The 55,289-nt window shown below is 69.9% G+C and carries 56 protein-coding genes (1 of these 56 running past the window's edge); 30 read left to right on the forward strand and 26 right to left on the reverse strand.

Translation table 11 applies throughout. The annotated features are described in order from the left end of the window. Positions 1-240: 240 nt before the first annotated feature. Entirely contained in the window at positions 241-561 is a 321-nt protein-coding gene (locus ABZ459_RS44960) for a hypothetical protein (protein ID WP_357984902.1), read from the forward strand. 49 nt (positions 562-610) lie between these two features. Here the strand turns inward: ABZ459_RS44960 and ABZ459_RS44965 are convergent, their stop codons facing one another. Genes ABZ459_RS44965 through ABZ459_RS44975 form a run of 3 tightly spaced genes read right to left on the reverse strand, consistent with a single transcriptional unit; the run spans position 611 to position 2,909 of the window. Continuing rightward, entirely contained in the window at positions 611-1,834 is a 1,224-nt protein-coding gene (locus ABZ459_RS44965; protein ID WP_357984905.1) for an FAD-dependent oxidoreductase, read from the reverse strand. Positions 1,835-1,894: 60 nt separating this feature from the next. Next, positions 1,895-2,341, reverse strand: coding sequence for a hypothetical protein (locus ABZ459_RS44970; protein ID WP_357984908.1), 447 nt, complete (start codon positions 2,339-2,341; stop codon positions 1,895-1,897). Between the two features lie 49 nt (positions 2,342-2,390). Next, positions 2,391-2,909 (reverse strand): DUF2231 domain-containing protein, encoded by a 519-nt coding sequence (locus ABZ459_RS44975; RefSeq protein WP_357984910.1) that lies wholly within the window; start codon positions 2,907-2,909, stop codon positions 2,391-2,393. Positions 2,910-3,027: 118 nt separating this feature from the next. Between ABZ459_RS44975 and ABZ459_RS44980 the strand changes: the two genes are divergently transcribed. Both ABZ459_RS44980 and ABZ459_RS44985 read left to right on the forward strand, forming a co-directional pair. After that, positions 3,028-3,801, forward strand: coding sequence for a helix-turn-helix domain-containing protein (locus tag ABZ459_RS44980; RefSeq protein WP_357984913.1), 774 nt, complete (start codon positions 3,028-3,030; stop codon positions 3,799-3,801). A gap of 98 nt (positions 3,802-3,899) precedes the next feature. Beyond that, positions 3,900-4,388: a hypothetical protein gene (locus ABZ459_RS44985; protein WP_357984916.1), complete on the forward strand. Its 489-nt coding sequence runs from the start codon at positions 3,900-3,902 to the stop codon at positions 4,386-4,388. A gap of 11 nt (positions 4,389-4,399) precedes the next feature. On the opposite strand, the gene ABZ459_RS44990 is transcribed toward ABZ459_RS44985, so the two are convergent. The 8 genes from ABZ459_RS44990 to ABZ459_RS45025 all read right to left on the reverse strand — a co-directional run bounded on the left by ABZ459_RS44990 (position 4,400) and on the right by ABZ459_RS45025 (position 13,445). Continuing rightward, positions 4,400-5,404 (reverse strand): sugar phosphate isomerase/epimerase family protein, encoded by a 1,005-nt coding sequence (locus ABZ459_RS44990; protein WP_357984919.1) that lies wholly within the window; start codon positions 5,402-5,404, stop codon positions 4,400-4,402. Then, positions 5,401-6,555, reverse strand: a complete 1,155-nt coding sequence (locus ABZ459_RS44995; protein ID WP_357984922.1) for a Gfo/Idh/MocA family oxidoreductase — start codon at positions 6,553-6,555, stop codon at positions 5,401-5,403. Before ABZ459_RS44995 ends, ABZ459_RS44990 begins: the two co-directional genes overlap by 4 nt. 11 nt (positions 6,556-6,566) lie before the next feature. Beyond that, positions 6,567-7,613, reverse strand: coding sequence for an ABC transporter substrate-binding protein (locus tag ABZ459_RS45000; RefSeq protein ID WP_357984925.1), 1,047 nt, complete (start codon positions 7,611-7,613; stop codon positions 6,567-6,569). Continuing rightward, positions 7,610-8,617, reverse strand: a complete 1,008-nt coding sequence (locus ABZ459_RS45005; RefSeq protein ID WP_357984928.1) for an ABC transporter permease — start codon at positions 8,615-8,617, stop codon at positions 7,610-7,612. Before ABZ459_RS45005 ends, ABZ459_RS45000 begins: the two co-directional genes overlap by 4 nt. Continuing rightward, entirely contained in the window at positions 8,617-10,101 is a 1,485-nt protein-coding gene (locus tag ABZ459_RS45010) for a sugar ABC transporter ATP-binding protein (RefSeq protein WP_357984931.1), read from the reverse strand. The genes ABZ459_RS45005 and ABZ459_RS45010 overlap by 1 nt, the downstream gene beginning before the upstream one ends. A 12-nt stretch (positions 10,102-10,113) precedes the next feature. After that, positions 10,114-11,271 (reverse strand): ROK family transcriptional regulator, encoded by a 1,158-nt coding sequence (locus ABZ459_RS45015; protein ID WP_357984934.1) that lies wholly within the window; start codon positions 11,269-11,271, stop codon positions 10,114-10,116. Between the two features lie 187 nt (positions 11,272-11,458). Further along, the gene (locus ABZ459_RS45020) at positions 11,459-12,331 is read right to left on the reverse strand and encodes an SDR family oxidoreductase (RefSeq protein ID WP_357984937.1); all 873 of its coding nucleotides are present in this window, start codon (positions 12,329-12,331) and stop codon (positions 11,459-11,461) included. 55 nt (positions 12,332-12,386) lie between these two features. Next, entirely contained in the window at positions 12,387-13,445 is a 1,059-nt protein-coding gene (locus ABZ459_RS45025) for an MBL fold metallo-hydrolase (RefSeq protein ID WP_357984940.1), read from the reverse strand. Between the two features lie 46 nt (positions 13,446-13,491). Between ABZ459_RS45025 and ABZ459_RS45030 the strand changes: the two genes are divergently transcribed. Next, entirely contained in the window at positions 13,492-14,337 is an 846-nt protein-coding gene (locus tag ABZ459_RS45030) for a glutathione S-transferase C-terminal domain-containing protein (protein WP_357984943.1), read from the forward strand. On the opposite strand, the gene ABZ459_RS45035 is transcribed toward ABZ459_RS45030, so the two are convergent. Together ABZ459_RS45035 and ABZ459_RS45040 are read right to left on the reverse strand one after the other, a co-directional pair. Further along, complete coding sequence (locus ABZ459_RS45035) at positions 14,285-15,574, reverse strand: MFS transporter (RefSeq protein WP_357984945.1); 1,290 nt, start codon at positions 15,572-15,574, stop codon at positions 14,285-14,287. The genes ABZ459_RS45030 and ABZ459_RS45035 overlap by 53 nt on opposite strands. Then, on the reverse strand, positions 15,571-16,182 hold the full coding sequence (locus tag ABZ459_RS45040) for a helix-turn-helix domain-containing protein (protein ID WP_357984948.1): 612 nt from the start codon (positions 16,180-16,182) through the stop codon (positions 15,571-15,573). Before ABZ459_RS45040 ends, ABZ459_RS45035 begins: the two co-directional genes overlap by 4 nt. 88 nt (positions 16,183-16,270) lie before the next feature. On the opposite strand from ABZ459_RS45040, the gene ABZ459_RS45045 reads away from it, so the two are divergent. The 5 genes from ABZ459_RS45045 to ABZ459_RS45065 all read left to right on the forward strand — a co-directional run bounded on the left by ABZ459_RS45045 (position 16,271) and on the right by ABZ459_RS45065 (position 22,655). Continuing rightward, on the forward strand, positions 16,271-16,915 hold the full coding sequence (locus ABZ459_RS45045) for a phenylalanine--tRNA ligase beta subunit-related protein (protein WP_357984951.1): 645 nt from the start codon (positions 16,271-16,273) through the stop codon (positions 16,913-16,915). A gap of 204 nt (positions 16,916-17,119) precedes the next feature. Continuing rightward, positions 17,120-20,758 carry a multifunctional oxoglutarate decarboxylase/oxoglutarate dehydrogenase thiamine pyrophosphate-binding subunit/dihydrolipoyllysine-residue succinyltransferase subunit gene (locus ABZ459_RS45050; RefSeq protein ID WP_357984954.1) on the forward strand — a complete coding sequence of 1,213 codons (3,639 nt, stop codon included), beginning with the start codon at positions 17,120-17,122 and terminating at the stop codon, positions 20,756-20,758. A gap of 90 nt (positions 20,759-20,848) precedes the next feature. Next, on the forward strand, positions 20,849-21,028 hold the full coding sequence (locus tag ABZ459_RS45055) for a DUF6104 family protein (RefSeq protein ID WP_352323532.1): 180 nt from the start codon (positions 20,849-20,851) through the stop codon (positions 21,026-21,028). Between the two features lie 98 nt (positions 21,029-21,126). Further along, a complete protein-coding gene (locus tag ABZ459_RS45060; RefSeq protein ID WP_357984957.1) occupies positions 21,127-21,930 on the forward strand; it encodes a DUF4097 family beta strand repeat-containing protein in 804 nt (267 codons plus the stop codon). Next, complete coding sequence (locus ABZ459_RS45065; protein ID WP_357984960.1) at positions 21,927-22,655, forward strand: helix-turn-helix transcriptional regulator; 729 nt, start codon at positions 21,927-21,929, stop codon at positions 22,653-22,655. The genes ABZ459_RS45060 and ABZ459_RS45065 overlap by 4 nt, the downstream gene beginning before the upstream one ends. A 40-nt stretch (positions 22,656-22,695) precedes the next feature. Here the strand turns inward: ABZ459_RS45065 and ABZ459_RS45070 are convergent, their stop codons facing one another. The 4 genes from ABZ459_RS45070 to ABZ459_RS45085 all read right to left on the reverse strand — a co-directional run bounded on the left by ABZ459_RS45070 (position 22,696) and on the right by ABZ459_RS45085 (position 27,125). Further along, positions 22,696-23,553, reverse strand: coding sequence for an oxygenase MpaB family protein (locus tag ABZ459_RS45070; protein WP_357984963.1), 858 nt, complete (start codon positions 23,551-23,553; stop codon positions 22,696-22,698). Between the two features lie 76 nt (positions 23,554-23,629). Then, a complete protein-coding gene (locus tag ABZ459_RS45075) occupies positions 23,630-24,586 on the reverse strand; it encodes a zinc-binding dehydrogenase (RefSeq protein WP_357984966.1) in 957 nt (318 codons plus the stop codon). 90 nt (positions 24,587-24,676) lie between these two features. Beyond that, complete coding sequence (locus ABZ459_RS45080; protein ID WP_357984969.1) at positions 24,677-25,555, reverse strand: hypothetical protein; 879 nt, start codon at positions 25,553-25,555, stop codon at positions 24,677-24,679. 130 nt (positions 25,556-25,685) lie between these two features. Beyond that, the gene (locus ABZ459_RS45085; RefSeq protein WP_357984972.1) at positions 25,686-27,125 is read right to left on the reverse strand and encodes an acetyl-CoA synthetase; all 1,440 of its coding nucleotides are present in this window, start codon (positions 27,123-27,125) and stop codon (positions 25,686-25,688) included. Positions 27,126-27,409: 284 nt separating this feature from the next. On the opposite strand from ABZ459_RS45085, the gene ABZ459_RS45090 reads away from it, so the two are divergent. Continuing rightward, positions 27,410-28,540: a serine protease gene (locus ABZ459_RS45090; RefSeq protein ID WP_357984975.1), complete on the forward strand. Its 1,131-nt coding sequence runs from the start codon at positions 27,410-27,412 to the stop codon at positions 28,538-28,540. Between the two features lie 94 nt (positions 28,541-28,634). Here ABZ459_RS45090 and ABZ459_RS45095 read toward each other — a convergent pair whose 3' ends face one another. Then, positions 28,635-28,877 (reverse strand): SSI family serine proteinase inhibitor, encoded by a 243-nt coding sequence (locus ABZ459_RS45095; RefSeq protein ID WP_357984979.1) that lies wholly within the window; start codon positions 28,875-28,877, stop codon positions 28,635-28,637. A gap of 346 nt (positions 28,878-29,223) precedes the next feature. Here ABZ459_RS45095 and ABZ459_RS45100 point away from each other — a divergent pair, with 346 nt between their 5' ends. The 3 genes from ABZ459_RS45100 to ABZ459_RS45110 all read left to right on the forward strand — a co-directional run bounded on the left by ABZ459_RS45100 (position 29,224) and on the right by ABZ459_RS45110 (position 32,154). Further along, on the forward strand, positions 29,224-30,321 hold the full coding sequence (locus ABZ459_RS45100) for a hypothetical protein (protein ID WP_357984982.1): 1,098 nt from the start codon (positions 29,224-29,226) through the stop codon (positions 30,319-30,321). Between the two features lie 198 nt (positions 30,322-30,519). Further along, on the forward strand, positions 30,520-31,680 hold the full coding sequence (locus ABZ459_RS45105; protein ID WP_357984985.1) for a hypothetical protein: 1,161 nt from the start codon (positions 30,520-30,522) through the stop codon (positions 31,678-31,680). A 279-nt stretch (positions 31,681-31,959) separates the two neighbouring features. Further along, positions 31,960-32,154, forward strand: a complete 195-nt coding sequence (locus ABZ459_RS45110) for a hypothetical protein (RefSeq protein WP_357984988.1) — start codon at positions 31,960-31,962, stop codon at positions 32,152-32,154. Between the two features lie 42 nt (positions 32,155-32,196). Here ABZ459_RS45110 and ABZ459_RS45115 read toward each other — a convergent pair whose 3' ends face one another. Together ABZ459_RS45115 and ABZ459_RS45120 are read right to left on the reverse strand one after the other, a co-directional pair. Further along, positions 32,197-33,171 (reverse strand): 5'-nucleotidase C-terminal domain-containing protein, encoded by a 975-nt coding sequence (locus ABZ459_RS45115; protein ID WP_357984990.1) that lies wholly within the window; start codon positions 33,169-33,171, stop codon positions 32,197-32,199. Positions 33,172-33,320: 149 nt separating this feature from the next. Continuing rightward, on the reverse strand, positions 33,321-33,581 hold the full coding sequence (locus tag ABZ459_RS45120) for a GntR family transcriptional regulator (protein WP_357984993.1): 261 nt from the start codon (positions 33,579-33,581) through the stop codon (positions 33,321-33,323). A gap of 140 nt (positions 33,582-33,721) precedes the next feature. On the opposite strand from ABZ459_RS45120, the gene ABZ459_RS45125 reads away from it, so the two are divergent. From ABZ459_RS45125 to ABZ459_RS45145, 5 genes are all read left to right on the forward strand, one after another. Next, entirely contained in the window at positions 33,722-33,937 is a 216-nt protein-coding gene (locus ABZ459_RS45125) for a DUF397 domain-containing protein (protein ID WP_357984996.1), read from the forward strand. A 373-nt stretch (positions 33,938-34,310) separates the two neighbouring features. Further along, positions 34,311-35,105: an inositol monophosphatase family protein gene (locus ABZ459_RS45130; protein ID WP_357984999.1), complete on the forward strand. Its 795-nt coding sequence runs from the start codon at positions 34,311-34,313 to the stop codon at positions 35,103-35,105. Between the two features lie 495 nt (positions 35,106-35,600). Next, complete coding sequence (locus tag ABZ459_RS45135; protein ID WP_357985002.1) at positions 35,601-37,130, forward strand: hypothetical protein; 1,530 nt, start codon at positions 35,601-35,603, stop codon at positions 37,128-37,130. A 439-nt stretch (positions 37,131-37,569) separates the two neighbouring features. Next, on the forward strand, positions 37,570-39,084 hold the full coding sequence (locus tag ABZ459_RS45140; RefSeq protein ID WP_357985005.1) for a hypothetical protein: 1,515 nt from the start codon (positions 37,570-37,572) through the stop codon (positions 39,082-39,084). 182 nt (positions 39,085-39,266) lie between these two features. Next, positions 39,267-40,757: a hypothetical protein gene (locus ABZ459_RS45145; protein WP_357985009.1), complete on the forward strand. Its 1,491-nt coding sequence runs from the start codon at positions 39,267-39,269 to the stop codon at positions 40,755-40,757. Positions 40,758-40,820: 63 nt separating this feature from the next. On the opposite strand, the gene ABZ459_RS45150 is transcribed toward ABZ459_RS45145, so the two are convergent. Continuing rightward, positions 40,821-42,179, reverse strand: coding sequence for a hypothetical protein (locus ABZ459_RS45150; RefSeq protein ID WP_357985012.1), 1,359 nt, complete (start codon positions 42,177-42,179; stop codon positions 40,821-40,823). A 277-nt stretch (positions 42,180-42,456) separates the two neighbouring features. Then, complete coding sequence (locus ABZ459_RS45155; protein WP_357985015.1) at positions 42,457-43,665, reverse strand: NADP-dependent malic enzyme; 1,209 nt, start codon at positions 43,663-43,665, stop codon at positions 42,457-42,459. 268 nt (positions 43,666-43,933) lie between these two features. Here ABZ459_RS45155 and ABZ459_RS45160 point away from each other — a divergent pair, with 268 nt between their 5' ends. Genes ABZ459_RS45160 through ABZ459_RS45175 form a run of 4 tightly spaced genes read left to right on the forward strand, consistent with a single transcriptional unit; the run spans position 43,934 to position 46,846 of the window. Further along, positions 43,934-44,791 (forward strand): ABC transporter substrate-binding protein, encoded by an 858-nt coding sequence (locus ABZ459_RS45160; RefSeq protein WP_357985018.1) that lies wholly within the window; start codon positions 43,934-43,936, stop codon positions 44,789-44,791. A gap of 3 nt (positions 44,792-44,794) precedes the next feature. After that, on the forward strand, positions 44,795-45,622 hold the full coding sequence (locus ABZ459_RS45165; protein WP_357985021.1) for an amino acid ABC transporter permease: 828 nt from the start codon (positions 44,795-44,797) through the stop codon (positions 45,620-45,622). Next, the gene (locus ABZ459_RS45170; RefSeq protein WP_357985024.1) at positions 45,619-46,362 is read left to right on the forward strand and encodes an amino acid ABC transporter ATP-binding protein; all 744 of its coding nucleotides are present in this window, start codon (positions 45,619-45,621) and stop codon (positions 46,360-46,362) included. Before ABZ459_RS45165 ends, ABZ459_RS45170 begins: the two co-directional genes overlap by 4 nt. A 55-nt stretch (positions 46,363-46,417) precedes the next feature. After that, complete coding sequence (locus ABZ459_RS45175) at positions 46,418-46,846, forward strand: CGNR zinc finger domain-containing protein (protein WP_357985027.1); 429 nt, start codon at positions 46,418-46,420, stop codon at positions 46,844-46,846. Positions 46,847-46,850: 4 nt separating this feature from the next. On the opposite strand, the gene ABZ459_RS45180 is transcribed toward ABZ459_RS45175, so the two are convergent. Further along, positions 46,851-47,144, reverse strand: coding sequence for a S24 family peptidase (locus ABZ459_RS45180; RefSeq protein ID WP_357985030.1), 294 nt, complete (start codon positions 47,142-47,144; stop codon positions 46,851-46,853). A gap of 89 nt (positions 47,145-47,233) precedes the next feature. On the opposite strand from ABZ459_RS45180, the gene sodN reads away from it, so the two are divergent. The 3 genes from sodN to ABZ459_RS45195 all read left to right on the forward strand — a co-directional run bounded on the left by sodN (position 47,234) and on the right by ABZ459_RS45195 (position 48,984). Continuing rightward, positions 47,234-47,635 carry a superoxide dismutase, Ni gene (gene sodN, locus ABZ459_RS45185; RefSeq protein WP_352331376.1) on the forward strand — a complete coding sequence of 134 codons (402 nt, stop codon included), beginning with the start codon at positions 47,234-47,236 and terminating at the stop codon, positions 47,633-47,635. 126 nt (positions 47,636-47,761) lie between these two features. After that, the gene (locus tag ABZ459_RS45190; RefSeq protein WP_352352342.1) at positions 47,762-48,187 is read left to right on the forward strand and encodes an anti-sigma factor; all 426 of its coding nucleotides are present in this window, start codon (positions 47,762-47,764) and stop codon (positions 48,185-48,187) included. A gap of 17 nt (positions 48,188-48,204) precedes the next feature. Further along, positions 48,205-48,984 (forward strand): RNA polymerase sigma factor SigF, encoded by a 780-nt coding sequence (locus ABZ459_RS45195; RefSeq protein ID WP_352352343.1) that lies wholly within the window; start codon positions 48,205-48,207, stop codon positions 48,982-48,984. Here the strand turns inward: ABZ459_RS45195 and ABZ459_RS45200 are convergent. Further along, positions 48,981-49,364, reverse strand: a complete 384-nt coding sequence (locus ABZ459_RS45200) for a hypothetical protein (protein ID WP_357985033.1) — start codon at positions 49,362-49,364, stop codon at positions 48,981-48,983. The two genes, ABZ459_RS45195 and ABZ459_RS45200, sit on opposite strands and share 4 nt — an antisense overlap. An 89-nt stretch (positions 49,365-49,453) precedes the next feature. Between ABZ459_RS45200 and ABZ459_RS45205 the strand changes: the two genes are divergently transcribed. Together ABZ459_RS45205 and ABZ459_RS45210 are read left to right on the forward strand one after the other, a co-directional pair. After that, entirely contained in the window at positions 49,454-50,419 is a 966-nt protein-coding gene (locus tag ABZ459_RS45205) for a diacylglycerol kinase family protein (RefSeq protein WP_357985036.1), read from the forward strand. A gap of 275 nt (positions 50,420-50,694) precedes the next feature. Then, positions 50,695-50,949 (forward strand): WhiB family transcriptional regulator, encoded by a 255-nt coding sequence (locus tag ABZ459_RS45210; RefSeq protein WP_113705541.1) that lies wholly within the window; start codon positions 50,695-50,697, stop codon positions 50,947-50,949. A 185-nt stretch (positions 50,950-51,134) separates the two neighbouring features. Here the strand turns inward: ABZ459_RS45210 and ABZ459_RS45215 are convergent, their stop codons facing one another. Next, entirely contained in the window at positions 51,135-52,604 is a 1,470-nt protein-coding gene (locus tag ABZ459_RS45215; RefSeq protein ID WP_357985039.1) for a histidine kinase N-terminal domain-containing protein, read from the reverse strand. 474 nt (positions 52,605-53,078) lie between these two features. On the opposite strand from ABZ459_RS45215, the gene ABZ459_RS45220 reads away from it, so the two are divergent. Together ABZ459_RS45220 and bioD are read left to right on the forward strand one after the other, a co-directional pair. Then, positions 53,079-53,798 carry a GntR family transcriptional regulator gene (locus tag ABZ459_RS45220; RefSeq protein ID WP_357985042.1) on the forward strand — a complete coding sequence of 240 codons (720 nt, stop codon included), beginning with the start codon at positions 53,079-53,081 and terminating at the stop codon, positions 53,796-53,798. 35 nt (positions 53,799-53,833) lie between these two features. Then, positions 53,834-54,541 (forward strand): dethiobiotin synthase, encoded by a 708-nt coding sequence (gene bioD / locus ABZ459_RS45225; protein WP_357985045.1) that lies wholly within the window; start codon positions 53,834-53,836, stop codon positions 54,539-54,541. Here bioD and ABZ459_RS45230 read toward each other — a convergent pair. Beyond that, complete coding sequence (locus ABZ459_RS45230) at positions 54,538-55,113, reverse strand: hypothetical protein (protein ID WP_357985048.1); 576 nt, start codon at positions 55,111-55,113, stop codon at positions 54,538-54,540. The genes bioD and ABZ459_RS45230 overlap by 4 nt on opposite strands. 135 nt (positions 55,114-55,248) lie before the next feature. On the opposite strand from ABZ459_RS45230, the gene ABZ459_RS45235 reads away from it, so the two are divergent. Then, positions 55,249-55,289, forward strand: the 5' portion of a protein-coding gene (locus ABZ459_RS45235; RefSeq protein WP_357985052.1) for a histidine kinase. 1,120 nt of this gene lie beyond the right edge of the window; 41 of the gene's 1,161 nt are visible here — the first part of the coding sequence; it begins with the start codon at positions 55,249-55,251; its stop codon lies off the right edge, out of view.

Raw genomic sequence — 55,289 nt, forward strand, 5'->3', positions numbered from 1 at the left:
CAAAACCCACAGCCCCTACGACCAGGCAACCGCCTGGTCGCACCGATCAAACGACCTCGCTGCTTGACAACAAACGTCCAGGGATGTCTGACCCCTGCCCAAGGCCGGAGAACGGGCTTCCGCTCTCCGGCCCCGGGCAGGTCGGGCAGCGATCGGCCGAACCGGTCGCAACCCATTGCTAAGGAAAGTTTCCTAACGGATACTCCGGGATGAGTGCCCACCACCCCCCAAGGAGTATCCATGCTTCGTCGCGGCCTCGCCCTGCTCTCCATCGCCTCCGCCGGCCTGCTCGCCCTCGCCGCGCCCGCCCACGCGGCCGTCGTGGACGTGACCTTCGGGCCCCTCTCGATCGGCGACTACTGTCACGCCAAGGTCAGCTCGTCCTCGTGGATCGGCTTCTACGAGTCCGGCGGCCTGCGCTGCTACACCGGCGGCCCCGGCCCGATGACGTACGCGGGCTCCGGTGACCCGTACCTGGCCTGCAAGTTCCTCACCACGGACGTGGTGATGTCCGCGCTGCGCGGCACGTCCGACGCCCTGGTCTGCCGCGTCGTGCGCTGACCGCCCTCCGGTGCGGCACGGGACGGACCGTCCCGTGCCGCACCCGATGTCAGGAGGGCAGGAGCTGGTCGAGGGGGGTGCCGGGGTCGGCGAGCCGGGCCCGGTCCACGGGCTTGCGGGACCTGATGAGGGCCTGGGTGTGGTCGGTGACGTCCCAGACGTTGACGTTCATCGCGGCCAGCACCCTGTCCTCCTCGTCCAGCCAGAAGGCGATGAACTCGCGGGCGTCCAGGTCGCCGCGCACCACGACGTCGGGCGTGCGGCCGGGCGGGACGTGGCCGACGTACTCCATGCCCAGGTCGTACTGGTCGGTGAAGAAGTAGGGCAGGTTGTCGTAGTCGCCGTCCCGGCCGAGCATCGCGCGGGCGGCGGTGGCGGGCTGGTTGAGCGCGTTGGCCCAGTGCTCGACCCGGACGTGGTGGCCCAGCAGCGGGTGGTAGGCGTTGGCGATGTCGCCGGCCGCGAAGATGTCGGGGTCGGAGGTGCGCAGGTCGGCCCCGACCTTGACGCCGTCCTCGACGGTCAGCCCGGCGGCCCGCGCGAGGTCGGTGTCCGGGTCGGCGCCGACGCCGGCCACGACGACGTCCGCCTCGACGTGGGCGCCGTCGTCGAGCAGGACCCCGGACTCGGTGATCTCGGCGGGGCGGGCGTCGAAGAGGAAGTGCACGCCGTGCTCGCGGTGCAGCGCGGTGAACACCTGGGCGACGTGCGGCCCCAGCACGCGCAGCAGCGGCGCGGAGGCCGTCTCGATCACGGTGACCTCGGCCCCCGCGGCGCGGGCGGCGGCGGCCACCTCCAGGCCGATCCAGCCGGCCCCGAGGATCGCGACGCGGCCGGCGCCGGCCAGCGTGGCGCGCAGGCGTTCGCTGTCGTCGACGGTACGCAGGTACAGCACGTCGGGCCGGTCGGCCCCGGGAATGCCGGGACGGCGCGGCCGGGAGCCGGTGGCCAGCAGCAGCCGGTCGTAGCCGAGTTGCTCACCGTCACTGAGAGTGACCTGGTGGCCGGCCGGGTCGATGCCGGTGACCTCGACGCCCAGCCGCAGCTCGACGCCGTGCTCGGCGTACCAGGAACGATCGTGGACGAAGATCTTGTCGCGTTCGCCGGCGCCCTGGAGGTAGTCCTTGGACAACGGCGGCCGCTCGTACGGCAGGTGCGTCTCCCTGCCGACCAGCACGAGCCGGCCGTCGAAGCCCTCGCCGCGCAGGGCCTCTGCGGCCTTGGCGGCGGCGAGGCCGCCGCCGGCGATCACGATGGTCGCGGGTGCAGGCATGGTCGGATCTCCTCTTCCTGTCCTGTTCCTGGGCGAAGGGCGTGGTGATCGCGGCGCACGTCAGCTCCCGCCCACGCCGAGCGCGGTGAGCAGCACCAGGACGACGGTCACGACCGCGAACAGCCCATGACCCGCCACGACCGCGACGGGGAAGTGCCGTTCGGCCGGAACCGGCGAGCCGGCCGCCGCCGGGCCGGAGCCGAGCCGGGCGACCCGCGCCCGATGGACGGGGATCCACCGCGCCAGCATGACGAACCCGAGCAGCGCGACCGGCACGAGCAGCCCGAACGCGAGCCAGGCCAGCCAGCCGGCGTCGGCGAACAGGTAGACGATCCAGACGACCAGGCCCGCCGCGGCGAGCAGGAAGTGCCCGAAGAGCACGGGAGCGGGCAGCCGGGACTCACCGGTCCGCTGCTGGGCCACGCCGCCGCGGGCGATCCAGGTGCCGAGCATGTAGAAGCCGCCGACGGCGGTGACGAGCCAGGTGATCAGTGCCGCGATCTCCACGATCTTCCTTCTTTCCAGATGAGCCGTTCGTATGTCCGTAGGCGGGGCCTCACCGTGGCGGGGTGGTGGTGAACCCCTCGGCCTGGGTGTCCTCGTCGGCGACCCGGACGCCGTAGCGGAAGGCGAGCTTGCCGCCCAGGTAGCCCGACACCGCGAGCACGGCCAGGCACACCGCCGACAGCACGATCTGCCCCACCGGCACGGGCCCCGGCGGCCCGCCGCCCAGCCGCCAGGCGAACCCGGCCGCGTACCCGGCGGTGACCGCCAGGTTGAGCGCCATGTGCACCAGGCCGGTACGGAAGGCGGGCGTACGGGGCGGGATGGCGAACAGGTCCAGGAACCCGACGGAGGCGGCGGCCAGCGCGCCGAGGCCGCCGAGGGCGATCAGCCAGACCGACCCCTGGGCCAGGAAACCGCCCGGCGACACCACGTGCGAGGCGACGTCGAAGACCAGGCTGGCCACCCATGCCCCGATCGGCACCGTCACCAGGATCGGGTGCGCCGGATGCCCGTACGGGCCCGCCAGCACAGTCACCGGCCGCTTGGCCCGGCCGGTCAGCTCGTCCATGACCCACCTCCTATTTCACCAACAAGTCTTGGACATATTCGGTGACGGCGTCAACCTCCCCAGGACAAAGGCATGGCTTCAGATGATTCACAAGTTTTCTAGGCGTTAAGCTGGATGTGTGACGTCCGACTCCACGAGCCTCGCGGCGGTCGCCGCGCTCAGCGACGACCTGCGCCGCAGCATGTACGAGTTCATCCGCCGCGCCGGGCGGCCCGTCACCCGCGACGAGGCGGCCCAGAGCGTCGGGATCTCCCGCAAGCTCGCCGCCTTCCACCTGGACAAACTGGTGGACGCCGGGCTTCTCGCCACCCGCTACGAACAGCCGGGCGGGCTGCGCCGCGTCGGCCGCGCCCCCAAGGTGTACGAACCCTCCGAGCTCGACGTCCAGGTCAGCATCCCCCAGCGCGAACCCGTCCTGCTCGCCGACATCCTGCTCGACGCCGTGCTGGCCGAGACGCCCGGCGAGAGCGCCGGTCAGGCGGCCCGCCGCCTGGCCCGCGAGCGCGGCCACGACCTCGGCCACACCGAACGCGGCGGGCTGCGCGGCGCCCGGCTCGGCCCCGAGCGCGCGCTGACCTGCGCCCAGCAGGTCCTGGAACGTCACGGTTTCGAGCCCAGCCGCGACACCCCGACCCTGGTCCGGCTGCGCAACTGCCCCTTCCACCCCCTGGCCGCCAAGGCCCCCGAGCTGGTCTGCGGCATCAACCACGCGTTCCTGACCGGCTTCCTCGACGGCCTCGACGCCCCGGCCGTCCAGGCCACCCTGATCCCGCGGCCGGGCCACTGCTGCGTCGAGCTGGGCGTTCCGCGGGGCCCCGGCGGCGCGGAGGCGGACGCGCCGGCCTGCGCCAAGGACGGTGACGGCCCGCCACCCGCTCCGCCGGCGTCCTGACCGGTTCCGGCAAGGGTTTCCCATGGGCCCGGCCACGGCCCGCCGGGCGCTCTACCGTGGGATCGCCGGAGTGGTGACGTGGCAGGGGAAGGCGTCCGATGATCGCAGCCATCGCCAGGATCCAGACACTGTCGGCGGCGTTCGGGTACGCCGCCGCGGTGCTCACGCTGACCTGGCTGACCCAGGACGGCCGCCTGGGCGACGGGACGTACGGCGACCTGGCCATGGTCGTCATGGCCTTCCCGCTCTACCTCGCCGCCGGCCCGCTGAACGGCGCGCTCCACGCCTACGCGCCGGGGCCTCCGCACGCCTGGGACCTCGTCCTCATGGCCTGGCCGGGGATCGTCCTGGCGATCCTGCTGGCGTCGCTGCGCGGCCGCGCGGCCGGGCGGGTGCTCGGATGGCTCTCGGCGGCGGCCGTCACCCTGGTGGGAGTGGCGACCACCTTCGACGGCTGGGCGCCACGACGGCCGTACGGCTGGCCGTTCCTCGTCTGCGGGCTGATCATGATCGTCGGGTTGATGACCGCGCGCCGGCCCGCCCCGGACGTCCGGCACGGGCCGGGCCCTCGGCCGCCCGGCCCGTGACCAGCCCAGCTCTACGTGGTGGAGAAGGCCGCGTCGAAGGCGGTGGCGGGCGGCGTGATGGAGTTCAGCCGCCGGATGTACCCCAGCGCCTCCCGGGCGCCGTCCAGCCGGTCCATGCCCGCGTCCTCCCACTCGATCGAGATCGGCCCGTCGTACCCGATCGAGTTGAGCGCCCGGAAGCAGTCCTCCCAGGGCACGTCACCGCGCCCGGTGGAGACGAAGTCCCACCCCCGGCGCATGTCCGCCCAGGGCAGGTGCGACGACAGCCGCCCCTTGCGCCCGTCACCGATCCGGACCCGGGTGTCCTTGCAGTCGACGTGGTAGATCCGGTCCTTGAAGTCGAGGATGAACGCCACCGGGTCCAGGTCCTGCCACACCATGTGCGACGGGTCCCAGTTCAGCCCGAACGCCGGACGATGCCCGATCGCCTCCAGCGTCCGCTGCGTCGTGTAGTAGTCGTAGGCGATCTCGCTCGGGTGGATCTCGTGCGCGAAGCGCACCCCCACCTCGTCGAACACGTCGAGGATCGGGTTCCAGCGGTCGGCGAAGTCCTGGTAGCCGGCCTCCACCATCGACGCCGGCACCGGCGGGAACATGGCCACGGTGTGCCAGATCGACGACCCGGTGAACCCCACCACCGTGTCCACGCCGAGCGCCGCCGCCGCCCGCGCGGTGTCCTTCATGTCCTCGGCCGCGGCCCGCCGCACGGACTCCGGGTCGCCCGAGCCCCAGATACGGGCCGGCAGGATCGCCTTGTGCCGCTCGTCGATCGGATGGTCGCAGACGGCCTGGCCGACGAGGTGGTTGGAGATCGTCCACACCTTCAGGCCGTGCTTGTCGAGCTGGGCGCGCTTCTGCTCCACGTACGACGGGTCCGCCACCGCCTGCGCCACGTCGAAGTGGTCACCCGAGCAGGCGATCTCCAGGCCGTCGTAGCCCCATTCGGCCGCCAGCCTGCACACCTCCTCGAACGGCAGGTCCGCCCACTGCCCGGTGAACAGCGTTACTGGTCTCATGAGTCCTCCACAGGGGTGTACCGGCTGCCGTCGGCCGCGCTCGCCTCCACCGCCGCCAGCACGCGCTGCACTCGCAGCCCGTCGGCGAACGACGGCGCGGGGTCGGTGCCGGCCGCGACGGCCTCCAGGAAGTCCTTGATCTCGTGGGTGAAGGTGTGCTCGTAGCCCAGCCCGTGCCCCGGCGGCCACCACGCGCCCACGTAGGGATGGTCGGGCTCGGTCACCAGGATCCGCTCGAACCCGCCCCCGCCCTCGCTGAACCACAGCTCGTTCATGGACTCGAAGTCGAACGCCAGGCTGCCGAGCTGCCCGTTGACCTCGATGCGCATCGCGTTCTTGCGCCCGGTCGCGAACCTGGTGGCCTCGAAGGAGGCCAGCGCGCCGCCCGACATCCGGCCGATGAACAGCGCGGCGTCGTCGACCGTGACCGCCCCCCTCTCCTCGGCACGGGACGCCGCCAGCCCCGCCGACTCCCCCGCCAGCGGACGCTCCTTGACGAACGTCTCCGTCAGCCCCGACACGCCCACCACACGCTGGCCGGTGACGAACTCGGCGGCGTCCACGATGTGCGAGCCGATGTCGCCGAGCGCCCCCGCGCCCGCCTTGTCCTTCTGCAACCGCCACACCAGCGGGAACTCCGGGTCCACGATCCAGTCCTGGAGGTACTGGGCGCGTACGTGCCGGATCTCGCCGAGCCTGCCCTCCTCGACGTACCGGCGGGCCAGCGCGACCGCGGGGACCCGCCGGTAGTTGAAGGCCACCATGCTCCTGCCCGGCGCCGCGGCCGCCGCCGCGACCATGGCCTCGGCCTCGGCGACGGTGTTGGCCAGCGGTTTCTCACAGATCACGTGCTTGCCGGCGCGCAGCGCGGCAATGGCGATCTCGGCGTGCGAGTCGCCCGGCGTGCAGATGTCGACGATCTGCACGTCGTCCCGCCGGACGAGCTCTCTCCAGTCCGTCTCGACGTCGGCCCAGCCGAGCCGGGCCGCCGCGGCGGCGGTCTGCTCCTTCGACCGCCCCGCCAGCACCGCCATGCGCGGCGCGAGCGGCAGGTCGAAGAACGCGCCGACGCTCCGCCAGGCCTGGGAGTGGACGCGGCCCATGAACGCGTATCCGATCATGCCCACGCCGATGGTGGTCTTGTCTGACATGCAACCCCCGATCAGGATTCGAATCCGAGCGCCAGATACTTGTCGACGTTCTCCTTGGTGATCGTCTCCGACGCGAGGGTGATCGACTGGGGAACCTGGTTCTCCACGAGGTCACTCATGCCCTTGCCCTGCGCGATCAACCTGGCGAGCCTGATGGCCGAGGAGGCCATCGTGGGGCTGTAGGTGACGGTGGCCTTGAGCACCGACGTGCCGGCCTGGATCTCCTTCATGGCGTTCAGCGAGCCGGCGCCGCCCACCATGACGAACTCGTCGCGGTTCGCCTCCTTGATGGCGGCCAGCACGCCGACCCCCTGGTCGTCGTCGTGGTTCCACAGAGCGTCGATCTTCTTGTGCGCCTGCAGCAGCGAGGTCGCCACCTGGTTGCCGGTCTCGACGGTGAACTTGGCGTCCTGCTTGGCCGTGACGCTGAACCCGTACGTCTTCAGCGCGTCGGCGAAGCCCTTGCTGCGGTCCTGGGTCAGCGGCAGCGTGGCGATGCCCTGGATCTCGACGATCACCGGGTTCGCGACGCCCTTGTCCTTGAGCTGCTTGCCGATGTAGTGCCCGGCCGCGACGCCCATGCCGTAGTTGTCGCCGCCGATCCACGTGCGGTAGGCCAGCTTGTCCGGGAACACCCGGTCGAGGTTGATGACCGGGATGCCCGCCTGCGTCGCCTGCAACGCGACCTGGTTCAGCTGCTGGCCGTCGTTCGGCAGGATGACCAGGGCGTTCACCTTGGCCGCGATCAGCGACTCGACGGCGGAGATCTGCTGGTTGATGTCGTTGGTCGGCTCGACGGCCTTGAAGTCGACGTCGCCGTACTGCTTGGCCGCGCTCTCGGCGTTCTTGGCGATGGCCGCGATCCAGCCGTGGTCGGCGGCCGGCGCGGAGAAGCCGATCGTCACCTTCTGGCCGGGTTCGTCGTTGCCGCTCGCGGCGGGGGCGGGCGCGGGCGCCGCCGACGAGGGAGCGGCCGCCGGCTCGTTGCTGGTGCAACCCGCCGCTAACAGCACTGCCCCGCCGACGAGGAATCCCCTGCGCGCGACGTTCTCACTCATGTTGCTCTCGCTTTCAGGTTCCGCCGCTGGAGAAGGACGGCGACGACGATGATCAGGCCCTTGGCGATCAGCTGGTCGCTGGTGTTGAGCCCGTTGAGGATGAACAGGTTCGTGATGAGGGTGAAGATCAGCAGGCCCAGGATCGAGCCGATGATCGTGCCCCGGCCTCCGGTGAGCAGGGTGCCGCCGATGATGACGGCGGCGATGGCGTCCAGCTCGTACAGGTCGCCGTGGGTGGACGAGCCTGTCGTCGTACGGGCCATGATGAGGATCGCGGCGACGCCGCAGCAGAAGCCGGACAGGGCGTACAGGAGCATCGTGTGCCTGCGTACGTCGATGCCGGCCAGCCTGGCCGCCTCGGGGTTGCCCCCGACCGCGTACGTGCGGCGGCCGAACGTGGTGCGGTTCAGGACGATCCACCCCAGCACCACGACCAGGGCGAACACGTAGACCAGCAGCGGGATGCCGAGCAGCCGCGTGGTGGACAGCTGCACGATGCCCTCGACCTGGATGAGCTGCGTCTTCCTGTCGGACATGCGCTGGGCCAGGCCGCGGGCGGCCACCAGCATGGCCAGGGTGGCGATGAACGGCACCATCCGCCCGTAGGCGATCAGCAGCCCGTTGACCAGCCCGGCCCCGGTGCCGACGAGGATCGCGCAGACGGCCATCACCACCGGCCCGTACGACTGGGTGGCCAGCGTGGTCGCCCAGACCGAGGCGAGGGCCATGACGGCGCCGACGGACAGGTCGATGCCACCGCCGATGATCACGAACGTGGCCCCGACGGTGATCACGCCGATCGTGGCGGCCAGGGCCAGGATGCTGACCAGGTTGGAGGTGGTGGCGAAGTTGTCGAACCGGGTGACCAGGCCGACGACCACGAGCAGCGCCAGCGCGCCCAGCAGGCCGAGGTGGCGGATCTCGGCGACCCCGTTCAGCAGGGACGGTCTCGGCCGGGCGACCCCGGCGGCGGGTCGTTCGGGCGCCTCAATGGGGTCGCTCATCACGCGGCCCTCCCATCCATGATCATGTCCAGTACGCGGTGCTCGTCCAGGCCGGCCGCCTCGCCCTCGTGGATGACGGCGCCCTCGCGCAGCACGAGCACCCGGTCGGCGAGGCCCAGCACCTCGGGCACCTCGCTGGAGACCAGCAGCACGCCGATGCCCTGGTCGGCCAGGTCGCGGATGACGGCGTACAGCTCGGCGCGGGCGCCGACGTCGACGCCGCGGGTGGGCTCGTCGAGCAGCAGCAGTTTGCGTCCGCCGAGCAGCCAGCGGGCGAGCACGGCCTTCTGCTGGTTGCCGCCCGACAGGGTCCTGATCGGGCGCTCGGGGTCGGGCGGGCGGATGTCGAGGAGCTCGGCCAGGCGGGCGGCCTCGGCCCGCTCGCGTCCGCGGTCGATCCACCCGAACCTGGCGAACTGCGGCAGGGTGCCGAGCGTGATGTTCGCGGTGACGCTCTGGTCGAGCAGCAGGGCCTGGGCCTTGCGTTCCTCGGGGGCCAGGCCCATGCCCTGCCGGACGGCGCCGGTCACGCGGCGGCGCGCCGGGCGGCCGGCGAGCGTGACGCGGCCGGCGGCGGGACGGGCTCCGTAGACGGCCTCCAGGATCTCGGAGCGTCCGCTGCCGACGAGCCCGGCGAGTCCGACGATCTCCCCGGCGCGTACGGAGAAGGAGACGTCGGCGAAGACGCCGGGCGCGGTCAGGTTCTCCACGCGCAGCACCTCCTCGCCGGGCGGCCGGGTCGGGCGGGGCGGGAAGACGTACTCGACGTTGCGGCCGGTCATGAGGGAGACGATGCGGGCGGTGGGCGTGTCGCGGGCGGGCAGGCCGACGGCGACGGTGCGCCCGTCCTTGAGCACGGTGACGCGGTCGCCGATCTCGCGGATCTCCTCCAGCCGGTGGGAGATGTAGACGACGGCCACGCCCTGGGCGGTGAGCTCGCGGATGATGCGGAACAGGTTGGCGACCTCGTCGTGGGCCAGGGCGGCCGACGGCTCGTCCATGATGATCAGGCGGGCGTCGTGGGAGAGGGCGCGGGCCATCGAGACGACCTGTTTGGCGGCCGGTGAGAGCCGTCCGACCTCGGTGGAGGGGCGGATCTCGCCGTGGCCGAGGCGTTCCAGCACCGCGCGGGCGGCCCGGCGGCCGGCCTGGCGGTTGACGAACCCGAAGCGGGCGTGCTCGTGGCCGAGGAAGATGTTCTCGGCGACGCTGAGGCCGTCGACCAGGTCGAGTTCCTGGTAGATGGTGGCGAAGCCGAGCCGGATGGCGTCGTTGGGGCTGGCGGGCCGGACGGGCGCGTCGTTGAAGACGATCGTGCCCTCGTCGGGCTGGTGGACGCCGGCCAGCACCTTGATCAGGGTGGACTTGCCCGCGCCGTTCTGGCCGAGCAGGCAGTGGACCTCGCCCGCCCGTACGTCGAGATCGACCCCGTCGAGCGCGCGCACGCCGGGGAACTGCTTGACGATGCCCTTCATGACCAGCATCGGGGGTCCCCTTCAGGCGTTGACGATGCGGTTGATGTTGTCCGGTGACAGGTAGTGCTCGATGGCGAGCAGGCCCGCACCGAGAGCGGCGGCGTTGATCCCGGTGCGGCTCGGGGTGATGGACAGGTGGTGGGTGGCCAGCGGCAGTGACCGGCGGTAGATGGTCTCCCTGATACCGGCCAGGAGGTGCTCGTGGACGCGGGACAGTGCGCCGCCGATGACGATGACCTCGGGGTTGAAGAAGTTGACCAGGCCGGCCAGCACCTCGCCGATGAGCCGGCCGGCCTCCCTGACCAGCCGCAGCGCCTGGGTGTTGCCCGCCTGGACGAGCGCGACGACGTCGGCGCCGGTCTCGGCGGCCAGCCCGAGCTCGGCGAGCCGGCGGGCGATGGCGGCGCCGCCGGCCACGGCCTCCAGGCAGGCGCTGTTGCCGCAGCGGCAGCCGGCGTCGTCGTGGCCGCTGACGCGGATGTGCCCGATGTCGCCGGCCGAGCCCTGGGCTCCTCTGTGGAGCTTGCCATCGGCCACGATGCCGCAGCCGATGCCGGTGCCGACCTTGACGAACAGCAGGTGGCTGGTGCCGGCGAAGGCGTTGCGGTGCTCGCCGAGCGCCATGACGTTGACGTCGTTGTCGACCAGCACCTGGATGCCGTCGAAGTATTCGGGGACGGGGTAGTCGTTCCAGCCGGGCATGATCGGCGGGTTGTTGGGGCGGCCGGTGGCGAACTCCACCGGGCCGGGCACGCCGATGCCGATGGCGCGCAGCGCGGCGCGGGGCCGTCCGGCCTCGCCGAGCAGCCGGTCGAGCCGCTCGTCGACGTGGGCGAGCACTTTGTCGGGGCCCTCGCCGATCTCCAGCGGGTCCTCGCACTCGGCCAGCAGGCCGCCGGTCAGGTCCATGAGCGCGACCCGGCAGTGGGTGGCGCCGAGGTCGACGCCGGCGAAGGCGTGCTCCTCGGTGTGCAGGCGGAGCTGGCGCGGTGGACGGCCGCCGGTGGACTCGCCGCTCTCGGTCTCCTCGACGAGACCGCGTTCGATGAGCGCGTCGACCCGCTGGGAGATCGTGGATCTGGCCAGTCCGGTGAGGCGCGCGAGATCGGAACGGGTGGTCGCCGATCCGGCGCTGATGAGCGTCAGGACGTCGGCAGCCGAGCCCGGCTGGGGGGTCATGCGGGAACAATAAGATCACTCATGCGGCAAATCAAGAGCCTTGTTCGACCGAACCTCGCTGACTTATGTCGAAGATCGAACAAAGCCTGGCATGAGACGTGCGCCGAGACCCTCCCGAACGCGCGGAAGCCGGCCACCGCCCCGACGGGCGATGACCGGCTTCCGGCAGGCTCCGGCGCTGGAGCGGCTAGAGCATGGCCTTCATCGAGTCGCCGGCCGTCAGCACGTACGGCTGCTCGGCCATCACCGAGCCCCAGTTGTCGGCGATCGCCTCGGGGGTGAGGTCGTCGGCCTTCCAGCCGGGCCCCTCGGCCACGAACACGCGGGCCACCCGCCCGCCGCCGACGGTGAACACCTCGCCGCTCGACTCGCACGAGTCGTGCACGAGGTAGGCGACCAGCGCGCTCACCCGCTCGGGTGTGAACTTCGCCTCGAACTCGGCCGGCAGCAGCGCCTCGGTCATCCTGGTCCAGGCGACGGGGGCGATGGCGTTGGCCTTGATGCCGTTGCGCGCGCCCTCGATGGCCAGCGTCTTGGTCAGCCCCACCAGGCCCATCTTGGCGGTGGAGTAGTTGGCCTGGCCGAAGTTGCCGAACAGGCCGGCCGGGCTGGAGGTGTTGACGATCCGGCCGTGGCCGGCCTCCTTCATCAGCGGGTAGGCGGCCTGGCTGACCAGGTACGACCCGCGTACGTGCACGGCCAGCACGCCGTCGAAGTCCTCGACGGTCATCTTCCCGAAGGACCTGTCCCGCAGGATGCCCGCGTTGTTGACGACGATGTCGATCCGGCCGAACGCGTCGACGGCCGTCTGCACGAGCGCCCTCGCGCCCTCGGGGGTGGCGACGTTGTCGGTGTTGGCGACGGCCTGGCCGCCGTGCTTGGTGATGAGCTCGACCACCTCGGCGGCTGGGCCGGTGGAGGCGCCGGTGCCGTCGAGCGCGCCGCCGAGGTCGTTGACCACGACCTTGGCGCCCCGCTCGGCGAGCAGGAGCGCGTGCGCCCTGCCGAGGCCGTGCCCGGCGCCCGTGATGATCGCGACCCTGTCATCGAACCGAAGCATCGAACCTCCAGAGCAAGAGAACAACATTCTGGTAGGAGTACGATAACCGACCGGCTCAGGCGCGTCTCCAGAGCTCGGGCTCGCCCTCCTGCCTGCGTACCCTGCCCCGTCCGGCCAGCCATACCAGGTGGGCCAGCGTCTCGTTGTTGGCCGCCCGGCGCATGAACGGCGGGATCGTCTCCCAGGGCCGCGACCAGCTCAGCCGGGTGGCGACGTCCCAGCAGGTCACGCCGTCGTCCTCGCCGACGACCCGTTCGATCTCGGCCAGCCGCTCGTCGTGGTGCGCCAGCACGTGGTCGACGCGCCCGGCCAGCTCCAGGAAGCGGTACTCGTGGCCGGGCAGCACCTCGTCCACCTCCAGGTCGCGCACGGCGGCCAGCGAGCCGAGGTAGTCGGCCAGCGGATCGGGGCCCGACTGGGGGTGCACGGCCACGATCGGCGTGATCTTCGCCAGCACGTGGTCGCCGGAGAGCAGCAGCCTGCGCTCCGGCGAGACGAAGCACAGGTGGCCGGGCGTGTGGCCGGGGGTCCAGACGGCCCGCAGGTCCCAGCCGGGCAGGTCGAGCTTCTCGCCGTCCTCGATCAGCCGGTCGGGACGGGCCATCGTGACCATGTGCCTGATCATCATCGAGGCCCCGGCCAGCTCGTCCAGGCTCAGGTCGGGCACGCCGGAGCGCCGGAGCAGGGCCCGCTCCCGCTGGACGAGCGAGTCGATGGCGTCGTCGTCGTACCGTTCGCGCACCAGGTTCGCGTCGGCCGGGTGCAGCCCGATCCAGGCGCCCGACGCCTCGCGGACGCGTCCGGCCAGGCCGTAGTGGTCGGGGTGCAGGTGGGTGACCAGGACGGCCCTGACGTCGGCGATCCCGTAGCCGGCCACGGCCAGCCCGGCGGCGAGGGCGTCGTAGGCCTCGTCGGTGTTCCACCCGGCGTCCACGATGGCCACGCCGTCGGGCAGTTCGAGGGCGTAGACCAGGACGTACCGCAGCGGGTTGACCGGGATGGGCACCGGGATCGACCACAACCCCGGCCGGACCCGCTCGACCTCCGGAACCGCCCCGCTCATCCACGCCTCACGCTGCGCCACGCTGGAAGGAGTCACCACGAACTTAGCCATGGCCCCGAATATAGTTCTGGTCCCGAATCATGTTCTACTAGGGGTCATGAAGCTGAGCCGCGAGATCTCAGACGATGGCCGCTTCGTCCGGCAGCCGAACCGCTTCACCGAACGGCTCGGGCCGCCCGAGCCCGGCCGCTACCGGCTCTACGCCTCCTACGCCTGCCCGTGGGCACAGCGCGTGCTGATCGTCCGCGCCCTGCTCCGCCTGGAGGACCTGCTGGACGTCACGATCGTCGACCCCATCCGCGACGAGAAGGGCTGGCGGATCCCCGACGGCGGCCCGCCGTACCTGTCGGAGCTCTACCACGCGACCGAACCGGGCTACACGGGCCGCTACACCGTGCCGTGCATCTGGGACATCCAGGACGAACGCCTCGTCACCAACGACTTCCCGCAGATCACCCTCGATCTGGAGACGTCGTGGGGCAGCGCGCCCGACCTGTACCCCGAACGCCTGCGCCCGGACATCGACATCATGAACGACCGCCTCTACCACGGCCTCAACAACGCGGTCTACGAGGCCGGCTTCGCCCGCGGGCAGCAGGCGTACGAAGAGGCGGTCACCCGCGTGTTCACCACGCTCGACCTGCTGGAGGTGCGCCTGGCGGAGTCGGAGTTCCTCTTCGACACGCTCACCGACAGCGACGTGCGGCTGTTCACCACGTTGGTCAGGTTCGACACGGTCTACCACGGCCACTTCAAGTGCTCGATCAGGCGGCTGACGGACTATCCGGCGTTGTGGGCGTACACCCGCAGGCTCTACGCGATCCCCGCCTTCCGCGACACCACGGACTTCGACCACATCAGGCGCCACTACTACATGACCCAGACGAACATCAACCCGAGCAGGATCGTTCCGGTAGGGCCGGAACTCGACTGGAGCGTGTGACCCCCGGCCTCGGCATCGCGACGAACAGCAGCGCCGAGGCCAGCACCACCCCGGAGGCCACCCACCAGGCGGCGGACGCGCCCGTCTGCGCGGCCAGGACGCCGAGCGTGGAGTTGGCCAGCACCCCGCCCGCCTGGAGCGAGAGCGAGGACGTCGAGGTGACCGTGGTGCGCTCGGCGGCGGAGACCGCGTTGTGCTGCATCTCCAGGCAGAGCAGCCCGGTCACCGACAGCCCGGCGAACATGACGAGGTAGGCCAGCCCGGCCGCCACCAGGCCGGGCACGCCGTCCAGCCCGGCGGTGGCGGCCAGCGAGCCGACCGACAGCGCGCAGAGCACCGCGCCCACCATGGCCCCTCTGGCCGAGCTGCCGGCCAGGCGAGCCACGCGGGGGGCGAGCACGCTGCCGGTGGCGCTGGCGGCATAGCCCAGGGCCGCCACGACGGCGTAGGCCGCGCTGCCGCGCTCGGCCGTGCCGGCCAGCTCGGCCAGGCGGCCGGGGGTCAGCAGCTCGATCGTCATCAGCAGCATGCCGGACGCGGCCGCGGCGGCCATCAGGCGGCGCAGCACCGCGCCCCCGGCCGCCAGCCGGATCCCGGCGACCACCGTGGCGGGCACCTCACGCAGCACGCCCCCCAGCGAGCGCCGCGCGTGCGCCGGCTCGGGCAGCGCGAACATCACCACCACCAGCAGCACGACGGCCGCGCCCGCCCCCAGCAGCGGCGGCACGGCGAGCGGCGTCATCACCTCCGGCGGCACCAGCATCGGGACCGCGCCGCCCAGCAGCACGCCGACGGCCAGCGCCACCGACTCCATCGCGCCGCCGCGCGCGAGGCCGGGCTTGAGGTCGGCCCCCTCGCCCTCGATGCCGTGCAGCGTGTCGACGTACCAGGAGGTCGCCGGGCCGCTGGACAGGGCCCTGGCGATCCCCTTGAGCACGCCGCTGACCAGGAACATCCAGAACGCGGTGGAGACGCTCATCAGCGCCAGGCCCGCCACGGTGAACACCGCCGAGCAGGCCAGCACCGCGCGCCGCCCGACGACGTCGGCCAGGCCGCCGGTGGGCAGCTCCAGGCTCGCGGTGACGACCGAGAAGACGGTCACCGACAGGCCGACCTCGACCAGGCCGAGGCCCCTCTCGGTCATCAGCAGCACCATGCAGGCGACCATGAGCCCCGGCGGCAGCCAGGTCAGGAAGCTGACGAGCATGTAGCGCCGCAGGGCGGAACGAGCGGTCATCGGTCCTGCTCCTCTTCGTCGTCACCGGCCTGTTCGTCGTCACCGGCCCGGGGGAAGCCCTCGCGGGGGAAGCCGCCCCGCCAGATGTGCACCTGCCGGACGTCGGGGTCGCCGGCGTAGCGGGCGGCCAGCTCGCGGAGCAGCTCCTCGACCCGCTCGTCGAACTCCAGCAGCCCGGCCGGCGGCAGCTCCACGAAGTCGTCGCTCATCCCCGCCGCCCGCACCCACTCGGGGGACCATCGGCGCTCGTCATAGCCCTGGGCGACGCGGGCGAGCGCCTCGACCTGGCGCATCCGCATGATCCGGACCGCCTCGCGGCCCTCCTCGGTGCCGGACAGCTCGCCGCTGTCCCAGGAGGTGTAGCGGTGGCGGGCCCGCCAGCGGCGCTCGCGGCCGTCGCGCCGATCGGGGTCCTCCTCGATGAAGCCGTACTTGAACAGCTCACGCAGGTGGTAGCTGGTCGAGCCGGAGCTCTCGCCGACCTTGCGGCCCAGCTCGCTGGCGGTGGCCGGGCCGTCGCTGCGCAGCAGCCCGAGCAGCCGCACCCGCAAGGGGTGGGCGACCACTTTGAGCACCTGCGGGTCACTGATCGTGTACTGCTCCTCCATGAGGACGAGCATAGACCGCAAAGCCTTTTTTGCAAAGGCTATTTTGCGATCTCTGCGACCCTCCGGCCCGGCCTCCTAAACTGGGCGGATGCTTGACGACATCCGCGTGGACGACGCCGTCCTCGCCCTGCGCCCCGACTTCGCCGTGCTGGTGATGCTGGCCCACGGCCTGCGGAACGGCCCCACCGACGACCGCACCCGCGCCTGGCTGGCCGAGGCGTCGGCGTCCGAGGTGCAGGCCGACAAGATCGACGCCTGGAAGGACGCCTACCGCGCCTTCGGCGCCAAGCCGCAGCGCACCAGGCCCTCGGTCGACGCCCTGACCCGGCGCATGCCGCTGCCGGAGATCAACCGGGTGGTCGACGCGTACAACACGATCAGCGTCAAGCACGCGCTGCCCATCGGCGGCGAGGACCTCGACCATTACCAGGGCCCGGCCCGGCTGGTGCGGGCGACCGGCGACGAGCACTCGGAGGAGGCGCTCGGGCAGCCCGAGCCCGGCGAGGTGATCTGGCGCGACGACGCCGGCGTGACCTGCCGCCGGTGGAACTGGCGTCAGGTGGCGCGCACCCGGCTCACCGAGGAGACGACCAACGCGATCTTCCTCCTCGAACGCCTGGAGCCGATGTCGATGGAGGAGCTCCAGCAGGCCGGCAAGGAGCTGGCGGACCTGCTGGAGGAGCTGTCACCCGGGGTGCGGATCACCAGCAGAATCGTGCCCGGAGGGAAATAAACCTGCCGGCCATACGTTGATACCAAACAGTAACAATGGCGGCTCTCCCTGGATTGACTAGGCGGGCGTGACCTCTTCGGCGTGTCCTGAGAGGATCGTTCGAGGCGGCGCGTGCTCTTCGGCGCGCGCTGCCGGTCCGGGCGAGTAGCCTTGGACAGGTTCTCTAACATCAACGCCGATCTGCGGAAGAGGGCGATTTCCGCCGTGTCGTCTGAGTCGTCGCGGACAAACCCGCTGGCAAGCTTTGGTCAGAACGAGTGGCTTGTCGACGAGCTGTACCAGAAGTACCTTCAAGATCCAGAGTCTGTCGACAAGGCCTGGTGGAACTTCTTCGCTGACTACAACCCTGATTACGGACCGGGCCGGACCCCGGTCAGGGAGGCGGCGAACGGCACTGCGACCGCGCCCGCACCTCCCAAGGCGCCCCCGAAGGCGCCTCCGGCAGCCGAGAAGCCGAAGCAGCCGGCCACCCCGGTGCCCAAGGGCGCCGAGGAGGTGAAGCTGCGCGGCGCCGCCGCGCGCACGGCCGCCAACATGGACCTGTCCCTGACGGTCCCGACGGCGACCAGCGTCCGGGCCATCCCGGCCAAGCTGCTCATCGACAACCGCATCGTGATCAACAATCACCTCAAGCGGGGGCGTGGCGGCAAGATCTCCTTCACTCACCTGATCGGCTTCGCGATCGTCAAGGCGCTGAAGGCGATGCCGGAGATGAACTACTCCTACACGGAGGTCGACGGCAAGCCCACGCTGGTCAAGCCCGAGCACGTCGGGTTCGGCCTGGCGATCGACGTCCAGAAGAGCAACGGTGAGCGCCAGCTCCTCGTGCCCTCGATCAAGGGCGCCGAGGAGATGGACTTCCGCCAGTTCTGGGTGGCCTACGAAGAGGTCGTCCGCAAGGCCCGCGCGGGCAAGCTGGGCGTCGACGACTTCTCCGGCACCACGATCTCGCTGACCAACCCCGGCACGATCGGCACCGTCCACTCCGTTCCGCGTCTGATGCCCGGCCAGGGCACGATCATCGGCGTCGGCGCGATGGAATACCCGGCCGAGTACCAGGGCGCCTCGCCCGACACGCTGTCGCGCCTGGCCGTCTCCAAGGTCATGACGCTGACCAGCACCTACGACCACCGGATCATCCAGGGCGCCCAGTCGGGCGACTTCCTGCGCCAGATCCACCGGCTGCTGCTCGGCGAGGACGGCTTCTACGACGAGATCTTCGAGGCCCTGCGCATCCCGTACGAGCCGGTGCGCTGGGTCCAGGACATCTCGGCCTCGCACGACGACGACGTGGCCAAGTCGGCCCGGGTCATCGAGCTGATCCACGCCTACCGCGTGCGCGGCCACCTGATGGCCGAGACCGACCCGCTGGAGTACAAGCAGCGCAAGCACCCCGACCTCGACATCCAGTCCCACGGGCTGACCCTGTGGGACCTCGAGCGCGAGTTCGCCACGGGCGGTTTCGGCGGCCGTCCGCTGATGAAGCTCCGCGAGATCCTGGGCGTGCTGCGCGACTCCTACTGCCGCACGGTCGGCATCGAGTACATGCACATCCAGAACCCCGAGGAGCGGGCCTGGATCCAGGCGCGGGTGGAGAAGCCGCACGCCTCGCCCGAGCGCGACGAGCAGCTCAACATCCTGTCCCGGCTCAACACCGCCGAGGCGTTCGAGACGTTCCTGCAGACGAAGTTCGTCGGCCAGAAGCGTTTCTCGCTGGAGGGCGGCGAGTCCCTGATCCCGCTGCTCGACTCGGTGATCAGCGACGCCGCCGACGAGGGCCTCGACGAGGTCGTCATCGGCATGGCCCACCGCGGCCGGCTCAACGTGCTGGCCAACATCGTGGGCAAGTCCTACGCGCAGATCTTCGGCGAGTTCGAGGGCAACATCGACCCGCGCACCGCCCACGGCTCCGGCGACGTCAAGTACCACCTGGGCGCGAGCGGCGAGTTCACCGCCCCGAGCGGCAAGATGATCACGGCGTCCGTGGTGGCCAACCCCTCCCACCTGGAGGCGGTCGACCCGGTGCTGGAGGGCGTCGTCCGCGCCAAGCAGGACCTCCTGGAGCGCGGTGAGGAGGGCTTCACCGTCCTTCCCGTCCTCGTCCACGGCGACGCGGCCTTCGCCGGCCAGGGCGTGGTGGCCGAGACGCTCAACCTGTCGCAGCTGCGCGGCTACCGCACCGGCGGCACCGTGCACGTGGTGGTCAACAACCAGGTGGGCTTCACCACCTCGCCGGCCTCCTCCCGCTCGTCGGTCTACGCGACCGACGTCGCGCGGATGATCCAGGCGCCGATCTTCCACGTCAACGGCGACGACCCCGAGGCCGTGGTACGCGTGGGCCAGCTGGCCTACGAGTACCGCCAGGCGTTCCGCAAGGACGTCGTCATCGACCTCATCTGCTACCGCCGCCGCGGCCACAACGAGGGCGACAACCCCGCCTTCACCCAGCCGCTGATGTACGACCTGATCGACGCCAAGCGCTCGACCCGCAAGCTCTACACCGAGGCGCTGATCGGCCGGGGCGACATCACGGTCGAGGAGGCCGAGTCGGCGCTGCGCGACTACCAGGCCAAGCTGGAGCAGGCGTTCACCGAGACGCGCGAGGCGGCCAAGAAGCCCAAGGAGGCGGCCGCCATGCGGGTGCCCCCGGCCGAGGTCGTCAAGTGGTCCCACGCCGACACGCCGACGGCGATCAGCGACGAGACGCTCAAGCGCATCGTCGACACCCAGCTCAACCTGCCCGAGGGCTTCACGCCGCACCCGCGCCTGGCGCCGGTGCTGCAGCGCCGCGGTCAGATGGTCGAGACCGACTCGATCGACTGGGCGATGGGCGAGACGCTGGCGTTCGGCTCCCTGCTGATCGACGGCCACCCGGTGCGCCTGGTCGGCCAGGACTCCCGGCGCGGCACGTTCACCCAGCGCCACGCGGTGCTGGTCGACCGGATGACCGGCGCCGACCACACGCCGCTGAAGCAGTTCAACGAGGGCACCACGAAGTTCTACGTCTACGACTCGCTGCTCAGCGAGTTCGCGGCGCTCGGCTTCGAGTACGGCTACAGCGTCGTGCGTCCCGATGCCCTGGTGGCCTGGGAGGCGCAGTTCGGCGACTTCGTCAACGGCGCCCAGACGATCATCGACGAGTTCATCTCGTCCGGTGAGCAGAAGTGGGGCCAGCGGTCGTCGGTCGTGCTGCTGCTGCCGCACGGCTTCGAGGGCCAGGGCCCCGACCACTCCTCGGCCAGGATCGAACGGTTCCTGCAGGTCTGCGCGCTCGACAACATGACGGTCGCGCAGCCGTCCACGCCGGCCAACTACTTCCACCTGCTGCGCTGGCAGGTGGAGTCCAACCGGCACAAGCCGATGGTGGTCTTCACGCCCAAGTCGCTGCTGCGGCACAAGGCGGCCACGTCGAAGGCGTCCGACTTCACCACCGGCACCTTCCAGCCGGTCATCGGCGACACCACGGTCGATCCGGCCAAGGTCACCCGGATCGTCCTGGTCTCGGGCAAGCTCTACTACGACCTGGCCGCACAGCGCGACAAGACGGGCCGCGACGACGTCGCGATCGTCCGTCTCGAGCGGCTCTACCCGTTCCCCACCGAGGAGCTCACCGCCGAGCTGGCCCGCTACGGGCAGCAGGCCGAGCTGGTGTGGGCCCAGGACGAGCCGGTGAACATGGGCCCGTGGCCCTACCTGACGCTGAAGCTGGCCGAAGACCCGCAGACGCTCGGCGGCCGGTCGCTGCGCCGCGTCTCGCGGACCCCGAACAGCTCGCCCGCGACGGGTTCGCACAACTCGCACGACACCGAGCTGGAGGAGATCCTCCACCAGCTCTTCGGCTGAGCAGGCCGCCAGTGAGCCCCCGGCCGTCCGGCCGGGGGCTTCTGTGTTGACCGGCAGGGTGAGGCCCCTGCCTGCACGAAGGAGAAACCCATGTACTTCACCGATCGAGGGATCGAGGAGCTGGTCGATCGGCGGGGCGAGGAAGAGGTCAGCGTGCTCTGGCTGGGCGAGCGGCTGCGCGAGTTCGTCGATCTCAACCCCGAGTTCGAGACCCCGATCGAGCGGCTGGCCACCTGGCTGGCCCGCCTCGACGACGAGGACGACGACTGACGGGATCCGCCCCCGAGACGCGATACATCTTGAGTTTTCGAGTAACGCGACATATCGTGTTCTCGTAAGAGACGTACTCGTCAAGGAGGCATACGTTCATGGAGAAGTGGACGCTCGACGCTCCCGAGCAGCTCACGTTCGGGCCGGTGGAGTCACTTGACGTGCGGATCGTCGCCGGCAGGCTGGCCGTCCTGGCCAGCGAGGGCCCGCCCACGCTGGAGCTGACGGAGATCGAGTCGGCCGCGCCGCTGCTGGTCAGCTACGACGCGCTGACCAAAGAGCTGGTCGTCACCTACGAGGGCCTGACCCTGGACGGGCTGCTCGGCTGGCTGCGGCGCGACAAGCGCAGGACCAACCTCACGCTCACCGTGCCCAGGGGGTGCCGGGTGAACACGGAGGTGGTCTCGGCGTCCACGGTGCTGGCCGGGTTCGAGCGTTCCACCCGGGTCAAGAGCGTGTCCTCGGAGGTCGTCCTCGACGGCGTGAGCGGCGAGGTGAGCGCCACCACGGTCTCCGGCTCGATCGAGAGCCGGGCCATGGAGGGCGACCTGGCGTTGAAGACCGTCTCGGGCGAGCTGACGCTGGCCGACGGCAGCCCGCGCCGGCTCAAGGCCAGCACGGTGTCCGGCCGCATCACCGCCGACCTGACGCTCCGGCCGACGAGTCATGTGACGCTCAACAGCGTCTCGGGTGCCATCCTGGTGCGGGTGCCGGAGAACGTCGAGTCCGACGTCAGCATGAGGTCCACCTCCGGCCGGCTGAGCTCGACGTTCGACGGACTGTCGGCGAACAACAGCCCCGGCTCCAAGACGCTGTCCGGACGCCTGGGGGGCGGCATGGCCTCACTGTCGGCGTACACCGTCTCGGGCGAGGTCGCGCTGCTCAAGGGAGAGAAGGAATGAGCCCTGTCTTCGGTCACGGCCGGCTCCGGCTGTACCTGCTCAAGCTGCTGGAGGAGAGCCCGCGGCACGGGTACGAGGTCATCCGGCTGCTCCAGGACCGCTTCCTCGGCGTCTACTCGCCCTCGCCCGGCACGATCTACCCGCGGCTGGCCCGCCTGGAGGAGGAGGGCCTGGTCACGCACGAGGTGGTCGAGGGCAAGAAGGTGTTCTCCATCACCGACAAGGGCCGCGAGGAGCTCAACGCCCGGCTCGACGAGCTCGACGACCTGGAGCAGGAGATCTCCGCCTCCGTGCGCGACATCGCCCGCGAGGTCAAGGAGGACGTCCGCGACACGGTGAAGTCGCTGCGCGACGAGCTGACCCGGATGGCCAAGGACGTCCGCACCGGCACCCGCGACGACGCCAAGGCGCGGGCCGAGGAGCTCAAACGGCTCAAGGAGCAGCAGAAGCGGCAGTGGATGGCGCACGCCAACCAGTGGCAGGTGGAGAGCGACCGGCTGGCCGGCGAGTGGCGCCGGATCTGGTCGGACATCTGGACCACGCTCGGCGGCGACACCGTGCGCCGGGCCGAGCTCGACAGCGAGCTGGGCGAGCTGCTGGCCGACTTCGTGGCCCAGGCCCGCACGGAGGCCGCCGGCGCCGCCCTGACCACGCAGAAGCTGGACGAGCTGCACACCGTGCTCGACGAGGCGTCCGCCCGCATCCGCGACATCCTCCAGCGCTGAGCCGCCGGTGAGCCGCCGCTGAACCGTCGGTACGCCGTCGTCAGGCTGAGCGCAATGAGCGTTGCGGGCGTCCGTGGCCGCGGGCCGCTCTGCGGGCGTGGTAGGCGACCGGCATGTAGCGCAACCGCTCGGGCAGGCGCGCGGTCAGCATCGCCACGGCGTGCCCGAGGTGCCGCAGCCGCCGCTCGTCCCGGGCCGTCCAGCGCAGGCCGAGCTTCCTGCGCGCGGCCGGCGGCAGGGTGCCGACGGTGACGAAGTGGTTGAACTCCCCCGACCCCAGTCCCACCGGCGTCCACAGGCGGCGCAGCGGCCTCGGCAGGCCGGGCGGGGCGGGCGTGCCGCGCATGACGGCGAGCACCTCCAGCGCCGTCGGGTGCGGCTCCAGCCGCTCGGCGACCATCGTGTCGAAGTAGCGCCAGAACGCCTCCAGGTCCGCCGGCATCTCGCGCTCCGGCACCTGCAGGATCGCGCCGAGCTGCCGCGACTCGGCGTACATGCGGCGTTGCTGCTCCTCGGTGTAGGGGGTGCCGAAGTAGCGGTTGAGCGTGACGAAACGCTCGAACAGCGACAGGTGCACCCAGGCCCACGCCTCGCCGTTCAGGGCGTGGTAGGCGCGGCCGTGCTCGTCCACGCCGCTGATGGAGCGGTGCAGCTCGCGCAGCCGCCGCCCCTCGGCCAGGCCGCCCTCACCGCCGTAGACCCACTTCTGGACGGAGGCGAGCGTGCGGTTGAGCCGCCCCCACGGGTCGTCCTTGTACGTCGAGTGCTCCGCCACCGCCGCGCCGACCGCCGGGTGCATGGTCTGGAGGACCAGCGCGCTGCCGGCCACGAGCAGGTTGCGGTATTCGCCCGCGGTGTCCCAGTGCATCGAACCCGGGCCGAAGGGCTCAACGTTCATGGTGAACGCCTCCAGGGTGATACGACGTCATTCTTCCTGTATCACCCAGAAGGCGGACAAGTAACCCTTCACTTATTCAGCTGGTAAAGACGATTTTTCCGAAGATCTCCCCCTGGGCCATGGCCGCGAAGCCGTCCCTGGCCTCGGTCATCGGCAGCGTCCGGTCGATCATCGGCCGCACGCCCGTCTGCTCCAGGAACACCGCGAGCCGCTGGAGTTGGTCGCGGGTGCCCATGGTGGTGCCGACCACGGAGAGCTGCAGGAAGAAGACGCGGTTGAGGTCGGCGGGCGGGACCGCGCCGCTGGTGGCCCCGGAGACCACGATGCGGCCGCCCGGCCTGAGCGACTTGAGCGAATGGTCCCAGGTGGCCTGGCCGACGGTCTCCATGACCGCGTCCACCCGCTCGGGCAGCCGCGCGCCCGTCTCGAAGACCTGGTCGGCGCCGAGTTCGCGGGCCCGCTCGCGCTTGTCCTCCGACCGGCTGGTCGCCCAGACCCGGAAACCGCCGGCGCGGCCGAGCGCGATCAGCGCGGTGGCGACGCCGCCGCCGGCGCCCTGCACCAGCACGGTCGAGCCCGGTTCGAGCCCGGCCTTGTCGAACAGCATGCGGTACGCGGTCAGCCAGGCCGTGGGCAGGCAGGCGGCCTCCTCGAAGCTGAGCGCGGCCGGCTTGGGCACGAGGTTGCGCCGCGGCACGGCCACCCGCTCGGCGAACGTCCCGTCGTGCACCTCCGACAGCAGCGAGCGCCTGGGGTCGAGCGTCTCGTCCGCGCCCGTGCCGATGACGGCGTGCACGATGACGTCGTTGCCGTCCTCGTCCACGCCGGAGGCGTCGCAGCCGAGCACGATCGGCAGGCGGTCCTGCCTGATGCCCACGCCCTTGAGCGTCCACAGGTCGTGGTGGTTGAGGGCGGCGGCGCGTACCGAGACGGTCGTCCAGCCGTCGGGCGCCTTCGGGTCGGGGTGCTCACCGAGCGTCAGCCCGGCGAGCGGATTGTCGGGATCGGTCTGTGTGGCGGTTACGGCGAACATGGCCGCACCCTACTAACCGACCCGCCACCACCCCCGACACCGCCCCGCCCGACCGAGCCGCCACCTCGTCTCGCGGCGTCCGGCCGGGCCTCAGTCCTTGACCGTCACCCGGATCCCGGCGAGGGCGCGGCGTCTGAACTCCTCGGAGCCGGCGACGGCGACCTCCACGTCCCCCCGGCACGTCCACTCGCCCGGACGCCCGCGACCCTCGATCACCTTCGGCAGCCGGGCCTTCCTGACGCAGTCGGGCGTGGGCGCCAGCACCACCATCTCCCGCACTCCCCCGCCGAACCACAGCTGCGGCCCGGCCGGACCCTCCTGGGTCATGGCACCCGGACGGGCCAGCCGCACCGATCCTTCGCCCGACAACACCAGGTAGCCGTCCCGGGTCACCTTCCCGTGCAGCTCCCGCGCCAGGGCCGTGCGCTGGTCGAAGGTCAGTCCGTCGCCCCTGTCCTGCATCGCCACCCGCCAGCGTCCGAACGCGAACAGCAGCACCTGCCCACTGCCCCCGCCGGGCTGGGGCGGCCACAGGGTGACGCCGGGGCCGTAGCTCCTGATCGGCCGGCCGCCGCCGGTCACCTCGGCGACCCCGTTGTACGGCACGCCGAACTGCCGGAACCGCCCGTCGATCCACGCCCCCTGGAACGGCCGCACCCCCAGCTCGTTGAGGTCGAGGTCGGCCGGGTAGCGCACCTCGGCCTTCAGCCCGTCGGGGAAGACGACGTCGATGATCTCGTCGCGGCCCTTGGTCCTGGCCGGGATCCGCAGGGCGTTGGGGCCGTTCTCGATCCTGGTGAGGGAGCGGATGGGCGTGGTGGCGGACGGCGAGGGCGGCTCCTGCCGCGGGTCGCGGCTGAGCAGCAGGCTGACGGCCGGGATCACCAGCAGAGCCAGCACCACCGCGAGCCCGATCCACCGGCGGCGGCCGCGCCCCCCTGCCTCGATGACGTCGAACTGGTCGGACACGACGTGCCTCGCCGGGTTAGTGCGGGTTGCGCCCTTCACTCCCAGTTCAGTTGAGCGACATCCACCCGCGCAAGCCCTCGAACCCGGCGAAGTCCCCGTGCGAGGTCACAACTTCACAACCTCGCCGGGATCACCAGGTGGCCACGTTCGGCCCGTCGCCCGCCACCAGGCCGACCCGCTGCCCCACGAGCTCCCGGGACATGGCGTCGGCCAGCAGCTCCGGCTCCAGCACGTGCGCGTGCGCCCGCCCGCCGGCCGGCAGGTCGACGACGAGGATGCCCTTGTCCGGCTCGCCGTCCGGGCCGTGCGCGACCGTGTAGCCGGCCACGGTGGCGGGCCCGGCGTACGAGCCCACGACGGGCACCCCGGCCGCCGTGAACACCGGGACGGCGTCCCCCGGCGGCCCGCCCGGCTCGCTGGACCACACCGCGTACGTGTGCTTCGTCAGGTGCATCCCCACGCCGGTCACCAGCCCGTGGCTCGACTGCGTGCGCAGCAGCCCGGCCATCGTGGCCGTCGAGTGCAGCACGTAGTCGCTGGCCGGGCCGCCGGCGTACGGCAGGCCGCCGGTGACCGTCAGGCCGCGCCGGTCGTACGGGTCGAGCCCGATCGCGTCGCACGCCTGCCGCAGCGCGACGGCGAAGCAGCTGTACAGGTCGAGGGCGTCCATGTCGGCCAGGCCGAGCCCGGCGCGGCGGAAGGCGGCCTCGGCGGCGGCCCCGATCGCCTGCGACGAGCCGAGCGCGGGCCGCGCCGCCACCTCCCACGTGTCCTCGGCGTACGCCCAGCCGCGCAGGTAGACCCGCCGCTCGTCCGGCACCCCCAGCCGGTCGGCCAGCTCCGCGCCGGCCAGGACGACGGCCGCCGCCTGGTCGACCTCCATGACCGCCACGGTGTTCCTGGTGTACGGCCAGCCGACGAACCGGTTGCCCTTCACCAGCTCCTCGGGCGTGCGCACGGCCCGCCGCCACGCGTGCGGGTTGGCCGCGGCCACCTCCGTCATCGGCGCCATCATCCGGCCCCGGTCGAGCATCTCCTCCTCGACCGTCATCCCGGCCGCCGCCCGCCGCGCGGTCTCCATGATCGCGTAAGTGTGCACGGGCAGGAACAGATCGTGTGCCAGCTCGGCCGGGTGCGGGGGCCGTTCCCAGCCGTAGGGCGGCTTGGGATCGGCGGCGTGGCTCCACGGCACGTGCTCGCCCGCCCGACGGTAGGCCCGCCGGGTGGCCAGCGCCTCGGCCCCGGTGATCAGCGCGCAGTCCAGGTCGCCCGCCGCGATGCGGGCCGCGGCCGCGCCGATGAGGAGCTGCGGAGCCGTACCGCTGACCTTGGAGTAGGCGGTGTGGCGCGGCGTGGCGCCCAGACGCTCGGCCAGCCGCCCGGTCGGCGAGTCGTACTGCCAGGAGTCGGTGTGGACGATCTGGATCGAGTCGAGCCGCCCGGCGGGCAGCCGGGCGTCATCGGCCGCCTCGCGGGCGACCGATTCCCACAGATCGAGCGGTTCCGGGCCGGGCTGCTCGCGAACGGTGCGTTGTGCGATGCCGATGAGACAGGGGGTGCGTGGATCCATACGGACATCTAACCAGAACAACATTCGGTTGATAAGTAGTGGCGTTTGATAATCAGCGTTACCAGTGTTGCGGCAGACTCATCATCATGGTTCTGACCTGCGAAGATGCTTTTCTGGAATACATGCGATTTCGCTATCTCCATAACGAAACGGAACCAGGTCCGACCTTTTCGCGTCGCTTTCTGGCTGACGGGTTGCGCCATTCATTAGCGTGCTCAACGTTTTCCTGGCCCACCGGGGCGCAGCACCCCGCTCTGGGCCGCCGAGAACCTGAGAGGAGTTCCATGCATTCCCGAGCAAGGCGCATCACGATCACCCTCGCCGTGCTGGTGTCCGCCGCTCTGGCCGCCGGCACGACCACCGGCGCCGCGGCGGAGGCGGCCTCGGCCCCCGACGTCGTGTCCAGGAACGCGGCGACCCCCGCCGAGCAGGCCGTGCAGTTCTGGACGCCCGACCGCATCAAGCTCGCCACCGACCACGACGGCGCGCTCGACGTGTCGTCCAGGGGCGTCAGGGGCGTCACGGGCGGAAACCAGACCCCCGACGGCCCGCCCGGATCGGTCCCGCCGATCGGCGGGGAGAAGGCCAAGGCCGGCAAGAGCAGGCAGGTCAACCTCCCCAACACGGTCGGCCGGGTGTTCTTCACGCTGCCCCGGACCGACCCGCGCAACCCGAAGAACTGGCGGTACTGCTCGGCCAGCTCCGTACAGGGCAAGTACCGCAATCTGGTGGCGACCTCCGCCCACTGTGTCTACGACACCCAGAAGAACACCTTCTACGACAACTGGATCTTCATCCCGTCGTACTGGGACGGCGACAACGCGTGGGAGGGCAAGGCGCCGTACGGCATCTACGCCGCCAGGACGTTCAACGCGCACGACGACTTCGTGGTGAAGGAGGACTACGACTTCGACTACGCGTTCGTCAACGTCTACAACGGCATCAAGGTGAGCTGGGAGAAGACCGGCAACCGGTGGCGCTGGACGGTCAAGAACGTCGGCCGCCTCGGTGACAACGTCGGCGGCCAGGGCTTCACCTGGAACCGCAGCACGAAGCTGAACGTGTTCTCCTTCGGCTACCCGGCCGGCGGGCACCCCGACGGCGACAGGCCGTACACCGGCCGCACCATGAAGTGGTGCTACGGCAGGACGGCTCCGATGCCCGAGGCCAAGAAGTACGACCTGCAGGAGCAGATCGGCTTCAGGTGCTCCTTCACCGCCGGCGCCGGCGGCGGCCCGTTCATCTACGACTACCGGAACTCCACACGCACCGGCTATCTGGTGGGCGTGAACAGCGTCGCGTGGGACACCGACGGCAACGACCGCTACGACCACATCTCGTCGCCGTACTTCAACACCGACACCTACGACGTCTACAAGGCCGCCGCCAACCGCTGGACCGGCAACATGCCGTGATCCGGCCCGGCAGTCGAGGCCCCGGATCCTCCTCGGCGGGATCCGGGGCCTTTCCCGGCCTCGATCTCCCGGGCGTACGCCTCAGACCCGCGCCTCAGACGCGGAAGACCGGGCCCGTGGCGACGGCGAGGGCGCAGGCGTTGGGGAAGGTCTGCGAGTAGCGGTAGCGGTCGCCGTCCCAGACGCCCTCCGCCCGTACGTCCACCGGTTGGTAGTCGGCCGTGCAGGAGACCCCCGTCCGGCCGCTCAGACGGGCCGGGTTCCCGCCCACCTGTTCGAGAGCGGCACAGGCCGCGACCTGCCCCGGCGCGACCCGGCCAGGGGTGCACTCCAGCACGCCCTGCCGATCTCCGACGCTGATCCGGAAAAGCCTTTGGTCCTTGTGCGACGTCCGGACATCGGGCGGTCCGGTCGTGGCGTTCGCCACTGGAGCGGCGGCGAATGCGGCGCAGGAAAGCGCGGCGACGCAGAGAATTCGGTGCATAGGCGCAGCCTCTATCAGCCCTCTGACCTGGGGCAACGACCGACACGCGTGATCATTTACGCGTATCGGGAGGGATCGGCTGATGGTGTCCTTATCGCACACGGTGCACTCTTGATCAGGTAACGAATCTCTATCCGGGCTGCAATACAGGCAGTTGATCTGGAAAAATCCACCCTTACGACCCTAAGAAAGGCATTTCATGATCTCCCGGGCCAGGCAACTGGCGGCGGCCGCCCTGGGCGGCGCGCTGCTGTTGCTGCCTGCCTTCACGGGGATCGCGAACGCCGCGCCCACGAGCAGAGTCTTCGGCGTCACGCTGGCCAAGACCGCCGCCGACATGAAGAAGGTCGCCGACTACTGGCGTCCCGACCAGCTCAAGCAGGCCGACAGCTACAGCCCCGCCACGCCGGGCGCGCAGGCCGCCCCGACGTCCTCGGCGGGCGCCGCCTCCGGGCCCGCCTCGCCCGTGACGACGGTGCGGCGGACGTCCGCGACGCAGGGCCTGGCGCCCGTGCCGCCCAGGCGGGGCGGCGCCGGCAAGACCATGGGCAAGGTCTTCTTCAAGTTCGGCGCCAAGCAGTACTGGTGCTCGGCCAGTGCGGTCGCCGCCCGGAACCGCAGCGTCGTGGCCACGGCCGGCCACTGCGCGTACGACTCCCGCCAGGCCAAGGCCGCCGAATACTGGATCTTCGTCCCCAACCCCGGACCCAACGGCGAGACGCCCGACGGGATCTACGTGGGCGCCGCGCTCAGCATGCACGAGGACTGGTCCGGCAAGGGCGACTACGACTTCGACTACGCGTTCGTGACCGTCCACCGTGGGTTCGTCTGGGAGCAGGCCAAGGACGGCACGTACACGATGAAGGACGTCGGCCGGCTCCAGGACAACGTGGGCGGCCAGGGCCTGGAGATCAACAGGAAGCCGGCGGCCGCCACCATGACCGCCTTCGGCTTCCCGGCCGGCGTGCAGCCCGACGGCACGCGTCCGTTCGACGGCAAGACGTTGCGGACGTGCCAGGGCAGCGTCACGTACTGGACCGTGGCTCCCGCGCTCGACCTGCAGAAGGGCGTCCGGCTCCAGCCGTGCGCCTTCAGCCCCGGCGCCAGCGGCGGTCCCTGGCTGGTCGACTACGACGCGGCCCGCGGGCTCGGCAACCTGAACGGCGTCAACAGCCTGACCTGGAACAGGGACGCCAAGGGCACCTACGACGCGGTGTCGTCGCCGTACTTCGACACGACCACCGCGGAGGTCTACCGACGCGCCGCCGCGCTCACCACACCGGGAAATGTGACGTAAGTCACATGCAACCAGGCGATCACGCGACGTGATCAGCTGATCCATTGATCTCGGTACGGTAACGGGGCCGCTTGGGAGCGCTGACACGATCTACCGAAAATTTCCAATCGCCCTGTCAGCGTTATAGGTTCCGGGTCGTCCGTTTGCTGAATTTCGGGGTGCAAGAGGCGCCTCCTGTCAGCGCAACCTGGAGTTACCTTGAAGCGAATCCTCCTCCCCGTCGGCGGCGCGGTCGTGGCGACCGGCCTTCTGGCCGCCGGGCTCTCCGCCACCGCCCAGGCCGACGGCGATGTCTCCCACGACCCAATGGCCGGCAACAACTCCCAGGCCGCCTCGATCGCCTCCTTCTGGATCGCCTCCAACGGCGCCGCCCTCCGCCAGGCCACGCAGTACACCTGGGACTCCAAGGAAGTGCGGAAGGTCGTCTCCAAGGGCGGCTACGACCCGGACGGCCGTCCCGGCATGACCGCGCCGACCGGCGCCCAGAAGGCCGGCGCGTCCCAGAACGTGAACCTGCCCAAGAGCATCGGCAAGGTCTTCTTCGTCGACGGCTCCGGCAAGTTCCGCTGGTGCTCGGCCACCTCCATCCAGTCGGGCAACCGCAACCTGGTCGCCACCGCCGGCCACTGCGCGTACGACACGGACAGCAACCGCGACACGCTGTCCAACTGGGTGTTCGTCCCGGGCTACTACCAGGGCAAGGCCCCCTGGGGCATCTACGTGGGCAAGCAGGCCTTCACCCACTACGACTTCGACAACTACGAGGACTACGACCGCGACTACGCGTTCGTCACCGTCTACAACGGCATCCAGTTCGACGGTGTGAAGCAGGTGGACCGCAAGGACTACGAGCGCTTCAGCGGCCCGAAGCGCGCCTGGGGCGGCCACTACTACATCCTGCTGTCCAAGGACGCCGGCCGGCTCGGCGACGCCGTGGGCGGCCAGGGCTTCGCCTGGAACCAGCCGACGGGCAAGTTCGTCCGCACCTTCGGCTACCCGGCGGCCCCGCACCCCGACGGCAGCAAGCCGTACAGCGGTGTCACGCCGAAGCACTGCTACGGCAAGACGACGGCCAAGGCCGTGGGCGCGTCCTGGCTCAAGATCGAGGAGCACGTCGGCCTGAAGTGCGCCGTGACCCCCGGCTACGACGGCGGACCGTGGCTGCTGAACTACAGCAACGCCAAGCGCCTCGGCTACGTGAACGGTGTCACCAGCACCTTCGCGGACCAGGACGGCAACGACCGCATCGACTACATCACCTCGCCGTACTTCGACGGCGAGACGGCGGCCGTGTACAAGGCGGCCACCAACTCCCCGTCCGGGAAGATCGTGGGGCCTAACGGAGAGCTCTACAAGTAAGCCCTCACCAGGGGAGAGAGGGCCCCGGCGTTGCTCCTTGCCGCCGGGGCCCTCACCTGTCCCCGCCCCCGTCGATCGACTTCGCCGGGAAAGGCGCTCCGCGCCCACAAGAGCTCAGGCTCCTTCTGATCAGGCGCCTGCCGGCGCACCCCCTCGCCTCCGGCACCATGGGCCTCCCACCGACGACGTCCAGCCGGCCACGACGGCCCTTGTACGGCCTCCCGAATCTGCAGCGTTTCGGGGCGTGATTCGCCAGCCCTTGTGGCGCAAGATGTCGGTATGACCGAGGACCAGAACGAGCCCGCGACCGCTCCCGCCCCGACGGCCCCGGAGGTCACGATCACCCTCGACCCCCACGTCAAGGCGTACGTCGACCGAGCGGTGGAGAACGGTGAGTTCGCATCCGTGTCCGCGGCCTTCAACGAGGCGATGCTGGAACGGATGCGCCGCCGCCCCCGCGTCCGCAGCTGGTGACCACGGGGGGCGCCCGTCACGGACGCACGGCCGACCCGCTGACTAGCGGACGGTGACGCGGTCGCCCGCCGGCGCCGCCACCGGCGAATGAGCGGCCAGGTAGCTCGCCAGCGCCCCGGTGTCGTCCGGCCCGCCGGTGTACGTGGTCGTCCCCTCCCAGCGCGGCCACCCGTCGAAGCCCGCGATGAGGCTCCAGGCGCCCGCGACCTTGATCTGCTGCGTGGCGCTCACCGGCACCCCGTCGAGCGTCATCGACATGACCTTCCCGCCGCCGAGGGTGTAGCGCAGCCCGGCGGACGGGGTCAGCACCCAGCCGGCCGGATTGGGAGTGGCCAGCAGAGCCTTGAGCTGGCCGCCGGTCATGGTCTGGACGTCGATGGCCAGCCCCGCGGGATGCACGTTCCACAGTTGCTCGAACCCGATCGGGCCGGTCGGCAGGTCCGCCTTGACGTCGTACCGGTTGACCAGCGCGACCTGCGCGCCGGAGCGCGCCCGCACCGACTCCAGCTGCGCGTCGGCCGCCAGCTCGGCCATCGGGCCGCCGGCGGCCGTACGGGTGACCGGCTCGGCGGCCTCGCCGAACGTCTCCCCGGACGGCGGGGTGTTGCACTTGAAGTAGTAGAGGACGTTGGACCGCAGGCCGTCGGGCTGGTTGATCTCGATCTGGACCGAGTAGTCACGTGAGTCCGGCGCCGACTCCCACGTGACGGTCTCCAGCAACGCCCGGTGGACGATCAGACGCTTGGCGGGCACGACGAGCGTCCTCCACTCCCCGGCGCCGACGAGGCGGTACTGGATCGTCTGCTCGCCCGCCGGCAGCCCCTGGAAGTACCCGTGGACGTCGAAGCTGACCGGGCACTTCGACGCCGTGGTGCGTTCGAAGGCGATGGTCAGCCTGCCGACGTTCGCGGTGGCGTCCGAGGCGGCCTGCGCGCCCGTCGCGAGCACGCCCAGCATGAGGGCCACGACGGCGACCAGCCCCCCGAGGCGGCGTCCTGCCGAAGTCCATGAACCCACAGACATCTCCGTTCCTGAGATCTCCAGGATCACGCCCCCGGCCGTCCAGCCGAACACAGTTTCTCTTTATGGAAGGGATTTCAGGCCCAGGTGGCGATGATCACCAACTGATTCGAACGCTATATCGACATCCTCTTCCGCGCCAGCCCTCACGCGGAACCACGCGACACGAACGTCCCCCGCCCATGGACGACGACCAGCAGGCCGCGCTCCGCCAGATCCCTGACCGCACGCCGCACCGTCACCCGGGAGACGCCGTACTGGCTCGCCAGCTCCAGCTCGGCGGGCATCTTGGCGCCGGGAGCCAGCAGACCGGTGGCGATGTCGTTCTCGACGTCCTCGGCCAGTTGCCGCCACACCAGGTTCGGCCCGACATGGTCGATGCGGTCGCTTTTGTCCACCAAGGCCATAGAAAAACACTAAGGGACGCAGAACCTACGAGGACAAATGACTACCTCATTCAAGGTATGGAGAGGTCCTATCATGTCTAGTGCTTGTATCTTCCAGGCGATCCCCCCGCGGGCCGCTGACGAGACGAAAGGAAGCACTCATGACAGACCTCTACGGCGGCAGCCTCGATGACGTGCCCTTCACCCAGCTTCGCGGCGGTGGCCCACAGGGCGAGCACATGGAGACCTGCGTCCTGATCGCCCAGATCCCCGGCATCGACGACGCCTACGCACTCCGCGACTCGAAGAACCCCGACGCCGGAACGCTCCGCTTCACCGGCACCGAGCTGCGCGCCGCCGGAATCGCCACGATCTAGCCGAGACAGGGACAGCCGACCCCTGCCCGAAACCCGGCCCCAAGGACCGAAACGAGCAGGGGCGGCCCCGCCGACCACGGGGGAGCACCATGCACTGGCACGCCTACCTGTGGACCGGCAACGGCGCCGAGCGCGGGAGAGAGGCCGAACCCCCCGGTTTCGCCACCTCGCCGCTTCCCCCGATGCGTACGGGCGACGTGCTCCCTCGATGCGTCGACGTGCAGTGGGAGAATGGCTCCAGAGCGGCCGGTTCCTCACGATCGGCGTGATCTGCTGCCCGAACCGGCACGTCTCCCATCCATGCCCGATCAACCGCCCTCACGGACGAAGGCACCCTTCAGCCTCATAGCGCCCGATGTCTAGCATGAGAGCCATGCTGATCGACGCGGTGACCGAGATCCTTCGTGAGACCGCCGAGATCGCGATCCTCCCCCGGTTCCGCGCCCTCGCCGCCGGCGACGTCTCGGAGAAGACACCGGGCGAAGTGGTCACCGTGGCCGACCGCGAGGCCGAGGAGCTGATCAGCCGCCGCCTGCGCGACCTCCTGGACGTCCCCGTCGTCGGCGAGGAGGCGGCCTCCGCCGACCCCGCCCTCCTCTCCGCCCTGCACGACGCCCCCACCGCCTGGCTCGTCGACCCCCTGGACGGCACGGCCAACTTCGTCGCGGGCCGCCCCGAGTACGCAGTGATGGCCGCGCTGGTCCGGGCGGGCCAGACGGTCGCGTCCTGGATCGTGCGACCGGCCGAGGACGACGTCTACGTCGCCGAGCTCGGCTCCGGAGCCTGGCGGAACGGCATCCCCGTCCACCGCGCCGCACCTCCCGCCGACCCCGCCCGGCTCCGCGGCGCCGCCCTCACCCGCTTCCTGGACGACGACGCCAAGGCCCACGTGACGGCCGCCGCTCCCCGCTTCGCCGCCCTCACCCCGGGGACGAAGTGCGCCGGGGTGGACTATCCCCGCCTCCTGAACGGCGACCAGGACTTCCTGCTGTTCCACCGGACGCTGCCCTGGGACCACGCGCCGGGCGTCCTGCTGCTGACGGAGGCCGGCGGCACCGCCCGCCACCTCGACGCCACTCCGTACAGCCCGTCCGTCCCCAAGCTGGGCCTGCTCAACGCAGCCGACGCGGCCTCCTGGCGGACGGTGCGCACCATCCTTCTCCCCTGACGCTCAGGGTCGCGCCTGCCGCCGGCCCTCGCTTCGCCATGCCCAAAAGCGACAAACACCCCAACTAGCCACATAGCACGCAGGCCCTGTTGGGCCCGGATCCCATACGAAATCGGGCAGATTGTCGAAACCTGAGGGATCCTGACGCGAACCTGAAGATCACCTGTGAACGGCGGGCCGATTTAGACGGATGGGGCCCCAATCTGGTTCCTGTGATCTGGGTCACATTCATCCGGTCACGGAGAGCGACAGATCCCTAACGGAACTTTCGTCCCGGAGTACAGATTCCCTACAGGGCCAGCGAAAACATCTCTTTCCGGTAACATCACGCCAAAGCCTCTGACAGATAACAGCACGGTAACGGCGAAACGGGCCCTTACCGATCCCCTCAGAACGGCTTTCACCTGCGGAGATCACTGGCTATGTTCCTTGCTATCCCTTTACTGACGCATGGGACGCATGTTGCGACCCACGACAGACCAAGGAGCAGTTCCCTTGAAGCGCATCCTCATCCCCGCCGGTGGCGCCATCCTGGCTACCGGCCTCCTGGCCGCCGGCCTCGCCGGTACGGCCTCGGCCGACAGCGACATCTCCACCGACGCGATGGCGGCGAGCGCGGCCAACGCGAAGGCCATCGCCCAGTTCTGGGCCGAGAGCAACGGTGCCGCCCTCCGGGCCGCCACCGAGTCCAACGTCTGGGACAAGGCGGACGTCGCCAAGCTGCAGAGCAAGGGCGGCTACAGCGCCGACACCAAGCCGGGCACCACTGCCCCGATTGGTGAGGAGAAGAAGACCACCGCCAAGACGCAGAACGTCAACATGCCGAAGACCATCGGCAAGGTGTTCTTCGTCAACGGCAAGGGCGAGAAGAAGTGGTGCTCCGCCACCTCGCTCCAGTCGAAGTACCGCAACCTGGTCGCCACGGCCGGTCACTGCGTCTACGACACCGGCGCCAACGCCGATGTCATGTCCAAGTGGGTCTTCGTCCCCGGTTACTACCAGGGCAAGTCCCCGTGGGGCATCTACGTGGGCAAGCAGGCCTTCACCCACTACGACTTCGACGTGTACGAGGACTTCGACCGCGACTACGCGTTCGTGACCGTGTACAACGGCGTCCAGCTCGGCGCCGGCACCTCCAAGCAGGTCTCCAAGGCCGACTTCGACAAGTACCAGGGTGTCAAGGACGCCAAGGACGTCGAGATCAGCCGCGAGGAGTTCCGCAAGGGCAAGCTCGACCCCACCTCCACCGAGGCTTACTGGGTCAAGCGGGGCACCGCCCCTGAGGCGACCGGCCCCGACTTCCCCGGCGCCGAGGCCGGCAAGGTCGAGGTCAGCGAGAGCACCTACCGGGCCGCTCGGGTCGGCAAGGGCAACGGTTTCAAGTTCGGTGAGCCCGTCACCGAGATCGTGACCGACTCGCAGGCTTCCACCTACCTGGAGAACCAGAAGAAGGACGCCGCGAAGTACCCGGCCAAGGTCGTCAAGGACGCCCGCGGCAACTGGACCATCACGCACTTCTTCGTGCAGCAGTGGTACAAGCCGGGCTCGGACACCAAGTACTACAAGACCGTCTTCTTCATCATCGAAGGCTTCGCCAAGGACGCCGGTCGCCTCGGCGACAACGTCGGTGGCCAGGGCTTCGCGTGGAACCAGCCCACCGGCAAGGACGTCCGCGTGTTCGGCTACCCGGCCGCGCCGCACCCCGACGGCCACAAGAACTACACCGGCATCACGCCGAAGTGGTGCTACGGCAAGACCACCAAGAAGCTGGTCGGTTCGGCCGCCAAGAAGATCGAGGAGCACGTGGCGCTCAAGTGCGCCATGACCGAGGGCGCCGACGGTGGTCCTTGGCTCCTCAAGTACAGCAACGCCAAGCGCCTGGGCTACCTGAACGGTGTCACCAGCACCTTCAACGACCAGGACGGCAACAACCGCGTGGACTACATCTCCTCGCCGTACTTCGACGGTGAGACGAACGTCGTCTACAAGGCCGCCGCCAACGTTTGGTCCGGCAAGATCGTCTGATGACGGCTTCCGACGACCGGTCTTGACCGATCGCAGGAACCGTCAGCAACCGAAGGGCTCGGCATCCGCCGGGCCCTTCGGCCTTTTCCGGGCCGGAAAGTGAAGGCGTTTGGACGCATGCGACGCCGAAACGGTGCCATCAACTCAATGTGATCTGCGTCACACTGCCCGAGCGAGCCGGATCAAGGGTGACCGCCGGGCCCGCCGGAACCGCTCACACCTTCTTTATGTTGATCAGGGCAAACAGCCTGAAGCCCGACTTCTGCCGACTCCTACGCAACAGGGACCTAAACATCACAGAACGATAACGCCCGGCTTGTCGCATCTTTTCCTCTCAAAGCGGCTACCGGATTTCAAGATCGACACTGTATGTTCCTGGCTATCCCTTTACTGACGCATGGGACGCAAGAGGCGTTCCACGACAGCGCAAGGAGTTACCTTGAAGCGCATCCTCCTCCCCGCCGGTGGCGCCCTGCTGGCCACCGGTCTGCTGGCTGCCGGCCTCGCCGGTGCCGCCCAGGCCGACCCGGACGTCGACGCCGCCGCTCTCGCTGCCAGCGAGCAGAAGGCCGCTGAGGTCCTGGACTTCTGGACCAAGTCCGACAACGCTGCCCTGAAGGGCGCTACGGCGTACTACTGGGACAACAAGGACGTCAAGAAGATCGTTCAGAAGGGTGGGTACGTCGCTGACGGCAAGCCCGGCCAGTCTGAGCCGATCGGCGCCGAGAAGACCACCACGGTCAAGTCCCAGAACGTGAACCTGCCGAAGTCCATCGGCAAGGTGTTCTTCGAGGGCCGCGACGGCAAGCTGTACTGGTGCTCCGGCACCTCGATCCAGTCCCAGTACCGCAACCTGGTTGCGACCGCTGGTCACTGCGTGTACGACATCGCCGCCAACGACGAGGTCGTCTCCCGCTGGGTCTTCGTCCCGGGTTACTACCAGGGCAAGGCTCCCTGGGGCATCTACGTGGGCAAGCAGGCCTTCACGCACTACGACTTCTCGAACTACGAGGACTTCGACCGCGACTACGCGTTCGTCACCGTGTACAACGGTGTCGGCGGCGTCCTCAACAAGGCGAAGCAGGTCACCAAGGCCGAGTTCGACGCCTACAAGGGCGAGAAGGAGCCCAAGGTCACCCAGGTGACCCGGGAAGAGTACGTCAAGGGCAAGCTCGACCCGAAGACCACCGAGTACTACTCGGTCGACCCGGGCAGCCGCGCTGAGAAGGTCGGCCCCGACTTCCCCGGCGCTGTTGTCGAAAAGGTCGAGGTCAGCAAGTCCACCTGGTGGAGGGCTCCCGTTGGCAAGGCCAACGGCGCCAAGTACGGCGAGCCGGAGACCTCGCAGGTCACCAAGCACGAGTACCTCAGCTACCGTGGCCCGGGCGAGAAGAACGTGGACTCCGCCGGCAACTACACCATCACGCGTTACTACACGCAGCAGTGGTACAAGCCGGGCACTGAGTTCAAGTTCCTCCGCACCGACTTCTTCATCTACGTTCACGAGATCAAGGACGTCGGCCGCCTGGGCGACAACGTCGGTGGCCAGGGCTTCGCCTGGAACCAGCCGACCGGCAAGTACGTCCGTACCTTCGGCTACCCCTTCGCCAAGCACCCCGACGGTTCGAAGCCCTACTCCGGCGTGACGCCGAAGTGGTGCTACGGCAAGACCGGTGCGAAGGCCACCAAGGTTCCGAGCCTGAAGATCGAAGAGCACATCTCGCTGAAGTGCGCCGTCACCGGCGGCTACAACGGCGCCCCGTGGCTCCTCAAGTACAGCAACGCCAAGCGCATGGGCTACGTCAACGGCGTGACCAGCGTTCTGTACGACACGGACGGCAACGACCGCTGGGACTACATGTCCTCGCCGTACTTCGATGGTGAGACCAACGCGGTCTACTCCTCGGCGGCGAAGGTGTGGTCGGGCAGCCTCATCCCGAAGGCCGACAGCTGATCTTCGGTATGACACCGAGTTGAGGGTCCAAACCTCCGCTCACCCCTGCTTTACCCGAAGGGCTCGGCATCTGCCGGGCCCTTCGGCCTTTCCGGCGTCAAACCGAGAAGAACCCTTACCAGAGTGACTAAAGGGTCGATAGGGTTTTGACGCCCTTCTTGACAACCCGTGTGGAGCCTCCCTTGAAGCGCCTGCTCATCCCCCTCGCTGCTGCCAGCTTGAGCGCCGCCGCGCTTGCCGTCCCCGCCGACGCCAACCCTCATTGGGTCACCGACGACCTGACCGCCAAGCCCTCGGACGCCTACAGCGCCGCGTACTTCTGGCTCGACGCCAACGGCGCCGCGCTGCGCAAGGCGACGGAGTACCAGTGGGACGCCAAGGACGTCACCAAGCTGGTCGCGGCCCGTGGCGAGGAGAACGCCGCGCCCGACGGCAAGCCCGGGCTGACCGCCCCCACCGGCGCCCCGAAGCCCAGCGCGAGCAAGAACGTCAACCTGCCCAAGACCATCGGCAAGGTCTTCTTCGTCGACAGCGCGGGCAAGTACCGCTGGTGCTCGGCGACCTCGATCCAGTCGCGGAACAGGAACCTGGTGGCGACCGCCGGCCACTGCGTCTACGAGACCGGCAAGGACGTCTACAGCAAGTGGGTCTTCGTGCCCGGCTACTACCAGGGCAAGTCCCCCTGGGGCGTCTACGTCGGCGCCTACGCCTTCACCGCGTACGACCTCGACACCTACGACGACTACGACGGGGACTTCGCCTTCGTCGCCGTGCACAACGGTTTCACCCTGGCTGGCGAGAAGCAGGTGGAGGCCAAGGAGTTCAAGGCGTGGGGGGGCGACAAGTGGATCAAGCCCCGCGAGATCGACGCCAAGGAGTTCGAGAAGTGCCTGCTGAACCTCGGCGACTGCTGGTCCGAGGGCGAGGACAAGCCGGCCGACGTCGTCGGGCCTGACTATCCGAACGCCGTGCTGGAGAAGGTCGAGGTCGGCGAGGAGGCGTACAAGGCCGCCAAGGTCGGCAAGGGGAACGGCTACAAGTTCGGCGAGCCGGTCGTCGAGCAGGTCACCAAGACCCAGCTGGACGCCTACAAGGGGCTCGGCAAGAAGGGCACCGACAAGTTCGGCAACTTCACGATCACCCACTTCTACACGCAGAAGTGGGTGAAGCCCGGCACCTCGCGGAAGTACTTCATGCCGGAGTACGTCATCGGCGTCGCCAAGGACATGGGCCGGCTCGGGGACGTCGTCGGCGGGCAGGGCTTCGCGTGGAACCAGCCGCGCGGCCAGAAGGTCACCGTCTTCGGCTACCCCGCCGCCCGGCACCCCGACGGCGACAAGCCCTACACCGGCGTGACCCCCAAGTGGTGCTCCGGCAAGACCGGCACCAAGACGTACCAGGTCAACACCTTCAGGGTCGAGGAGCACCAGGTGCTCAAGTGCTCCATGACCGCCGGCGCCGACGGCGGCCCCTGGCTCATGAAGTACGACAACGGCAAGCGCACCGGTTACGTCAACGGCGTGACGAGCATGTTCCACGACCAGGACGGCAACGACCGGATCGACTTCGTCAGCTCCGCCTACTTCGACGGCGAGGTGGCCGACGTCTACAACAAGGCCAACTACGCCGAGACCAAGAGCATCGTCGGCCCGAACGGCGAACTGCTCAAGTAGGACCACCGGTGAAGCCCCGGACCGCCGAAGAGGCGGCCCGGGGCTTCGCCCGTCCCGGGGCCGTCACACGGACGTGAGCTCGCGCGTACGCTCGCGCAACGCCATGACGGCCCGCTCGTGCTTGTAGGGCTCCAGCCGCCGCCGCAGGTCGGCCGCGTACGACCGGGACCGCGCCGACTGCAGCTCTCCGGCCAGCGCCAGCGCGTTGCCCGCCGCCTGGCACGCCTCCTCCAGCTCGCCGCACTCCAGCAACCCGGCCGCCAGCAGCGACAGGTTGAACATGCGCCCCCGCACGTACCGGGTGTCCATGTCGAGGGAGCGCCGCGCCAGCCGCACCGTGCGCTCACCCTCCCCCAGGTCGCGGAAGCAGTGGGCGAACTTGGCCGACAGGTAGGCCTCGTCGAAGTAGCTGAGCCAGCGCGGCTCCTCGGTGGGCCTGCGGGCGTCGAAGGCGAGCTCGGCCTGGTGCAGTGAGGCCCCGCAGGACCTGGGGTCGCCGAGGCCCGCGTGCGCGTGGGCCTCCAGCACCTGCGCGGAGGCCAGCAGGGTCTGGACGCCGGCCCGCCGGGCCGCGAGCTGGGCGGCCCTGGCCAGGTCGAGGGCGTGGGCCGGCTGGCCCATGTAGATGGCCTGATGGGCCATGCCGGCCAGGATCTCGCCGCCCAGGGTGTGGTCGTCGGCGCCCCTGGCCAGGCGGAGGGCCTGGATGAGGTAGCGCTGGGCCAGGCCGTGCTGCTCCATGTCGTAGGCCATCCAGCCGGCCAGGCGGGTCAGCTCGGCGGCCGCGGCGGCCAGCTGCTTGCCGGTGGACTCGCCGTAGCTGCCGTCCTTGAGCAGGGGGGAGACGGCGGTGTCGAGGTACTTCACGACGGACGAGCGGACCCGGCCGCTGCCGAAGCGGTTGTCGAGCTCGCCGAAGGACCGGGTCACCTCGTGGATCGCGGCGATGTCGGCCCTGCCCACCCGGCGCGCTCCGGTGCCGCTGGGACGCCCTTCGGGAGGCGCCGTCAGCCAGCGTATGGCTCCGACGGATCCTGCTCCGATCGCGAAGGTGGAGTCGATCAGAAACCTCCGTCTCTCCACGTCGGCCCGCCACAACGCCGTCACGGTCGCGACCCCCTCCTGCCACGTGTGGGTGAACTCCTGCCCGAGGTCGAGGGGCGTGATGTTGGTCGGCATGCCCAGATCCTCCGAGCTCACCGGGCGGCCGAGCCGCAGCGCGAATATCTCTGTGAGCAGGCACGGGACGGGATCCCGTGGCTTCTGGCCCCCGATCCACCGCAGCACGGAGCTGTGGTCGTACTTCAGCCCGGGGGTGCCGCGCGCGGCACCCAGGTCGTTGAGGCGCCTGGCCAATCCCTTGTGGGAGAAACCCGCCTCCGCGATGAGCTGCTGCAGCAGTCGGTTAGGCTCGCGTTCCATCGCTCTCCTCGTCACAGGAGTCGGCGCCCACATCCTTACAGAGCGCTATTTTTATAGCACGTTGTGTAAAGGCTTTTCGGCAGTTCCCAAAGGTCACGCGAACTCCATCGCAGTCCCCTCGCCAGCCCTGCTCGGGATCAGGATCTGGATCCGGCTCACCTGGACGGGGAGCTCATCTACCCATGCCTCGGGCGGGAAACCGCAATGCCTGCTGACCTGTGCGGAAGCGGGAAAACAAGCGAGCGGGGGCCGATCGGCCCCCGCTCGTGACGGTGGATCAGGCGCGCGCGACGCCGTCGGCGCGGGCCTGGGCGGCCACGGCGGCGGTCACCGCGGGGGCCACCCGCCGGTCGAACGGGCTCGGGATGACGTACGTGGCCGAGAGGTCGTCGCCGACGACGGCGGCCAGCGCCTCGGCGGCGGCCACCTTCATGTTCTCGGTGATCGTCGTGGCCCGCACGTCGAGGGCGCCGCGGAAGACCCCCGGGAAGGCCAGGACGTTGTTGATCTGGTTGGGGAAGTCGGAGCGCCCGGTGGCGACCACCCTGGCGTGCCGGGCGGCCACCTCGGGATGGACCTCCGGGGTGGGGTTGGACAGCGCGAAGACGATGGCGTCGGGCGCCATGGACGCGATGGCCGCCTCGGAGACGGTCGAGCCGGACAGCCCGAGGAAGACGTCGGCGCCGGCCAGGGCCTCCTCGGTGGAGCCGGTGTGGCCGGCCCGGTTGGTCTCGCGGGCCAGGGCCTCCTTGACCGGGTTGAGCCCTTCGCGGCCCTCGTAGATCATGCCCTTGGAGTCGGCGACCGCGATGTCGCCGATGCCGGCGTTCAGCAGGATGCGGGTGACGGCGACGCCGGACGCGCCCGCGCCGGCCACGACGGCGCGCAGGTCGCCGAGCGCGCGGCCGGTCAGGCGGGCGGCGTTCCGCAGGGCGGCCAGGGCGACGATGGCGGTGCCGTGCTGGTCGTCGTGGAAGACCGGGATGTCGAGCAGGTCGCGCAGGCGGTCTTCGACCTCGAAGCAGCGCGGGGCGCTGATGTCCTCCAGGTTGACGCCGCCGAACGACGGCGCGAGGCGCACGACGGTCTCGACGAGCGCGTCGACGTCGGTGCAGTCGAGGCAGATCGGGACGGCGTCGACGTTGCCGAACTCTTTGAACAGCAGCGCCTTGCCCTCCATGACCGGCATGGCGGCCGACGGCCCGATGTCGCCCAGGCCGAGCACGGCGGTGCCGTCGGTGACGACGGCGACCACGTTGGAGACCCAGGTGTAGTCGTTGACCAGCGAAGGCGTCTCGGCGATGGCGGTGCAGACCCGGGCGACGCCGGGCGTGTAGGCGAGCGACAGGTCGTCGGCGTCGCGGACGGGAATGGTCGAGCGGACCTCCAGCTTGCCCCCGCGGTGGAGCGCGAAGGCCGGATCGAGGTCGAGCGGTTCGACGGAAGCAGAAGCGGGCGTGGCAGACACAGCGACCCCTGTATTCATCGGAGCGGAGCGGAAGAGACCTTCGGCGTACGAGCGCGAGTGGGCTGGCTTCGGTAGCTGCCAAGCTCCCCCTCGTCGGTCGTCTCTGAGGGGTTACGGGGGTCACCCGTCTCCCCATAGTGCCACATGGTGAGATGGTCGATGGTGTCGGAGCCGACGCCGTTCCGTTGACGCATTGTTAAACGCGGGATGACGGACCGCAGCTAAACCCCCTTTAAACTGCACAAAACGCAAGTTACGTGGCATAACTCTTTCGAGGAGGCCGTACATGGCCCTCAGCCCCAAGGGCCGCCGTGGCTACGCTGTCGGCGCGCTCGCCCTGACCGCCGCTCTCGCCCTCAGCGCCTGTGGCAGCGACACCGGAGACTCCTCCGGCAGCACGACCGGCGCGAGCACCTCCGCGGCCGGCGGCGTGAAGCTCGTCCAGCCCGGCAAGCTCACGGTCTGCACGAACATCCCGTACGAGCCGTTCCAGTTCAAGGACGACAGCGGCAAGATCGTCGGGTTCGACGTGGACATCGTCGACCTCGCCGCGAAGAAGCTCCGCGTGACCCAGAACATCGTGGACATCGACTTCGCGGTGATCAAGAGTGGCGCCGCCATGGCCGCGGGCAAGTGCGACGTGGCCGCCGCCGGCATGACGATCACCGACGAGCGCAAGCAGAACATCGACTTCTCCGAGCCCTACTTCGACGCCACCCAGGCGCTGCTGGCCAAGAAGGGCTCGGGCGCCAAGTCCCTCGAGGACGTCAAGGCCAAGAACCTCAAGCTGGGCGCGCAGGCCAGCACGACCGGCCTCGACTACGTCAAGAAGCAGGGCTTCAACCCCACCGAGTACGCCGACTCGGCCAAGGAGCTGCTGGCCCTGCAGGCCGGGCAGGCCGACGTGATCGTCCAGGACCTCCCTGTGGTGCTGACCTGGCTGAAGAAGCCCGAGATCGCCGAGAAGTTCGAGCTGATCGCCAGCCTGGACACCGGTGAGCAGTACGGCATCGGCCTGAAGAAGGGCGCCGACCCGACCCTGCTCAAGACGATCAACGAAGAGATCACCAAGGCCAAGCAGGACGGCAACTACGAGAAGATCTACGTGAAGTGGTTCGGCAAGAAGCCCGGCGAGCTGGGCTGATCCATGGCTGACCAGCCGAAGACCGCTGAGCCCGGCCGGGCCGGGCTCAGCCCTCGGAAGAAACAGCGGATCACGCGGGCCGTCCAGTACGTCGTGCTGGCCGCCGCGCTCGTCGCTGTCGTCCTGTACGCCGACTGGGCCAGTCTCGCCCAGAACTTCGCCAAGGTCGACGTGGCCAAGCAGGCGCTGCCCGACCTGTTCACGGTCGCGCTGCGCAACACGATCATCTACACGGTGGGCGGTTTCGTCTTCGCGTTCGTGCTCGGGCTGCTGCTCGCGCTCATGCGGTTGTCGCAGGTGCGGCCGTACCGGTGGATCGCGGGTATCTACATCGAGATCTTCCGCGGCCTGCCGGCGCTGCTCATCTTCCTGATGATCACCTTCCTGCCGCTGGCGCTGCCCGGGTTCGAGGTGCCGTTCGGCACGTACGGACAGGGCATCCTGGGCCTCGGCCTGGTCGGCGCCGCCTACCAGGCGGAGGTCTTCCGGGCGGGCCTGCAGGCGGTCCCCAAGGGCCAGACGGAGGCCGCCAGGTCGCTCGGCATGTCCGCGACCCGGGCACAGGTGACGGTGGTCATCCCGCAGGCCATCCGCATGGTGATCCCGCCGACCACCAACCAGTTCGTGTCCCTGCTCAAGGACTCCTCGCTGGTGCTGTTCCTGGGCGTCTCCGGCGAGTACGTCGAGCTGGCCAAGTTCGGCAACGACCTGGCCTCCCAGTACGCCAACGCCACGCCCATCATGGTCGCCGGCGTGACGTACCTGATCGTCACGATCCCGCTGGGCTACCTCGCGTCCCGGCTTGAGGGGCGTAAGCGGAGGAGCCAATGACGCACGCCATCGAGCTACGCGGACTGCACAAGTACTTCGGCAGGAACGAAGTGCTCAAGGGCATCGACATGACGGTCGAGCCGGGCCAGGTGGTGTGCGTCATCGGGCCGTCCGGCTCGGGCAAGTCCACGCTGCTGCGCTGCGTGAACCTGCTGGAGGAGCCCACCAAGGGCAAGGTCTACGTGCAGGGCGTGGAGGTGACCGACCCCGACGTGGACATCGACGCCGTACGACGCCGCATCGGGATGGTCTTCCAGCAGTTCAACCTGTTCCCGCACATGACCGCGCTGCAGAACGTCATGATCGCGCAGCAGCGTGTGCTGAAGCGCGGCAAGCGGGAGGCCGAGGTCGTGGCCCGGGAGAACCTGGAGAAGGTGGGCGTCGGCGCCAAGTGCGACTCCTACCCCACCCAGCTCTCCGGCGGACAGCAGCAGCGGGTGGCCATCGCCAGGGCGCTGGCCATGAACCCCGACCTGATGCTGTTCGACGAGCCCACCTCGGCGCTCGACCCGGAGCTGGTCGGCGACGTGCTCACGGTCATGCGCAAGCTGGCCGAGGAGGGCATGACCATGCTCGTGGTCACCCACGAGATGGGCTTCGCCCGCCAGGTGGCCGACCGGGTGGTCTTCATGGACGGCGGCGTCGTCGTCGAGGACGGCGAGCCCGCCCAGGTGATCGGCGACCCGCGGCACGAGCGCACCCGCACGTTCCTGCACCGGGTCCTGCACCCGGAGGAGTGAGCCGTCCGGGCCCCCGGAGGTGCCGGGGGCCCGGCGACTCGTGTAATACTCCCGCATGGACCTGACCTCTTACGCAGAGTGGGCGGTCCGCCTGATCAACGATCCCGCCCCTCCCCCGGAGCTGACCGCCCTGCGCGCCGAGCTGGCCGCCGTGTTCGACGTCGCGGGCGACGCGCGCGCGGTGGCCGAGCGCCTCAACGCCCTGCTCGTGCGCTATCCGGTGCACCCGCGGCTGTCGGACCACGACGGCCAGGGCTGGCACCTCCACCTGGCCGAGGACTCCGCCGCCAGCGCGGTGATGGGCCTGGCGGCCGTCGTCGCCGAGGTGGGCGCCGACCGGCTGGGCCGCTGCCACGAACCGCGCTGCGGCCGCGCCTTCCTCGACACCTCCTCCAACCGCTCCCGCCGCTACTGCTCGCCCCGCTGCGCCACGCGCGCCAACGTGGCGGCCTACCGGCGCCGCAGGAGCGCCCAGGAGGGCTGAGAGGTCACCTGCGGCGCACCAGCGGCCAGTAGCGCAGCACGACGCGCCCGACGATCTCCTCGACCGGCCCGAAGTCCCAGCTGTCGCGGCGCCCGCCGGCGCGCTGGTTGTCGCTCTCCAGCCACCAGCCCCCCTCGCCGTGCCACTGGGCGCGTTTCACGATGAGCTGATCGGGGTCGTCGGGCAGCCGGGCCACGACGAGGTCACCCGGATGGACGGCGGCTCCCCGGCGGACGAGGAGCCAGTCGCCGGGGACCAGCGCGGGACGCATCGAATCGCCCTCGACACGCACTCTCATGGGCAGAGACCCCCTACTCCGCAGGCGTTGGGACCCGAGTAAGGTCGGTTGTGGACCAAGCTGATTCAGCATCAAGGAAGGACTTTCTGATGCTCGCACGACTGCTACGACCCAAGCATGTCGCTTCCGCCCACTGCGACCTGCCCTGTGGGGTCTACGACCCCGCCCAGGCCCGGATCGAGGCCGAGTCGGTCAAGGCGATCATGGAGAAGTACGAGGCCAGCGACGACCCGGTCTTCCGTACCCGCGCGCTCATCATCAAGGAGCAGCGGGCCGAGCTGGTCAAGCACCACCTGTGGGTGCTCTGGACCGACTACTTCAAGCCGCCGCACCTGGAGCAGTACCCCCAGCTGCACCAGCTCTTCTGGGAGGCCACCAAGCTGGCGGGCGCCGCGGCCGCCAAGGGCACCGTCGACGGCGGCAAGGCCGACGAGCTCCTGGCCAAGATCGACGAGATCTCCAAGATCTTCTGGGAGACCAAGGCCGCCTAAACGGCACAAAAGGCTCTGTGCGGTCCAGACCGCACAGAGCCTTTTCCGTTGATGGCGAGTCTGAATCCGCCAAGCACCTCCCGGGGGCGGTAAGTTGCAGTTGGCGTCGGAAACGCGAGGAGGAACGTGACCGAGGAAACCGAGACGCGTGCGGAGGGTGTAGCGGGCATCCGCGACGTGGTGAGCATCAGGCTCCCCGCCGCGAGTGCTTACCTGTCGGTGCTGCGCACGGCCACCGCCGGCCTGGCCGCCCGGCTTGACTTCACCCTGGACGAGATCGAAGATCTGCGCATCGCGGTCGACGAGGCGTGCGCCATGTTGCTGAGCGAGGCGGTTCCGGGCACCGACCTGACCGCCGAGTTCGAGCTGACCGGCGACGTGATGAAGGTCAGCGTCGAGGTGGCCACCGTCGGCAGCTCCGCCCCCAAGCGCGACGACTTCGCCTGGATGGTGCTGACCGCCCTGGCCGACGACGTCGACGCCGTGACCGACTCCCCCGACCGCATGGCGATCGTCCTGCGTAAGCGCCGAGGCGCAGCGAGGCCGGCGTGACGGAAAGGACTGGAGCCATGGCCACCAGCGAACACGCCGTGCCCGACAGGGTTCGCGCCCGCTTGCTCTTCGCCGAGCTGGCCGAGCTGGGTCCCGAGGAACCGCGACGCCAGCGCATCAGGGATGAGCTGGTCGAGCTTCACCTTCCGCTGGTCGAATACCTGGCCCGGCGCTTCCGCAACCGCGGCGAGTGGCTCGACGACCTCACCCAGGTCGCCACGATCGGCCTGATCAAGTCGATCGACCGGTTCGATCTCAAGCGCGGGGTGGAGTTCTCCACCTACGCCACGCCCACCATCGTCGGCGAGATCAAGCGGCACTTCCGCGACAAGGGCTGGGCGGTCCGGGTGCCGCGCCGCCTGCAGGAGCTGAAGCTCTCGCTGACGAAGGCGATCAGCGACCTGTCGCAGCGCGAGGGCCGCGCGCCCACCGTCGCCGAGCTCGCCGCCTACCTCAAGATGACCGAGGAGGAGGTGCTGGAGGGCCTGGAGTCGGCCAACGCCTACTCCACGGTGTCCCTCGACGCGCCCGACTCCGGCGACGACGACGCCCCCGCGGTGTCCGACTCACTGGGCATCGTGGACGAGTCGCTGGAGGGCGTCGAATACCGCGAGTCGCTCAAGCCGCTGCTCGAACGGCTGCCGCCGCGCGAGAAGCGCATCCTGCTGCTGCGATTCTTCGGGAACATGACGCAGTCGCAGATCGCGACCGAGCTGGGCATCTCGCAGATGCACGTGTCCCGGTTGCTGGCCCGTACCCTCGCCCAGTTGCGCGAGGGGCTGACCGCGGAGGACTAACCGTCCCCGTAGAGAGCATGGGTGGTGGGGGGCGCGAGCAGCGCCACCAGCCCGGTCAGGGCGACCACGATCAGCGGAACGCCGATCAGTGGCTGGTCCGACTGGATGAGCGTGACCCCGACGGGCAGCAGGAAGATCTGTACCAGCACGCCCGGCGACCTCCCCCACCGCTCCGCCCGCAGCAGGCCGCCCCAGGCGACCCAGAGCAGCCCGGCCCCGATCAGCAGCCCGAAGGCCGACTCGGCGATGGCCGTGGTGAGGCTGTCAGGTGTGCTCACCACCGTCTCCACCGCGACGTAGATCCCGAGCCCGAGCGCGACGAGCCCCTCCAGGGCCACGACGACGGCGGCGACGAGCAAACTCCACGGACGCTTCGACACAGCCAAACCCTATCCGCCCCCGGGTCCGGTCCCGCCGGGGATGTTCCCCCACCCCGAACGGGTCGGCGATCAGCGGCTACGCTGGCGATATGCGCGCAATGTTGCTGGTCAATCCCAAGGCCACCACCACCAACGCCCGCACGAGGGACGTGTTGATCCGCGCGCTGGGCGCGGCCGTGGAGCTGTCGGTGGAGGAGACCGGCTACCGGGGGCACGCCGCGACGCTGGCGGCCACGGCCCGCGCCAAGGGCTTCGACGTGGTCGCGGTGCTCGGCGGCGACGGCACGATCAACGAGACCGTCAACGGCCTGCTCAACCCGGTCAACGGCCACGACGTCCCGCCGGCCGACGATCCGAGCTCCGGACGTCCGGGCCTCATCGTGATCCCCGGCGGCAGCGCGAACGTGTTCGCCCGCTCCCTCGGCCTGCCGAACGACCCGGTCGAGGCCACCGGCGCGGTCCTGGAGGCGCTGAGGGAGGGCCGGCGCCGGACCGTGGGCCTGGGGCAGGCGCTCTGGGAGGGAGAGAACCGGTACTTCACGTTCTGCGCGGGCATGGGCTACGACGCCGAGGTCGTACGGGCCGTGGAGGGCCTGCGGGGCACGGGGAGGAAGGCCACTCCTGCCCGGTATGTGAACACCGCTCTGCGGCACTATCTGGCCACGGACAAACGGCACGCCCCGATGACCCTGACCGGGCCGGGCATCCCGGCGGCCGCGGGCGTGTTCTTGGCGATCATCACCAACACCTCGCCGTGGACGTACCTGGGGGCCAAGCCGGTGACGCCGACGCCCTGGGCGAGCTTCGAGACCGGGCTCGACCTGCTCGGGCTGAGGCGGATGGGGCCCGTCCAGATCGCCGGCCTGATCCGGCAGATCCTCACGGAGAGTGACGCCGTCCCGTCCGGCAAACACCTCGTCCAGCTGCACGACGAGGCCGAGTTCACCCTCACGGCCGACCGTCCCGTGGCCTTCCAGCTGGACGGGGACTACCTGGGCGAACGCGAATCCGTAACGTTCCGGTCTACCCCGAACGCGTTACAAGTTCTGGTCTAGCTGGTTACATTCGGTCATTGTGTGACGCATCCGACATCCATAACCGCCAAAACTTCGCCCCAACCCCCTTGCGTGCACTCTCCGTGGCTGGAAGGCTCAAGACTGACGTCGGAACGTAGGACCTTTAACAACCCCAAGGCCCTCCGGCCGTCAGGCGGACAACCCCGGTCCAACACCTGGATCCGGGTAATTGTTCGCGCGAGTTAGTGAAACTCTTCACAAAGTAGTAGCCGCACGGAGCCGACCAAAGGTTCCATCTACTAAGGAGTGGACGCATGGACTGGCGCCACCGAGCTGCCTGCCGTGACGTGGACCCCGAGCTGTTCTTCCCGATCGGCAACACCGGCCCTGCCCTGATGCAGATCGAAGAGGCCAAGCAGGTCTGCCGGTCCTGCCCGGCCGTCGACGCCTGCCTGAAGTGGGCGCTGGAGTCCGGACAGGACGCCGGCGTCTGGGGCGGCCTGAGCGAGGACGAGCGCCGCGCCCTCAAGCGCCGCACCGCCCGCGCCCGTGCCCGCGCCTCCGCCTGATCTGCCCAGCCTGATCTGCCCCACCTGATCCACACCTCCGATCGACCCTGCCTTCCCCGCAGGAGCCGCCCAGCTTGGCGTGATCGACGTTTCCGCCAAGACCCCGTCGCGTCGCGTACGCGGCGGCCAGGCTCGTACGGACCGGGCGCCGCCCCTGAAGGGCGGTCGCCCGGCCCCACGGAGCCTCACGCGGACGGCAACGGGATCGACAACCCCACGTGCGTGCCGCCGCCCTCCCGCGGCTCGATCGTGAGCTTGCCCGACAGCTCCCCCTCCACCAGCGTGCGGACGATCTGCAGCCCGAGACTGGTGGACTTGTCGAGGTCGAAGTCCGCCGGAAGGCCGCGCCCGTCGTCCCAGACGGTGACGTTGAGCCGGTCGGGGGCGGGCTCGACCAGCACCTCCATCCGCTTGGGACGCCCGTGCTGCAACGCGTTCTGCAGCAGCTCGGTCAGCGCCATGGCCAGCGGCGTGGCGATGAGCGAGGGCAGCACGCCGAACGCGCCCACCCGGCGGGGCGTGACCGCCGCCTCGGCCGCCGACACCTCGCCCGCCATCGCGATCACCCGGTCGGCGATCTCGTCGAAGTCGACGAACTCCTCCGGCGCGTGCGACAGCGTCTCGTGCACGATGGCGATCGAGCCGACCCGGCGCACGGCCTCCTCCAGCGCCTCGCGGCCCTCGGGCACCTGCAGGCGCCGCGCCTGGAGCCGCAGCAGGGCGGCGACCGTCTGGAGGTTGTTCTTCACGCGGTGGTGGATCTCGCGGATCGTGGCGTCCTTGGTCATCAGCTCGCGCTCGCGCCGCCGCAGCTCGGTGACGTCCCTTATGAGGACGAGCGCGCCGATGCGACCGCCGCCGACGATCAGCGGGATGGCTCTGAGCTGCACGATCGTGCCGCCCGACTCAACCTCGGTCTCCTTGGCCGCGCGCCCGCTGGCCACGATCATCAGGTCTTCGTTGATCGGCTCGTCGGAGTAGCACAGCGTCGCCGTCACCCGGCCCAGCTCGGCGCCGACCAGGTCGGCGTGCAGGCCCAGCCGCCGGTAGGCCGACAACGCGTTGGGCGAGGCGTAGGTGACCCGCCCGGCCCGGTCGAGCCGCAGCAGGCCGTCGCCGACGCGGGGCGAGCGGACCAGGATCGGCTCCTCCCCCGAGAACGGGAAGCGCCCCTCGGCCACCATCTGCGCCAGGTCGGACGCGCTCTGGAGGTAGGTCAGCTCCAGCCGGGACGGGGTGCGGGCCGAGGACAGGTTCGTGGAGCGCTGGATCACCCCGAGGAAGCGGCCCTCGCCGTTGTCGACCGCCCGGCGCACCGGGATCGTCTCCTCGCGCACCGGGACCCCCGTGGACCAGTCGGGGTCGCCCTCGCGGCAGATGCGGCGCTCGTTCCAGGCGGTGTCGATGAGATGGCGCTCGCCCTTGGCGGCCACGCTGCCGACGATGTCGTCGTGGTAGACGGTGGGGCCGGTGGTGGGGCGCATCTGGGCGATGGCGATCCAGCCGTTCTCACCGAGCAGCGGCGCCCACAGGATGAGGTCGGCGAAGGACAGGTCGGCCAGCAGCTGCCAGTCGGAGACCAGCGAGTGCAGCCAGTCGAGGTCCGCCTCGTCGAGTGCGGTGTGGCGGGCGACGAGGTCGCTGAGAGTCGGCACGAGTGCATCATGCGTGCTTTCGCCGCCAAGAGCCAAACCGACCCCCTGATCGAATGCCCAGCTCCTGGCCGGGGAAGGACTCCGCACGGCGGGACACGGGCGCGGCACGGGTGCGGCACCGTGCACCCGGCGTGACTTTCGGGGAATCTCATACTGTGAGAACCGTCACACGGCGGGATCGCTCGATCCCCACGACGGGGCTTCGCGGGCATTGCCGGAGGTGATCGACACGGGCGGGTGGCTCCTCGACGACGCGGGCCTGACACCGGCCTCGGTTGCGATCGCGCACGCTGCTGTGGATATCCTTCACAATCAGTCTGAGCTGCCCGGATTCGCGCGTACTTGGCGGTGTGCGCGCTCCGTGCGGATATGCCGTCCTCCCAGGTGGTTGACCGCTCGGGCCGATATGAGTTCCGATGATCTCGCGGTGATCAGACACGCCCTCACCGCCGTGCCAGAAGTGAAGGTGAGAGCGTGACCGACGACGGCCCCCGCGTTCCCAAGTACTACGACGTGAAACGCAGTCTTCTGGAGCTCACCAAGAGCCTGTCCGCGGGCACCGCCCTTCCTCCCGAGCGCACGCTGGCCGTGCGGTTCGAGACCTCGCGCACCACCGTCCGCCAGGCGCTGACCGAGCTGGTCGTGGAGGGCAGGCTGCTGCGTATCCAGGGCAAGGGCACGTTCGTGGCCCAGCCGAAGGTGGCGCAGGTGCTCCAGCTCACCTCCTACATCGGCGACCTGCGCACGGCGGGCCTGGAGCCGGACACGAAGATCCTGGAGATCGGCTACATCACCGCGGACGAGGCCCTGGCGCGGCGGCTGGCCATCAACCCCGGCGGCCGGGTGCTGCGCATCCACCGGCTCCGTCTGGCCAACGGCGAGCCGGTCTCGATCGACACCACCCACCTGTCCGCGCGGCGCTTCCCCCGCCTGCGGCGGGAGCTGGAGGTGCACGCCTCCCTGTACGAGACGCTGCACAACGCCTACAACGTACGGCTCACGGACGCCGAGGAGATCATCGAGACCGTGCTCGCCACCCCGTACGACGCCAAGGCCCTGGGCGTGGACGTCGGCCTGCCGATGTTGCTGCTGACCCGCCACGCCTTCGACGCCGACGGCCACCCGGTGGAGTGGGCGCAGTCCCTCTACCGCGGCGACCGGTACAAGTTCGTCACGCGCCTGCGGCGTCCCTGACCGGGATGGCGGACGGCGGCTTCTAGGCTGGGACGATGAGCGTTCTCGTCGTGTCCGGCACCGACTTCGGCGTGGGCAAGACCGTCGTGACGGCAGCGGTGGCCGCCCTGGCCAGGGAGCGGGGGTCGTCCGTCGCCGTGGTGAAGCCGGCGCAGACCGGCGGCGGGCGCGACCTCGACGAGGTGATCCGGCTCTCCGGCGTGAGCACCACGTTCGAGCTGGCGCGTTTCGGCGAGCCGCGCTCGCCGGCCGCCGCGGCGCGGGTGGCCGGGGTGCCGCCGGTCTCGCTGACGGCCGCCGCCCGGTTCGTCGAGGAGCTGGCCGAGAGCAACCGGCTGGTCGTCGTGGAGGGCACCGGCGGCCTGCTGGTGCGGTTCGACGAGGACGGCGCGACGATCGCCGACCTGGCCCGGCTGGTGGGCGCGCAGGTGCTGGTGGTGGCGGGGGCCGGGGCCGGCACGCTCAACCACACGGCGCTGACCCTGGAGGCGCTGGCGCACCGGGGGCTCGACCTGGCGGGCGTGGTGATCGGGCGCTGGCCGGAGGAGGCCGGGATCGACGAGCGGAGCAACGTCGCCGACCTGGAGATGCTGGCCGCGCGGCCGCTGGCGGGAGTACTGCCCGAAGGGGTCGGACGACTCGGCCGCGAGGCGTTCGCCCGGTCGGCGCGCGAGGGGCTGGGCGCCACGCTGGGCGGTTCCTTCGACCCGTCCGCCTTCAAGCGGCGGGTGGGGGTGCTCTAGCAACCGGCCTCGGGCAGGCGGCAGACCTTGACGGTCATCTGGCGCGCCTGGTCGATCAGCCCGCGGAAGCCCTTGAGCGGCAGGCTTCTGGTGGGCCAGGCCGACTCGCCGGCGATGTAGAGGGCCGCGCCGCGCCTGACCGCGACCGCGTGCTCGCCGCTCTCGAAGAACCGGCCACCGGCGCGCAGGCCGTCGTCGCCCACGTCCAGGGGCTTGGTGAAGTAGCGGTGGCGGTTGACGCCCTTGCCCGCGTCGGCGCAGCGCCTGAGGTCCGCGCGCAGGATGCGCATGGCGGCCTTGGCGTGCCGGACGCTCCGGTAGACGACGAGCTGCTCGTACTTCATCTCGTCCTCGCTGGAGTAGAGGACGGCCCGCGCCTCCAGCCGGCCGCCGTCCCGCCGCCGGTAGGACAGGCACGGGTCGAGCTGGAGCGGCAGCGCGACGGAGTTCTTGACGGTGTAGGTCTCCCACTGCTTGGCGCGCGGGTGCTTCTCCAGGAATAACATGCCGGGCGGTAACCCGCCCAGGACCGTGGACGCGGCCGCCAGCGCGGCGACCCCTGCTGCGAACATGCGAACCTCCCCTTGCTCTGTTTTGGAGTGAGATGTTCTGTGTGCGGCAATTGTTCGAGGGTGGGGTTAGCTCTACCGTCCACCGGCACACCAGGCCCATTTCGTGGAGGTCTGGTGGGTCAATACCTTTGACGCATGAAAGTCCCCCGTCCCTGGTCGGCGCGTGCCTGGCTCGA

Source organism: Nonomuraea sp. NPDC005692 (assembly GCF_040631115.1).
Taxonomy (GTDB): domain Bacteria; phylum Actinomycetota; class Actinomycetes; order Streptosporangiales; family Streptosporangiaceae; genus Nonomuraea.

What these genes read in the sequence shown, in the direction of transcription:
- ABZ459_RS45055 (WP_352323532.1), top strand. Translation starts at nt 20,849, where the DNA reads ATGTACTTCACCGATCGAGGGATCGAGGAGCTGGTCGATCGGCGGGGC.
- ABZ459_RS45180 (WP_357985030.1), bottom strand. Translation starts at nt 47,144, where the DNA reads ATGAGAGTGCGTGTCGAGGGCGATTCGATGCGTCCCGCGCTGGTCCCC.
- ABZ459_RS45150 (WP_357985012.1), bottom strand. Translation starts at nt 42,179, where the DNA reads ATGGAACGCGAGCCTAACCGACTGCTGCAGCAGCTCATCGCGGAGGCG.
- ABZ459_RS45030 (WP_357984943.1), top strand. Translation starts at nt 13,492, where the DNA reads ATGAAGCTGAGCCGCGAGATCTCAGACGATGGCCGCTTCGTCCGGCAG.
- ABZ459_RS45090 (WP_357984975.1), top strand. Translation starts at nt 27,410, where the DNA reads ATGCATTCCCGAGCAAGGCGCATCACGATCACCCTCGCCGTGCTGGTG.
- ABZ459_RS45175 (WP_357985027.1), top strand. Translation starts at nt 46,418, where the DNA reads ATGGACCTGACCTCTTACGCAGAGTGGGCGGTCCGCCTGATCAACGAT.
- ABZ459_RS45025 (WP_357984940.1), bottom strand. Translation starts at nt 13,445, where the DNA reads ATGGCTAAGTTCGTGGTGACTCCTTCCAGCGTGGCGCAGCGTGAGGCG.
- ABZ459_RS45040 (WP_357984948.1), bottom strand. Translation starts at nt 16,182, where the DNA reads ATGGAGGAGCAGTACACGATCAGTGACCCGCAGGTGCTCAAAGTGGTC.
- ABZ459_RS44975 (WP_357984910.1), bottom strand. Translation starts at nt 2,909, where the DNA reads ATGGACGAGCTGACCGGCCGGGCCAAGCGGCCGGTGACTGTGCTGGCG.
- ABZ459_RS45210 (WP_113705541.1), top strand. Translation starts at nt 50,695, where the DNA reads ATGGACTGGCGCCACCGAGCTGCCTGCCGTGACGTGGACCCCGAGCTG.
- ABZ459_RS45045 (WP_357984951.1), top strand. Translation starts at nt 16,271, where the DNA reads ATGCTTGACGACATCCGCGTGGACGACGCCGTCCTCGCCCTGCGCCCC.
- ABZ459_RS44965 (WP_357984905.1), bottom strand. Translation starts at nt 1,834, where the DNA reads ATGCCTGCACCCGCGACCATCGTGATCGCCGGCGGCGGCCTCGCCGCC.
- bioD (WP_357985045.1), top strand. Translation starts at nt 53,834, where the DNA reads ATGAGCGTTCTCGTCGTGTCCGGCACCGACTTCGGCGTGGGCAAGACC.
- ABZ459_RS45125 (WP_357984996.1), top strand. Translation starts at nt 33,722, where the DNA reads ATGACAGACCTCTACGGCGGCAGCCTCGATGACGTGCCCTTCACCCAG.
- ABZ459_RS45075 (WP_357984966.1), bottom strand. Translation starts at nt 24,586, where the DNA reads ATGTTCGCCGTAACCGCCACACAGACCGATCCCGACAATCCGCTCGCC.
- ABZ459_RS45035 (WP_357984945.1), bottom strand. Translation starts at nt 15,574, where the DNA reads ATGACCGCTCGTTCCGCCCTGCGGCGCTACATGCTCGTCAGCTTCCTG.
- ABZ459_RS45195 (WP_352352343.1), top strand. Translation starts at nt 48,205, where the DNA reads ATGGCCACCAGCGAACACGCCGTGCCCGACAGGGTTCGCGCCCGCTTG.
- ABZ459_RS44990 (WP_357984919.1), bottom strand. Translation starts at nt 5,404, where the DNA reads ATGAGACCAGTAACGCTGTTCACCGGGCAGTGGGCGGACCTGCCGTTC.
- ABZ459_RS45005 (WP_357984928.1), bottom strand. Translation starts at nt 8,617, where the DNA reads ATGAGCGACCCCATTGAGGCGCCCGAACGACCCGCCGCCGGGGTCGCC.
- ABZ459_RS45120 (WP_357984993.1), bottom strand. Translation starts at nt 33,581, where the DNA reads ATGGCCTTGGTGGACAAAAGCGACCGCATCGACCATGTCGGGCCGAAC.
- ABZ459_RS45010 (WP_357984931.1), bottom strand. Translation starts at nt 10,101, where the DNA reads ATGCTGGTCATGAAGGGCATCGTCAAGCAGTTCCCCGGCGTGCGCGCG.
- ABZ459_RS45160 (WP_357985018.1), top strand. Translation starts at nt 43,934, where the DNA reads ATGGCCCTCAGCCCCAAGGGCCGCCGTGGCTACGCTGTCGGCGCGCTC.
- ABZ459_RS45155 (WP_357985015.1), bottom strand. Translation starts at nt 43,665, where the DNA reads ATGAATACAGGGGTCGCTGTGTCTGCCACGCCCGCTTCTGCTTCCGTC.
- ABZ459_RS45165 (WP_357985021.1), top strand. Translation starts at nt 44,795, where the DNA reads ATGGCTGACCAGCCGAAGACCGCTGAGCCCGGCCGGGCCGGGCTCAGC.
- ABZ459_RS45020 (WP_357984937.1), bottom strand. Translation starts at nt 12,331, where the DNA reads ATGCTTCGGTTCGATGACAGGGTCGCGATCATCACGGGCGCCGGGCAC.
- ABZ459_RS45000 (WP_357984925.1), bottom strand. Translation starts at nt 7,613, where the DNA reads ATGAGTGAGAACGTCGCGCGCAGGGGATTCCTCGTCGGCGGGGCAGTG.
- ABZ459_RS45205 (WP_357985036.1), top strand. Translation starts at nt 49,454, where the DNA reads ATGCGCGCAATGTTGCTGGTCAATCCCAAGGCCACCACCACCAACGCC.
- ABZ459_RS45015 (WP_357984934.1), bottom strand. Translation starts at nt 11,271, where the DNA reads ATGACCCCCCAGCCGGGCTCGGCTGCCGACGTCCTGACGCTCATCAGC.
- ABZ459_RS45070 (WP_357984963.1), bottom strand. Translation starts at nt 23,553, where the DNA reads ATGAACGTTGAGCCCTTCGGCCCGGGTTCGATGCACTGGGACACCGCG.
- ABZ459_RS45100 (WP_357984982.1), top strand. Translation starts at nt 29,224, where the DNA reads ATGATCTCCCGGGCCAGGCAACTGGCGGCGGCCGCCCTGGGCGGCGCG.
- ABZ459_RS45065 (WP_357984960.1), top strand. Translation starts at nt 21,927, where the DNA reads ATGAGCCCTGTCTTCGGTCACGGCCGGCTCCGGCTGTACCTGCTCAAG.
- ABZ459_RS45230 (WP_357985048.1), bottom strand. Translation starts at nt 55,113, where the DNA reads ATGTTCGCAGCAGGGGTCGCCGCGCTGGCGGCCGCGTCCACGGTCCTG.
- ABZ459_RS44985 (WP_357984916.1), top strand. Translation starts at nt 3,900, where the DNA reads ATGATCGCAGCCATCGCCAGGATCCAGACACTGTCGGCGGCGTTCGGG.
- ABZ459_RS45110 (WP_357984988.1), top strand. Translation starts at nt 31,960, where the DNA reads ATGACCGAGGACCAGAACGAGCCCGCGACCGCTCCCGCCCCGACGGCC.
- ABZ459_RS44995 (WP_357984922.1), bottom strand. Translation starts at nt 6,555, where the DNA reads ATGTCAGACAAGACCACCATCGGCGTGGGCATGATCGGATACGCGTTC.
- ABZ459_RS44960 (WP_357984902.1), top strand. Translation starts at nt 241, where the DNA reads ATGCTTCGTCGCGGCCTCGCCCTGCTCTCCATCGCCTCCGCCGGCCTG.
- ABZ459_RS45170 (WP_357985024.1), top strand. Translation starts at nt 45,619, where the DNA reads ATGACGCACGCCATCGAGCTACGCGGACTGCACAAGTACTTCGGCAGG.
- ABZ459_RS45085 (WP_357984972.1), bottom strand. Translation starts at nt 27,125, where the DNA reads ATGGATCCACGCACCCCCTGTCTCATCGGCATCGCACAACGCACCGTT.
- sodN (WP_352331376.1), top strand. Translation starts at nt 47,234, where the DNA reads ATGCTCGCACGACTGCTACGACCCAAGCATGTCGCTTCCGCCCACTGC.
- ABZ459_RS45130 (WP_357984999.1), top strand. Translation starts at nt 34,311, where the DNA reads ATGCTGATCGACGCGGTGACCGAGATCCTTCGTGAGACCGCCGAGATC.
- ABZ459_RS45060 (WP_357984957.1), top strand. Translation starts at nt 21,127, where the DNA reads ATGGAGAAGTGGACGCTCGACGCTCCCGAGCAGCTCACGTTCGGGCCG.